At 60.2% G+C, this 57671-nt stretch carries 53 protein-coding genes and 4 pseudogenes (1 of these 57 running past the window's edge); 34 read left to right on the top strand and 23 right to left on the bottom strand.

Translation table 11 applies throughout. The annotated features are described in order from the left end of the window. The 9 genes and pseudogenes from EXR36_01610 to EXR36_01570 form a co-directional block, all read left to right on the top strand. On the top strand, nt 1–226 hold the end of the coding sequence (locus EXR36_01610) for a peptidase (protein ID MSQ58368.1). The gene continues 653 nt to the left of window position 1, outside the view; 226 of the gene's 879 nt are visible here — the last part of the coding sequence; the start codon falls outside the window, past its left edge; the stop codon is at nt 224–226. 107 nt (nt 227–333) lie between these two features. Next, nucleotides 334–1923, top strand: a complete 1590-nt coding sequence (locus EXR36_01605) for a choline dehydrogenase (protein MSQ58367.1) — start codon at nt 334–336, stop codon at nt 1921–1923. 39 nt (nt 1924–1962) lie between these two features. Next, nucleotides 1963–2166 (top strand): hypothetical protein, encoded by a 204-nt coding sequence (locus EXR36_01600; GenBank protein ID MSQ58366.1) that lies wholly within the window; start codon nt 1963–1965, stop codon nt 2164–2166. Between the two features lie 85 nt (nt 2167–2251). Further along, nucleotides 2252–2728: a hypothetical protein gene (locus tag EXR36_01595; protein MSQ58365.1), complete on the top strand. Its 477-nt coding sequence runs from the start codon at nt 2252–2254 to the stop codon at nt 2726–2728. A 178-nt stretch (nt 2729–2906) separates the two neighbouring features. Continuing rightward, entirely contained in the window at nt 2907–3170 is a 264-nt protein-coding gene (locus EXR36_01590) for a DUF2282 domain-containing protein (protein MSQ58364.1), read from the top strand. A gap of 36 nt (nt 3171–3206) precedes the next feature. Beyond that, nucleotides 3207–4049 carry a DUF692 domain-containing protein gene (locus EXR36_01585; GenBank protein MSQ58363.1) on the top strand — a complete coding sequence of 281 codons (843 nt, stop codon included), beginning with the start codon at nt 3207–3209 and terminating at the stop codon, nt 4047–4049. Further along, entirely contained in the window at nt 4033–4803 is a 771-nt protein-coding gene (locus EXR36_01580) for a DUF2063 domain-containing protein (protein ID MSQ58362.1), read from the top strand. The genes EXR36_01585 and EXR36_01580 overlap by 17 nt, the downstream gene beginning before the upstream one ends. 69 nt (nt 4804–4872) lie before the next feature. Then, nucleotides 4873–5339, top strand: a pseudogene (locus EXR36_01575) (redoxin domain-containing protein). A 76-nt stretch (nt 5340–5415) separates the two neighbouring features. Continuing rightward, nucleotides 5416–7188, top strand: a complete 1773-nt coding sequence (locus tag EXR36_01570; protein ID MSQ58361.1) for a glutamine--tRNA ligase/YqeY domain fusion protein — start codon at nt 5416–5418, stop codon at nt 7186–7188. 334 nt (nt 7189–7522) lie between these two features. On the opposite strand, the pseudogene EXR36_01565 reads toward EXR36_01570, so the two are convergent. The 10 genes and pseudogenes from EXR36_01565 to EXR36_01520 all read right to left on the bottom strand — a co-directional run bounded on the left by EXR36_01565 (nt 7523) and on the right by EXR36_01520 (nt 17045). Continuing rightward, nucleotides 7523–7875 (bottom strand): annotated as a pseudogene (locus EXR36_01565) (toxin-antitoxin system, toxin component, PIN family protein). Beyond that, nucleotides 7872–8123 carry a DUF433 domain-containing protein gene (locus tag EXR36_01560; GenBank protein ID MSQ58360.1) on the bottom strand — a complete coding sequence of 84 codons (252 nt, stop codon included), beginning with the start codon at nt 8121–8123 and terminating at the stop codon, nt 7872–7874. Before EXR36_01560 ends, EXR36_01565 begins: the two are co-directional and overlap by 4 nt. Before the next feature lie 145 nt (nt 8124–8268). Beyond that, nucleotides 8269–9063 carry a phosphate ABC transporter ATP-binding protein gene (gene pstB, locus EXR36_01555; GenBank protein MSQ58359.1) on the bottom strand — a complete coding sequence of 265 codons (795 nt, stop codon included), beginning with the start codon at nt 9061–9063 and terminating at the stop codon, nt 8269–8271. A gap of 3 nt (nt 9064–9066) precedes the next feature. Then, entirely contained in the window at nt 9067–9993 is a 927-nt protein-coding gene (pstA, locus tag EXR36_01550) for a phosphate ABC transporter permease PstA (protein ID MSQ58358.1), read from the bottom strand. 5 nt (nt 9994–9998) lie between these two features. Next, nucleotides 9999–10865 (bottom strand): phosphate ABC transporter permease subunit PstC, encoded by an 867-nt coding sequence (gene pstC / locus EXR36_01545; GenBank protein ID MSQ58357.1) that lies wholly within the window; start codon nt 10863–10865, stop codon nt 9999–10001. 216 nt (nt 10866–11081) lie between these two features. Further along, nucleotides 11082–12074, bottom strand: a complete 993-nt coding sequence (locus tag EXR36_01540) for a PstS family phosphate ABC transporter substrate-binding protein (GenBank protein ID MSQ58356.1) — start codon at nt 12072–12074, stop codon at nt 11082–11084. Between the two features lie 107 nt (nt 12075–12181). After that, a complete protein-coding gene (locus EXR36_01535; protein ID MSQ58355.1) occupies nt 12182–13549 on the bottom strand; it encodes a phosphoglucosamine mutase in 1368 nt (455 codons plus the stop codon). Further along, entirely contained in the window at nt 13536–14426 is an 891-nt protein-coding gene (gene folP / locus EXR36_01530) for a dihydropteroate synthase (GenBank protein MSQ58354.1), read from the bottom strand. Before folP ends, EXR36_01535 begins: the two co-directional genes overlap by 14 nt. An 11-nt stretch (nt 14427–14437) precedes the next feature. Then, on the bottom strand, nt 14438–16327 hold the full coding sequence (locus EXR36_01525; protein MSQ58353.1) for an ATP-dependent metallopeptidase FtsH/Yme1/Tma family protein: 1890 nt from the start codon (nt 16325–16327) through the stop codon (nt 14438–14440). A 76-nt stretch (nt 16328–16403) separates the two neighbouring features. Next, nucleotides 16404–17045 (bottom strand): RlmE family RNA methyltransferase, encoded by a 642-nt coding sequence (locus EXR36_01520; protein ID MSQ58352.1) that lies wholly within the window; start codon nt 17043–17045, stop codon nt 16404–16406. A gap of 16 nt (nt 17046–17061) precedes the next feature. Here EXR36_01520 and EXR36_01515 point away from each other — a divergent pair, with 16 nt between their 5' ends. Further along, nucleotides 17062–17448 (top strand): YhbY family RNA-binding protein, encoded by a 387-nt coding sequence (locus EXR36_01515; GenBank protein ID MSQ58351.1) that lies wholly within the window; start codon nt 17062–17064, stop codon nt 17446–17448. Nucleotides 17449–17460: 12 nt separating this feature from the next. Here EXR36_01515 and EXR36_01510 read toward each other — a convergent pair whose 3' ends face one another. From EXR36_01510 to EXR36_01475, 8 genes and pseudogenes are all read right to left on the bottom strand, one after another. Continuing rightward, a complete protein-coding gene (locus EXR36_01510; protein ID MSQ58350.1) occupies nt 17461–17919 on the bottom strand; it encodes a DUF4149 domain-containing protein in 459 nt (152 codons plus the stop codon). Between the two features lie 72 nt (nt 17920–17991). After that, nucleotides 17992–18468, bottom strand: coding sequence for a transcription elongation factor GreA (greA, locus tag EXR36_01505; GenBank protein MSQ58349.1), 477 nt, complete (start codon nt 18466–18468; stop codon nt 17992–17994). A 14-nt stretch (nt 18469–18482) separates the two neighbouring features. Next, nucleotides 18483–21695 carry a carbamoyl-phosphate synthase large subunit gene (carB, locus tag EXR36_01500; protein ID MSQ58348.1) on the bottom strand — a complete coding sequence of 1071 codons (3213 nt, stop codon included), beginning with the start codon at nt 21693–21695 and terminating at the stop codon, nt 18483–18485. A gap of 80 nt (nt 21696–21775) precedes the next feature. Beyond that, the gene (gene carA, locus EXR36_01495) at nt 21776–22909 is read right to left on the bottom strand and encodes a carbamoyl-phosphate synthase small subunit (protein MSQ58347.1); all 1134 of its coding nucleotides are present in this window, start codon (nt 22907–22909) and stop codon (nt 21776–21778) included. 143 nt (nt 22910–23052) lie between these two features. Beyond that, nucleotides 23053–23271 (bottom strand): annotated as a pseudogene (locus EXR36_01490) (hypothetical protein). A 391-nt stretch (nt 23272–23662) separates the two neighbouring features. After that, a complete protein-coding gene (locus tag EXR36_01485; protein MSQ58346.1) occupies nt 23663–24154 on the bottom strand; it encodes a hypothetical protein in 492 nt (163 codons plus the stop codon). A gap of 70 nt (nt 24155–24224) precedes the next feature. Further along, nucleotides 24225–25028, bottom strand: a complete 804-nt coding sequence (locus tag EXR36_01480) for a 4-hydroxy-tetrahydrodipicolinate reductase (protein ID MSQ58345.1) — start codon at nt 25026–25028, stop codon at nt 24225–24227. A 5-nt stretch (nt 25029–25033) separates the two neighbouring features. Next, entirely contained in the window at nt 25034–25414 is a 381-nt protein-coding gene (locus EXR36_01475; GenBank protein ID MSQ58344.1) for an outer membrane protein assembly factor BamE, read from the bottom strand. Between the two features lie 113 nt (nt 25415–25527). Between EXR36_01475 and fur the strand changes: the two genes are divergently transcribed. Further along, complete coding sequence (gene fur / locus EXR36_01470) at nt 25528–25959, top strand: ferric iron uptake transcriptional regulator (GenBank protein ID MSQ58343.1); 432 nt, start codon at nt 25528–25530, stop codon at nt 25957–25959. A gap of 20 nt (nt 25960–25979) precedes the next feature. Here fur and recN read toward each other — a convergent pair whose 3' ends face one another. Both recN and EXR36_01460 read right to left on the bottom strand, forming a co-directional pair. Next, nucleotides 25980–27641, bottom strand: coding sequence for a DNA repair protein RecN (recN, locus tag EXR36_01465; GenBank protein ID MSQ58342.1), 1662 nt, complete (start codon nt 27639–27641; stop codon nt 25980–25982). A gap of 187 nt (nt 27642–27828) precedes the next feature. Beyond that, the gene (locus EXR36_01460; protein ID MSQ58341.1) at nt 27829–28701 is read right to left on the bottom strand and encodes an NAD kinase; all 873 of its coding nucleotides are present in this window, start codon (nt 28699–28701) and stop codon (nt 27829–27831) included. 45 nt (nt 28702–28746) lie between these two features. On the opposite strand from EXR36_01460, the gene hrcA reads away from it, so the two are divergent. The 5 genes from hrcA to EXR36_01435 all read left to right on the top strand — a co-directional run bounded on the left by hrcA (nt 28747) and on the right by EXR36_01435 (nt 33864). Then, entirely contained in the window at nt 28747–29799 is a 1053-nt protein-coding gene (gene hrcA / locus EXR36_01455) for a heat-inducible transcriptional repressor HrcA (GenBank protein MSQ58340.1), read from the top strand. A 2-nt stretch (nt 29800–29801) separates the two neighbouring features. Continuing rightward, on the top strand, nt 29802–30893 hold the full coding sequence (locus tag EXR36_01450; protein ID MSQ58339.1) for a ferrochelatase: 1092 nt from the start codon (nt 29802–29804) through the stop codon (nt 30891–30893). A gap of 722 nt (nt 30894–31615) precedes the next feature. Beyond that, nucleotides 31616–31894, top strand: a complete 279-nt coding sequence (locus tag EXR36_01445) for a DUF4173 domain-containing protein (protein ID MSQ58338.1) — start codon at nt 31616–31618, stop codon at nt 31892–31894. A gap of 1 nt (nt 31895) precedes the next feature. After that, a complete protein-coding gene (locus tag EXR36_01440) occupies nt 31896–32300 on the top strand; it encodes a hypothetical protein (protein ID MSQ58337.1) in 405 nt (134 codons plus the stop codon). A 163-nt stretch (nt 32301–32463) separates the two neighbouring features. Beyond that, on the top strand, nt 32464–33864 hold the full coding sequence (locus tag EXR36_01435) for an amino acid permease (GenBank protein ID MSQ58336.1): 1401 nt from the start codon (nt 32464–32466) through the stop codon (nt 33862–33864). A 41-nt stretch (nt 33865–33905) separates the two neighbouring features. Here EXR36_01435 and EXR36_01430 read toward each other — a convergent pair whose 3' ends face one another. Next, the gene (locus EXR36_01430) at nt 33906–34505 is read right to left on the bottom strand and encodes a DNA-3-methyladenine glycosylase (GenBank protein ID MSQ58335.1); all 600 of its coding nucleotides are present in this window, start codon (nt 34503–34505) and stop codon (nt 33906–33908) included. A gap of 312 nt (nt 34506–34817) precedes the next feature. Between EXR36_01430 and EXR36_01425 the strand changes: the two genes are divergently transcribed. The 13 genes and pseudogenes from EXR36_01425 (at nt 34818) to EXR36_01365 (ending at nt 51851) form a co-directional block, all read left to right on the top strand. Next, entirely contained in the window at nt 34818–35477 is a 660-nt protein-coding gene (locus EXR36_01425; protein ID MSQ58334.1) for a hypothetical protein, read from the top strand. Then, the gene (locus tag EXR36_01420; protein ID MSQ58333.1) at nt 35467–35757 is read left to right on the top strand and encodes a hypothetical protein; all 291 of its coding nucleotides are present in this window, start codon (nt 35467–35469) and stop codon (nt 35755–35757) included. The genes EXR36_01425 and EXR36_01420 overlap by 11 nt, the downstream gene beginning before the upstream one ends. 107 nt (nt 35758–35864) lie before the next feature. Then, the gene (locus EXR36_01415) at nt 35865–37106 is read left to right on the top strand and encodes an FAD-dependent oxidoreductase (GenBank protein MSQ58332.1); all 1242 of its coding nucleotides are present in this window, start codon (nt 35865–35867) and stop codon (nt 37104–37106) included. Between the two features lie 84 nt (nt 37107–37190). Then, a complete protein-coding gene (locus EXR36_01410; protein ID MSQ58331.1) occupies nt 37191–38102 on the top strand; it encodes an amidophosphoribosyltransferase in 912 nt (303 codons plus the stop codon). Beyond that, on the top strand, nt 38084–40036 hold the full coding sequence (locus EXR36_01405; GenBank protein MSQ58330.1) for a glutamate synthase: 1953 nt from the start codon (nt 38084–38086) through the stop codon (nt 40034–40036). The genes EXR36_01410 and EXR36_01405 overlap by 19 nt, the downstream gene beginning before the upstream one ends. Next, nucleotides 40033–42579, top strand: a complete 2547-nt coding sequence (locus tag EXR36_01400; GenBank protein MSQ58329.1) for an FAD-binding protein — start codon at nt 40033–40035, stop codon at nt 42577–42579. The genes EXR36_01405 and EXR36_01400 overlap by 4 nt, the downstream gene beginning before the upstream one ends. A gap of 6 nt (nt 42580–42585) precedes the next feature. Continuing rightward, the gene (locus EXR36_01395) at nt 42586–42846 is read left to right on the top strand and encodes a sarcosine oxidase subunit delta (protein MSQ58328.1); all 261 of its coding nucleotides are present in this window, start codon (nt 42586–42588) and stop codon (nt 42844–42846) included. Continuing rightward, on the top strand, nt 42843–45722 hold the full coding sequence (locus tag EXR36_01390) for an FAD-binding protein (protein ID MSQ58327.1): 2880 nt from the start codon (nt 42843–42845) through the stop codon (nt 45720–45722). Before EXR36_01395 ends, EXR36_01390 begins: the two co-directional genes overlap by 4 nt. Beyond that, nucleotides 45723–46373, top strand: coding sequence for a methylglutamate dehydrogenase (locus EXR36_01385; protein MSQ58326.1), 651 nt, complete (start codon nt 45723–45725; stop codon nt 46371–46373). It abuts the gene before it with no gap. Between the two features lie 126 nt (nt 46374–46499). Then, the gene (glnT, locus tag EXR36_01380) at nt 46500–47834 is read left to right on the top strand and encodes a type III glutamate--ammonia ligase (GenBank protein MSQ58325.1); all 1335 of its coding nucleotides are present in this window, start codon (nt 46500–46502) and stop codon (nt 47832–47834) included. Further along, complete coding sequence (locus EXR36_01375; protein MSQ58324.1) at nt 47771–48481, top strand: XRE family transcriptional regulator; 711 nt, start codon at nt 47771–47773, stop codon at nt 48479–48481. The genes glnT and EXR36_01375 overlap by 64 nt, the downstream gene beginning before the upstream one ends. A gap of 534 nt (nt 48482–49015) precedes the next feature. Continuing rightward, nucleotides 49016–50008 (top strand): hypothetical protein, encoded by a 993-nt coding sequence (locus EXR36_01370; GenBank protein ID MSQ58323.1) that lies wholly within the window; start codon nt 49016–49018, stop codon nt 50006–50008. Between the two features lie 52 nt (nt 50009–50060). Then, nucleotides 50061–51851: pseudogene (locus EXR36_01365) on the top strand (SAM-dependent DNA methyltransferase). Nucleotides 51852–51932: 81 nt separating this feature from the next. Here EXR36_01365 and EXR36_01360 read toward each other — a convergent pair. Further along, nucleotides 51933–52751, bottom strand: a complete 819-nt coding sequence (locus EXR36_01360; protein ID MSQ58322.1) for a spermidine synthase — start codon at nt 52749–52751, stop codon at nt 51933–51935. Between the two features lie 30 nt (nt 52752–52781). Between EXR36_01360 and EXR36_01355 the strand changes: the two genes are divergently transcribed. Both EXR36_01355 and EXR36_01350 read left to right on the top strand, forming a co-directional pair. Continuing rightward, nucleotides 52782–54482, top strand: a complete 1701-nt coding sequence (locus tag EXR36_01355; protein ID MSQ58321.1) for a proline--tRNA ligase — start codon at nt 52782–52784, stop codon at nt 54480–54482. Then, entirely contained in the window at nt 54472–55125 is a 654-nt protein-coding gene (locus tag EXR36_01350; GenBank protein ID MSQ58320.1) for a lytic transglycosylase domain-containing protein, read from the top strand. The genes EXR36_01355 and EXR36_01350 overlap by 11 nt, the downstream gene beginning before the upstream one ends. A 9-nt stretch (nt 55126–55134) precedes the next feature. On the opposite strand, the gene EXR36_01345 is transcribed toward EXR36_01350, so the two are convergent. Continuing rightward, a complete protein-coding gene (locus EXR36_01345; GenBank protein ID MSQ58319.1) occupies nt 55135–55599 on the bottom strand; it encodes a TlpA family protein disulfide reductase in 465 nt (154 codons plus the stop codon). A gap of 360 nt (nt 55600–55959) precedes the next feature. On the opposite strand from EXR36_01345, the gene EXR36_01340 reads away from it, so the two are divergent. The 3 genes from EXR36_01340 to gluQ all read left to right on the top strand — a co-directional run. Then, on the top strand, nt 55960–56667 hold the full coding sequence (locus EXR36_01340) for a DUF2470 domain-containing protein (protein ID MSQ58318.1): 708 nt from the start codon (nt 55960–55962) through the stop codon (nt 56665–56667). Further along, the gene (locus tag EXR36_01335; protein ID MSQ58317.1) at nt 56664–57014 is read left to right on the top strand and encodes a DUF2069 domain-containing protein; all 351 of its coding nucleotides are present in this window, start codon (nt 56664–56666) and stop codon (nt 57012–57014) included. Before EXR36_01340 ends, EXR36_01335 begins: the two co-directional genes overlap by 4 nt. Next, the coding region (gene gluQ / locus EXR36_01330; protein MSQ58316.1) for a tRNA glutamyl-Q(34) synthetase GluQRS at nt 57011–57671 on the top strand (661 nt) is incomplete at its 3' end. The genes EXR36_01335 and gluQ, both read left to right, overlap by 4 nt.

Raw genomic sequence — 57671 nt, 5'->3', positions numbered from 1 at the left:
GATGATTCGCTCCACGTGGGGCAAACGGCTCAAACAAGTCTTCACCGAGATCGCCGATCCAAGCTGGGAAGCGAGCCAGGACACCACCAAGTATCCCTTGGTAGGCGCCATTCGCACCATGCCGAACTTGGTATCTCCTCTGAATCCCGCGAAATCCCCGGCACCGGTAAGGTTCAGCGCGGTTCAAACCATCGCGGGCAGTGCAGATCCCGCGCGCAAAGTGTAAATAAGTGCGATTCACACGGGCACGCGCCAGGCCACGTACGTTCTCGCCTGGGCGATATTGGGTTCAGGTTAAGATTACTAAGATCAGCACAAACCCAAATTTCTACTTTGAGTAATACCTACGACTACGTAATCGTCGGCGCGGGTTCGGCGGGCTGTGTCCTGGCGAACCGCCTGAGCGCCAATGGCCGCGACAGCGTGTTGCTACTGGAAGCCGGCCCGCGCGATACCAATTTCTGGATTCACGTGCCGCTGGGCTACGGCAAACTGTTCGCGCGCACCGATGTCAACTGGGCCTATCAATCCGAACCTGAGCCCACTCTCAATGGCCGGCGCGTATTCACTCCGCGCGGCAAAGTGCTGGGCGGCTCCTCTTCCATCAACGGCTTGGTGCATGTTCGCGGCCAGCGCGAGGACTACGACGGTTGGGGCATACCCGGATGGACCTTCTACGATTTGCTACCTTACTTCAAGAAGTCCGAGAACCATAGCCTCGGCGCCAGCGAGTGGCATGGCGCGGGCGGGCCTCTGGCCGTGTCGGAAATTCCGGATAAACATGAAATATGCGATGCCTTCATCGCTTCCGCCATGGCACTCGGCGTTCCCCACAACGACGATTTCAACGGCGCGACCCAAGAGGGCACCGGCTACTACCACGCCAACGCGAGCAACGGAAGGCGCTGTAGCAGCGCGGTCGCTTATCTTCGCCCCGCGGAAAAGCGATCCAACCTGCGCGTGGAAACCGAGGCGCTCGCCACTCGCGTCATGTTCGAGGGCAAACGCGCCACCGGCGTGATCTACGAAGCGCGCGGGGCCCGTCACGAGGTGCGCGCCGCGCGCGAAATCATCCTTTCAGGTGGCAGCTTCAACTCACCGCAACTGCTGCAACTCTCCGGGGTAGGACCGCGCGCGTTGCTCGACCGTCATGGTATCTCGCCAGTGCACGATGCGCCCGGCGTGGGGGAAGATCTGCAAGACCACTTCTACTGCCGCACGTTCTGGCGCTGCACCCGGCCCATCACGCTGAACGACGACATGCGCACCTTTTGGGGCCAAGCCAAAATCGGCCTTCAGTACCTGCTACAGCGCCGCGGCCCGCTCACCGTGAGCGCCGGTTACGCCGCGGCGTTCATCCGCACAAGGCCAGAAATTGCGCGCCCTGACGCACAAATCTATTACATCAATTTCTCCACCGCCAAACGCGGCGGCCATCTGCATACCTTCTCTGGATTCACCCTCTCGGTATCGCAAACCCAGGTGGAATCGCGCGGCTCGGTACATATCGCCTCTGCCGATCCGCGCACCATGCCATCCATCCGCTACAACCACCTCGCCACGGAGAACGACCGCCGTGTAATGGTCGATGGCTTGAAGGTCGTCCGCCGTATCGCGGCCACGGCACCCATGCGCGACTATGCCGCCGCCGAGGAATTCCCCGGGCCGCGCGTGCAAAGCGACGAAGACTGGCTCGCCTTCTGCCGCGAGGCCGGCGACACCGTGTTCCACCCCACTTCCACCTGCCGCATGGGAACCGATGCACGCGCCGTGGTGGACCCGCGCCTGCGCGTGAACGGTGTGGAATGCCTACGAGTCGTGGACGCCTCCGTCATGCCGGCCGTGCCCTCCGGCAACATCAACGCCACCGTTATCGCGCTGGCGGAGAAGGCGGCCGATTTGATTCTTGAGGATGGGCGGTAGCCCGCTGCCGCCTAGGGCATTTACACTACGTTTTGAGTCATGAAAAAGCTACTCAGACTCTGGCAACCCCGTAAGCCACTATTCTGGATGATGATGGGGTTTAACGTGCTGTCTTCCGTATGCACTTGGGCCATGCGCACGCTGCCGCTGAATTCGTTTGGCCTCGTGCTAATCGGCATGATCGCGCTGATGAATGTCGCGTTCGGGCTGTTGGCCGCTTGGAAACTTGTGCAAAGCAACTAAGAAAGCGCTCTTCGGCCAGCCAGGACTCTTGGGGTAGGCATAATACCCTGACGGCGAACTTTGGCCTAAACGAACGGAGACACTGATGCATGTTATTTCTCGGGCAGGAATTGCCCTGGCCACCGGCCTCTTGGCGCTCGCGTTCAACCTAGCGAGTGCCGACCCCTTCTGCTGCGAATGCAAGGACGGCAAGAAGCACTTGCTGGATGAATCGAGCATCGGTAGTGCCGGAACGAAGTGCAGTTTGAAGTGCAGGCGCCCCACGCTCCCCAGTAAAGGGGCCTGCGAAGCGCCGGCCCCTGCCGCGGCAGCCCCGGCTCCAAGCGCGGAAGCAAGCGCTTCCGCATCGTTGTTCAAGTCCGAAGATTGTTCAGGAGACCACATCAAGGCGGGCAAGTCCAATGCGCAACTGGCCTCCGGTATCTATTCCTACCAAGTGGAAAGCGGCCTGATGAGCGCCTTCGAGAAAGCCAATTTCAGCGGAGCGAGCACGCGCCCCGTGGTGGGATCCATGTGCGTTTCGCCGGGTTGGGCCATCGGTTCTGTCAAGGTTGGGCCTTAACGGGAGGTTGAATCCTCCCGTGTAAGGTTGCATGGAGTCTTTGCGACAAAATGCCGAGAACCGCATCCGTGTATATGAAATTACGGGTGCATCCGGTAGCTAGGCCGTCGCGTATCATTTACGAGCGTGACTAGGCTTGCCGGTCCCTCGACACCCCCTAACTCACAAGGAGAACAGCATGAAAAACGAATTGATGATCCGTTCCGCCATCGCCGGCCTGGTCGCTTTGGGCCTCACCGCAGGCGGCACCAGCGCGCTCGCTGCCAAGGGCGACAACGAGAAGTGCGCCGGCATCGCCAAGGCAGGCATGAACGATTGCAGCACCAGCAAACACTCTTGCGCTGGACAAGCCAAGACGGACGGCAACGCCGAAGAGTGGGTCTACGTGCCCAAGGGCGCTTGCGACAAGATCGTTGGCGGCCAAGTCGTCGTCAAGAAATAAGTTCTAGCGAAGCAAGAAGGACTACGGGGAGGCTGCATGTTTCGGCCAAGTCTTCCCGTGGAACGATTGTGCGGAGTGGGGCTGCGCGCCCCGCACTACCGCGAAGTGCTCGATACGCTGCCCGCCACGGGCTGGCTGGAAGTCCATAGCGAGAATTATTTCGGCGACGGCGGGCAGCCACACTTTTATCTCGGCCGCTGCCGGGAGCACTATCCCCTCAGTTTGCACGGTGTGGGCTTGGGACTAGGTTCCGCCAGCCCGCTTGATTCGGCGCATCTACAGAAGCTCAAAGGATTAATCGAGCGCTACGATCCTTTCGTCGTATCCGATCATATCTGCTGGAGCGCGGCAGGCGGCAGGCACCTCAACGACCTGCTGCCACTGCCCTATACCGAGGAGGCGCTGGCCCATCTTAGCCAGCGTGTGATGCAGGCGCAGGAGACCGCCGGCCGCCGGATTCTCATGGAGAACGTGTCGAGCTATCTTCGCTACACGCACTCCACCATTCCGGAGTGGGAGTTCGTTGCCGAACTGGCACGCCGAAGCGGCTGCGGCTTGCTATTCGACGTGAACAACGTCTACGTCAATGCTGTCAATCACGGTTTCGACGCCCGTGATTACATCGCTGCCATGCCGGGCGATGCGGTGCAGGAGATTCATTTATCCGGTTTCGATGCGAGCGGGTCTTGTCTCATCGACACTCATGGCACGCCGGTAAGCGATGCCGTATGGGACTTGTACCGCGCCGCGATCCGGAGCATGGGGCCCAAACCGACGTTGATCGAGTGGGACACCGACCTCCCGCCGCTCTCGACGCTGCTGGAACAAGCCGCGCGCGCGCAGGCCATCCTGGAGGAAGAGCATGCTCTGGCTGCGTGATCTCCAAGAGCAATTCACGCAGGCGCTATTCTCCGGCGTGGATGCGCCCATCGAGAACGTGATCGAAGCTGGGAGTCTGGACCCTTCGGCACGCCTGGGGATTTACCGCAACAACGTGTTGGGCAACTATCGCAACGCGCTGCGCGATACCTATCCGGTCATTTTGCGTTTGGTGGGAGACGAATTTTTCAACGCGGCCGCCAGGCTTTTCGCTAAACAGTCTTTCTCGGACTCCGGAGACTTGCATGATTATGGCGAGGAATTCGGCGCTTTCCTCGCCGCGTTTCCTCCCGCGCGAGGCTTGCCCTATCTTGCCGATGTTGCACGGCTGGAGTGGGCCGTGCATCGTGTCTTCCATGCCGCCGATGCCAAACCTCTGGACTTGTCGCGGCTCGCCGAATTCAGCGCGGACCGGCTACCTGCGCTGCGCTTTACTTTGAGTCCTGCCGCGCGCTTGGTGGAGTCCATTTACCCCATCGCCCGTATATGGCACGTGAGCCAGCCAGACTATGCGGGAGACGATACCGTGTCTCTCGATGAAGGGACGCAACTTGTGCTGGTGAGCCGCCGTGACCATGCGATCGAATTAAGACCATTGACTACGGGCGAGCACGCCATGTTGCACGCACTTGCCACCGGGCGCCCGTTAGGCAAGGCGCTGGCCCGGGCGCTTGTCGTTGAGCCAAATTTCGGCGTTCAGAAGTTCATGACAGATTTTGTGGCAACCTCTATATTCACGGACATAATCTGTTAGGGAAAGAAACGCGGTTTCATCCAACAACTCACGATGCACACCAGCAATTCCTTTCTCGCGCCCGCGCGCATGCATGCGCCCGCGTGGCACACCACGCGATGGTTCAACACCGACGCAGCTTTGAGCCTGGAGAGCTTGCGGGGAAAAGTAGTGGTCTTGCACGCATTCCAAATGTTATGCCCCGGCTGCGTATCCCATGGCATTCCCCAAACACAGCGTATTCTCACGAAACCTTTGGCTCGGAAGACCTTGCGGTGGTGGGATTGCACACCGTTTTCGAACATCACGAAGCCATGCAACCGGTGTCCCTGGAGGCCTTCCTGCAAGAGTACCGCGTGAACTTCCCGGTCGGCGTGGATGAGCCCGGCGATGGCGATCCCATCCCACGCACCATGGCCGCCTACGAATTACGCGGCACCCCTACTCTACTTCTGATCGACCGCGGCGGTTTCTTGCGCTACCACGCCTTCGGGCAAGCTCCCGATCTGGCGGTGGGCGCTGCTATCGCTCAATTGCTGGCGGAAAAGGCGGCCTAACCGCAAGGCGGGTGCGCGCCTACGGGGAACGCTGCTGTAAAATCCGCGCCTTTCACCGGTCCAAGAATCGCCCTGAATGTCCTCCCCGCCGAAAAAAGTTGGAGCCGAAACGCCAACGCACGTCACCAACTTTATCCGCAACATCATCGGCGAGGATCTCGCCAAGGGTAAGTACGCCACGCGCACCTGGGGCGGAAAACCCGGCCCCGCCACCGTTCACGCGGGGGCACCCGCGGATCCCGCGAAGATCCGCACGCGTTTTCCGCCGGAGCCCAACGGTTATCTGCACATCGGGCACGCGAAATCCATCTGCCTGAACTTTGGCCTCGCGCGCGATTACGGCGGCTGGTGTCACATGCGCTTCGACGACACCAATCCTGTCACCGAGGATTCGGAATACGCGGAGTCCATACTCGATTCGGTGAAATGGCTGGGTTTCGATTGGGGACCCCATCTCTTTTATGCTTCGGACTACTTCCAGGAACTCTACGACTTCGCCGAGCTGTTCATCATGCACGGCCTCGCCTATGTGGATTCGCTGAGCGCCGAGGAAATGCGCGCGCATCGCGGCACCTTGACGGAACCAGGCACGCACAGCCCTTATCGTGACCGGAGCGTGGAGGAAAACCTGTGCCTCTTTCGCGAGATGAAGGCAGGCCAGCACGCCGATGGCACCCACGTGCTGCGGCTCAAAATCGACATGGCCTCGCCCAACATAAATCTGCGTGACCCCGCCATCTACCGCATCCGCCACGCGCATCACCACCGCACGGGTGACAAATGGGCGATCTACCCCATGTACGATTACACCCATTGCATATCCGATGCGCTGGAGAACATCACCCACTCCGTCTGCACCCTGGAATTCGAGGATCACCGGCCGCTCTACGATTGGGTGTTGGAAAAACTGGCTGGGTTTGGGGTATTGCAACGACCCCTGCCCAACCAGTATGAGTTCTCGCGGCTCAACTTGACTTATGTGGTGCTCTCCAAGCGCAAGCTCATCCAATTGGTGGAGGAAAAGCGCGTGGATGGATGGGACGATCCACGCATGCCCACGCTCGTCGGCGCTCGCAGGCGCGGATATACCCCAGAAGGATTTCGCATGTTCGCCGAGCGTATCGGAGTATCGAAATCCGATTCGTGGATCGACTACAGCTTGCTGGAAGACTGCATGCGGGAGGATTTGAACGAACGTGCGCCGCGCCGCGTGGCGGTGCTCGACCCGCTCAAACTCATCATCGACAACTATCCCGAAAGTGGAGCGGAGGAAACGCAAGCACCCAATCATCCACAGAAGGCCGATTGGGGTAAGCGCGCCATGCCCTTCTCCAAGGAACTGTGGATCGAGCGCGAGGACTTCATGGAAATACCTTCAAAGGGTTACTTCCGGCTTTTCCCCAGCAATGAGGTGCGTCTGCGTTATGGCTTCGTGGTGAAGTGCAAGGGCGCGGATAAAGATGCGAGCGGAAATATCATCGCGGTTCATTGCGATTACTACGCCGATTCCAAATCCGGCACCCCTGGTTCGGACACCTACAAAGTCAAGGGCAACATCCATTGGGTTTGCGGCAAGCACGCCTACCGTGCCAGCGTGCGACTTTATGACCGCTTGTTCAAGACCGCCCACCCTGGTAGCGAGCAGGATTTCCTGGAAGATCTCAATCCGGGTTCCGTGAAAATTATCAGCGGCTACTTGGAACCCTCCTTGAAGGACGCGAAACCGGAAGACAGGTTCCAATTCGAACGTCACGGCTATTTCGTTGCGGACCGGATAGAGTCCAACCCTGGCGCGCCCGTCTTTAACCGCGCGGTGACGCTGCGCGATTCTTGGACGAAGCAACCCTAAGCTCACGCGAGCATCCCCCTGCGCACACCGGTGCGCACGGCTCCCGTAATTGCTCTGGCATATTTGCTGCCCTCGGTTCTGTCTGCGATTTAGGTTACTCACGATATTTAACCAACGCCGTGACGCCAGGGGCGTCCGCGCGCAAGACCAGGGGCACGAAATATGAAATCCATTCAACACTACGAGAAACAGGGCAGCGTCTTAATTGGAATGTTGTCCGCAAACGCACGTATGCAGGGCGTACCTCCCATTTGCTTGGGATCGATCGTAATTCTGGAGAAAACCATGCTCTCACTCATTCAATTGTGGAAACTACGGAAAGACGATCATTAAATCAGCCAGGCAGACGCACTCTCACACGGCCTAGCTCCGCAACGATGAGTGCCCCGCGTTGAAGTTCGGCCGAAAAGCGGCTCAGCACACCTGAGCGCATGCTTCTGCTTGCGTCTTGGCCGGTATACCAACCAGCCGAACGATCCCACAATGACTCTGGCCACGCCGAATTGCTAGCTCTCCGAAGTCCTTATCAAGAGTAACTAGCACGCGGTTTTCCTTGGACGCAATTGACAGAATGGCCTCGTCACCCGGATCGAAGGGCCATTCCACGGCCCAAGTAACGTCGTGCCACTCCTGTTCTAGGGCTGGCGCTGCCTTGCCCCAAACACAGGCGTCCAGCAAGACCTTCACGCAGGCGCGCTAACGAACAGTGGTTCCACCCTTTCTTGTGCGACGATCCTGCGGGCGTAGATCAAGCACGCAAGAATATCGTCGCGCTCAAGCCAGGGATATCCTTCAAGAATCGTATCAGGAGAGTCGCCTAAGGAAAGCATGCTAAGCACGTGTTCCACGGCCAGCCGTCTCCCGCGAATGATGGGTTTGCCGCCAAAAATCTCTGGGTTAACTGTAATCCGCTGAAGCAGTTCGTCCTCTTTCATAACTCGCTCAGAACCTGAGTACTCGATACTGAAGTATAGTCTCGCGGCCCCGTTACGGGTTATGCCTGGTAGGTGGCGAGCCAAGCTAACGACTTTCGCCAACCTGATGATTAGTCTGCGCCGCTACATCACTGGCAGGTTCGGACTAGCCGAACCTGCCAGTGATGTAGTCTTCCGTCGCCTTTTGCTTGGGCTTGATGAAGATGGTGTCGGTGCGGTCGAACTCGATGAGTTCGCCCAGGTACATGTAGGCGGTGAAATCCGACACGCGCGCGGCCTGTTGCATGTTGTGTGTGACGATGAGAATGGTGAGCTTGCTCTTCAAATCGGCGATGAGTTCCTCGATGCTGGCGGTGGCGATGGGGTCCAGCGCGGAGGTGGGTTCGTCGAAGAGCAGAATTTCCGGATCGGTCGCCAAGGCGCGCGCGATGCACAGGCGCTGTTGCTGGCCGCCGGAGAGGTTGAAGGCCAGGTCCTTCAAGCGGTGCTTCACCTCCTCCCACAGAGCCGCTCCGCGCAGCGCTTGCTCCACCTTGTCGTCCAAGGTGGTGACGCGCTTTTCTCCGCGTACCCGCAATCCGTAGGCAACGTTTTCGTAGATGGATTTGGGGAAGGGGTTGGGTTTTTGAAACACCATGCTAATGCGCATGCGCACTTCGATGGGATCTACCTGTGCGTGAAGCAAGTTGGTGTTGTCGGGGTAGAGCCGGATCTCGCCGCCGTATTTGTTCCCGGGGTAAAGATCGTGCATGCGGTTGAAGCAACGCAGATAGGTGGATTTTCCGCAGCCCGACGGCCCGATCAAGGCGGTGACTTTATTCTCGTACAAGGGCATGGAAATACCCTTCAAGGCATGGAAAGCGCCATAGTGAAACTCCAGCGACTTCGCTTCCGCCTTGAGCGTGAGCACTTCATTCTTTGCTTCAGTCGTTTTTGGCATGGCTTACCACTTGATGTTCTTTCTGAGACGGTAGCGAATGTAGATCGCCAAACCGTTCATCGATAGCGTCATGACGAGCAAGACTAATCCTGCCGCCGCGGCGTTTTGATGAAAGGCCGGATCGGGGCGCGAGGTCCAGTTGAACATCTGTATGGGCATCACGGTGAAGGGTGCGTAGAGCCAGTCGAAGGATAGGAAAGGAAATTCTGGCTTCACCGGCGAAGGCGGCAAGAACGCTATGAAGGTCAGCGCGCCGATGGTGAGGATGGGCGCGGTTTCGCCGATTGCTCTGGCCATGCCGATGATCACGCCGGTGAGCACGCCCGGCGTGGAGTAGCGCAACACGTGGTCCCACGTCGTCTGCCACTTGGTGGCCCCCACGGCATAGGCCGCCTCGCGAATGGCCGAGGGAATGGAACGGATGGCCTCGCGCGTGGCCACGATGACGATCGGTAGGATGAGGAGCGCCAAGGTCAATCCCGCCGATAAGATGCTTTGGCCGAATCCGAGCGCGTAAACGAATAGGCCCAAGGCGAGCAATCCGTAGACGATGGAAGGCACGCCCGCCAGGTTCGTGATGTTGATTTCTATGAGCCCCGTAATCCAATGTTTGCGTGCGTACTCTTCCAGGTAGACAGCGGCGGCGACTCCCACGGGAACGGCGGCGCAGGCCGTGACGAGCATGACAAGGGTGGTGCCCACCCACGCCGACATAATCCCCGCTTGTCCCGCCCGGCGCGAAGGAAAGTGGGTGAAGAAATCCAAGCTCAATCTCGATGCCCCCGCCGACGCCATCTCGATGGCCAGGGCAAGGAACGTCGCGGCCGCGATGGCGAGGCACAACAGCCCGATGGCGGCGAAGATGACGTCCCAGCGCTTATGGCGCGCGATGAGGTCGCGAATTTCTTGTAGATTTCTTTGCGGCTCCATGGCGGCTAATATACTTGGCGGTAGCGCTTGCGCAGCCAGTGGCCGAGCATGTTGAACAAGAGCGTGAGCAACATCAAGGTTAATCCGGCGGCAAATATGGTTTGATACCCAATGCTGCCGTGAGGCAGATCGCCCAGCGCCACCTGCACGATATAGGAGGTGATGGTAGCCGCGGGCTCCGCTGGATTCCAGGTCAAGTTCGGTTGCATGCCCGCCGCGACCGCCAATATCATAGTCTCGCCCACTGCCCGCGATATTCCAAGAATGTATGCGGCCGTGATCCCCGACAAGGCAGCGGGCGCAACCACTCGCACCGCCGTCTGAAAGCGCGTGGCGCCCATGGCGTAGGAGCCCTCGCGCATGCTCATGGGGACCGCGCGCATGGCATCCTCGCTCACCGAGCTGACGTAGGGAATGATCATGATCCCCATCACCAGCCCGGCCGAAAGCATGTTGAAGCCCGGCAATCCCGGAAAAAATTTTTGCAGCAAGGGAGTGACGAAAATCAAGGCGAAGTAGCCATACACCACCGTGGGCACCCCGCTCAGCAATTCCAGCAAGGGCTTCGCCGCCTCACGCAGGGAAAAGGGTGCGAACTCCGAGAGATAGATGGCGATGATGGTTCCAATGGGTATGGCCACCAACAGCGCCACCGCCGAACTCACCAAGGTGCCAGAGAGCAGGACCATGATGCCGTAGTGGGCATCGTCGAATAGCGGGGTCCACTGGCTATCGGTCATAAAATCCCAGAGCGAGACCTTCTGGAAAAATCCAACGGATTCGGAAATCAGAATGTAGACGATACCGGTGGTCACCAGGACCGAAAAAGCGGCACAAAGAAAGAGCAGTACCTCGATCCCCGTCTCGCGCATGTGACGGCTCTTGCGCCTGGCCAGGCGGTGGCTGATGGAATGCGCGGAGGAGACGGCGGGCAATGGGATAACCGGCGCGAGAGTGTCGTTGTGGGTGAGCGTACGCACGGTTAGTTTAGCGGAGCGTAGACCCCAATGGCATTAGGGCCTGGGAAATAGGGGCCATGGTCTGTTGACTTCGGGCCCCTCCGATTCGCGGGCGGCGAACGTAAAGAACTACAGCTTGGCCTCGAGCTTCATGAGATCTTCGATGGTAAGGCCCACCTTGTTCTCGCCGCCGAATTTCGTCCCGGCTTTCTTGCCGTTGAGATGTTCGATATTGTAATCGTAAGCCTTCTTCGGTAACGCCACGTATTTCACCTCCGCCACCAAGGCCACCGCGTTCTTCATGTAGTACTCGACGAACTGCTTGACTTCGGGCCGCTCGTAGCCCTTGGCGCTGATATAGATGAAGATGGGCCGGGACAAGGGTTGATACGTGCCGTTCACCGCGCTCTCGACAGAGGGTTCCACACCGGGCCTGCCGAGAGCCGGCGAAACCGCCACGGCCTTGAGTTTGTCCTGGTTCTCGGCATAGTAGGCGTAGCCTAAGTAACCCAATGCGTTGATGTCCCGTGACACGCCTTGCACCAGGACGTTGTCATCCTCGCTCGCGGTGTAATCTCCGCGGCTGGATTTGGCCTTGCCGACGACCGCCTCGGTGAAGTAATCGAAGGTTCCGGAGTCCGCACCGGCGCCAAAGAGCTTGATGGGCTGGTCCGGCCAGGCGGGATTGATTTGCTTCCACTTGGTGATCTTGCCTTGGGCGGCGGGCTCCCACAGTTTCTTGAGTTCGGCCACCGTCATGGTCTTCAAGAATGCATTCCGCGGATTCATGACCACGGTGAGAGCATCATAGGCCACGGGCAACTCGTAATAGGCAATTCCGGCGGCCTTGCAGATTTCCATCTCGGATTTGAGGATGGGACGCGAGGCGTTCGAGATATCGGTTTCACCCCGGCAGAATTTCTTGAATCCCCCGCCGGTACCGGAAATACCAACGGTCACGCGCATCTTGCCCTTGGTGGCGCGCTGAAAGTCTTCCGCGACGGCCTCTGTGATGGGAAAAACGGTGCTCGATCCATCCACTTTGACCAATTGTGCATAGGCACCGGCGGCGTTGAGCGCCAGCACGCACGTGGCGGCCATCCCTCGTAGAAAACCTTTCATGGAGTATCCATCCTTTAGAGTATAGAACCGGGCGGATTCTAGAAGTCGAATGTGACACTTTCATGTCATCCATGCGCCGAAAGGACTACGGCTAGGACTAGGGCGGCTTAGGCCGCCTCAGCAACCTCCTTGACCGTGGCGGCGATTCCTTCCGCCAGCGTGCGCACCAAAGGCCCTGGCTCGCCTTCCACCATGACGCGTAGGACAGGCTCTGTTCCCGAGGGCCGGAGCAGTACCCTGCCTTTGCCGTTGAGTTGGCTTTCCGCGTCCTTGACCGCCGCCTGCACACGCGGATGGGTGCGTAACTCGGAGCGCACCGCCATGCGCACGTTGAGCAGCACCTGAGGGTACATGGTGAGATCCGCTGTAAGTTCGGGTAAGGCCGTTCCCATGGCCCGCATCGCAAACAGCACTTGCAAGGCCGCCACGATTCCATCGCCCGTGGTATGTTTATCCAGGCAGATGATGTGGCCGGAATTCTCCCCGCCTACTTCCCAGCCCGCTTCGTGGAGTTTCTCCAGCACATAACGATCTCCCACGGAGGCGCGCTTGAAGGGCACTCCCATGCGCCCCAAGGCGTGCTCGAATCCCAGGTTGGTCATCAGCGTCCCGACGATGCCCCCTTTCAAGGTTCCAGCGGCCTTTCGATGACGCGCGATAATGTAAAGCAATTCGTCACCATAGTAGAGCTTGCCCTGCTGGTCGGCGAATATCAGGCGGTCGCCATCGCCATCCAAGGCTAGCCCTATATCGGCGCCATGGGTGCGAACCGCCTCTGCCATGGCCTGGGGATGCACGGCGCCACAATTCTGGTTGATATTCATTCCATCGGGCTGTGTCCCAATTTCGATGACTTCAGCCCCCAACTCATGCAATACGTGGGGTGCGATGTGGTAGCAGGCGCCATGGGCGCAATCCACCACGATCTTGAGACCACGCAAGTTCTGGTTGGAGGGGAAAGTGCTCTTGCAAAATTCGATGTAGCGGCCCGCGGCGTCGCGCAGGCGCCAAACCTTTCCCAGTTGCGCGGAGGGAGACACCGAAAGGGTCTGGCAAAGTCCGTCCTCGATTTCGGCCTCCACGGCGTCGGTAAGCTTGTCGCCGCTGGCGGAGAAGAATTTGATGCCGTTGTCTTCAAAGGGATTGTGCGAGGCGCTGATGACGATGCCCGCCGATAGCCTAAGGGCCCGCGTCAGATAGGCCACGGCCGGTGTAGGCATCGGGCCCGCCAAGTGCACGTCGACACCGGCCGCCGAGAGGCCTGCCTCCAAGGCCGCCTCCAGCATGTAGCCCGAAATCCGCGTGTCCTTGCCTATGACCACGGCGGAGTGCTGCCCGGCCGGGCGGATTTCCTTTCTCGCCAGCACCTTGCCGGCGGCGTAACCCAAGCGCATCACGAAATCGGGGGTGATGGGCGATTCGCCTACGCGCCCGCGCACGCCGTCCGTACCGAAATATTTTCTAGTCGAGGTAATTGTCTGGGTCCTCCAAAACCTTGATCATCAATAGGGCGTCGCGCGTTTCAGCGATGTCGTGAACTCTCAAAATGGATGCTCCTCGCTGCACCGCCAGCACCGCCGCCGCGAGGCTTGCCGCCAAACGTCCCGGCCGAGGCCTCCCAGTGACAGCGCCCAACAAGGACTTGCGCGACAGTCCCGCCAGCACTGGATAACCCAAACCGGCGATTGCGTCGAGATCGCGCAACAGCGCCAAGTTGTGCCGTGATCGCTTACCGAATCCAAAACCGGGGTCGAGCACAATCCTGTCGTGCCCAATCCCCGCACTCTCCGCCTCCCTGGCGCGCTCCGATAGAAACTCGGCCACCTCGCCCACCACGTTGTCGTAACTCGGCGCGTGCTGCATGGTTCGCGGATCGCCCTGCATATGCATAAGGCATACCGCCACGGAAGCGTTGCTGGCCGCCTCCATGGTGCCGCGGGTGCGCAACGCGCTGATGTCGTTAATCATCGACGCGCCTACATCGATGGCACGGCGCATGATCTCGGGTTTGACGGTATCCACCGAGATGGGGACACCGATGTCGCGCAACCCCGTGAGCACGGGAAGCAAGCGCATCCATTCTTCTTCCAGGGGCACGGGCTCGGCACCGGGCCGCGAAGATTCGCCACCCAGGTCAACGATCGCGGCCCCTTGGCTCGCCAACTCTTGCGCATGGGCGATGGCCTTGCCCGCATCGAGATAACTGCCGCCATCGGAAAAGGAGTCGGGCGTGACATTCACGATGCCCATGATGAGGGGTTGGGCAAGAGACAGATGGAAGCGCCCGCAGCGCAAGGTTCTAGCGGAGCCAGGAACGACAAGGGGCGGCACCGCCGCCCCTTCACTGCTCATCCCCACGGATCCTATTTCGCTTCGGGCGCCGGGCTGGCGAGCGGCGCGCTGGCACTGGGAGTGGAATCCGGTGGCGGCGAAGGCGGGGTCACGGGCTTAGGCGCTCGCGGCGGACGGCCCGCCACGATGTCGTTGATTTGGTCGGCATCGATGGTTTCCCACTCAAGAAGCGCGGCGGCCATCGCCTCCACTTTGTCGCGGTTATCTTCGATGAGCCGGCGCGCCTGGGCGTATTGCTCGTCGATCACACGGCGAATCTCGGAATCCACTTTTTGCAAGGTGGCTTCAGAAACATTCTTATGGGTGGTGATGGAGCGGCCGAGAAAGACCTCGCCTTCATTTTCCCCATAGACCATGGTGCCCAGAGCTGGCGACATGCCCCACTCGGTGACCATCCGGCGGGCCAAGTCGGTAGCCCTGCGGAAATCGTCCGAGGCGCCGTTGGTCATTTGATTCATGAATAACTCTTCCGCGATACGGCCCGCCAGCATCATGGAGATGCGCTGCAGCAAATAATCCCGGTCATAGCTGTAACGGTCCCGCTCAGGCAGCGACATGGTCACTCCCAGGGCGCGCCCCCGGGGAATGATGGTGACCTTGTGCACCGGATCGCACTTGGGCAGGAGCTTGCCCACCAGGGCATGCCCAGACTCATGATAGGCGGTGTTCTTCTTCTCCTCGTCGTCCATCACCATGGTGCGGCGCTCGGCACCCATGATGATCTTGTCCTTGGCGTGCTCGAAATCTTCCATGTCCACCAGGCGCTTATTGCCGCGGGCGGCAAAAAGCGCGGCTTCGTTCACCAAGTTAGCCAGGTCGGCACCGGAAAAGCCGGGCGTGCCACGAGCCAATTGATCGGCGCGCACGTCGGGCGCAACTGGCACCTTGCGCATATGCACGTTGAGAATTTGTTCGCGCCCGCGAATATCGGGAAGAAGCACCACCACCTGCCGGTCGAAGCGGCCCGGGCGAAGCAGAGCGGGGTCAAGCACATCGGGCCGGTTGGTGGCCGCGATCACGATAACGCCCGAAGTACCTTCAAAACCATCCATCTCCACCAGCAACTGGTTGAGTGTCTGCTCGCGTTCGTCGTTACCCCCGCCCAACCCAGCTCCGCGCTGCCGGCCCACGGCATCGATTTCGTCGATGAACACGATACAGGGAGCCTGCTTCTTGGCTTGCTCGAACATGTCGCGTACGCGCGCCGCGCCCACTCCGACGAACATCTCGACGAAATCCGACCCGGATATGCTGAAGAAGGGAACCTTGGCTTCGCCAGCGATGGCTCGCGCCAGCAACGTCTTACCGGTACCGGGAGAACCCACCATCAACACCCCGCGCGGGATTCGCCCCCCCAGCTTCTGAAACTTGCTGGGGTCCTTGAGAAAATCGACCAATTCCTTGACTTCCTCCTTGGCCTCTTCGCACCCGGCAACATCGGCGAAAGTCACAGTGTTGTTGGATTCATCCAGCATGCGCGCCCGGCTCTTGCCGAAGGAGAAAGCACCTCCCCGCCCGCCACCTTGCATCTGTCGCATGAAGAATATCCACACGCCGATCAGCAACAGCATGGGGAACCAAGACACGAAGATCTGTAGCAAGATGGATTGCTCTTCCTCCGGTTTGGCCTCGATCTTGACCCCGGCCTTGAGAAGATCGCTCACCATCCACAGGTCGGGGGCGGCATAGGTGACGAACTTTTCCCCGTTCGTCGTCTGGAATTTGAGGATCTTGCCCTCGATGGTGACGCGATCCACGTGGCCTTGCTTCACCTCATCGATAAACTGGGAGTAGGTGATTTGCTTGTGGCTGGGAGCCCGGCCGCTGAACTGGTTAAACACAGTCATGAGCACCAAGGCGATGACCAACCAGATGGCGATATTCTTCACGAGATTATTCAAGACAAGCTCTCCATGTCGTGCCCAAAGACGAATTCGAGGGCAGATTCATTGTAATCGGATTCAACCGGACTGGCCTTCAGGAAATTTTCGTGAGCGCCTCCTGGCGTAACCCACGGCCGACAAGATAGGTTTCCTTGCTCTCCGAGCGCGAAGCTTTCGGCTTTCGCACCCCTGCGGTCTTGAAGGTTGCCATCATTTGTCTGCGTAGCGCCTCGAAATGTTCCCCCTGAAATACCTTGACCAGGAAGGCCCCTCCGGGTTTAAGATGTGCCTTCGCGAATTCGATGGCCAGCTCCGCCAGATGCGCGGAGCGCGCTTGGTCCACCGATTCCACCCCGCTTATGTTGGGCGCCATATCGGAAAGAACAAGGTCCGCACGGGCCCCGTTCAGTAATTGTTGGAGGGATTGCAGGCCTTCATCACGGGTGAAGTCCCCGTGGATGAACTCCACCTGGATGATGGGCTCCATGGGCAGACAATCGATTGCGATCACACGGCCACCCGCGCCCACTTGTTTTACCAGCCATTGCGACCACCCTCCGGGCGCGGCGCCTAAGTCCACCACCACCAAGCCGGGCTTGAGCAAACGATCCTTTTCGGCGATCTCGGCGAGTTTGTAGACCGCGCGCGAGCGATAACCGTCCTTGCGCGCCTGCCGCACAAAAGCATCGGTCACGTGCATGTGCATCCAAGCTTTGCTAGTTTTGTTGCGTCCCATCTTCTAGAATTGCCCCATGAAGGCACTCACACCCGCGGAACGCCAGCACCTCAAGGGCGAGGCCCACCAGCTCAATCCCGTGGTACTGATCGGTAGCGACGGATTGACTCCCGCCGTCTTGAAGGAAATCGATCTTTCCTTGAAAGCCCATGAATTGATGAAAATCAAGGCCGCGAGCGGGGACCGCGCGGACTGCGAACGCTGGCTCGCGCAAATCTGCTCGGATCTTGGCGCCCAAGCGGTGCAACATATCGGCAAGACCCTGGTTATTTATCGAGAAAACCCGGCTAAGAAGGTGCCGGCGCCAAAACCCGAGCCCAAGGCCGGGAAACCTCGCAAGACCAAAGGCAAGGTTCCCAGCAAGCCTGCGCGTAAACCCTCCGCCGGCCGGCGTTCGTCCTAGCCGGCGTTCGTACTAGATTACACGCCGCTGTAGCAACACCAAGCCTAACCCCAGCAGACTTTGCAGCAGGAAAAGGACGCTGGCCACACCGTGCCACATGGCGAAACGGTCTCGAAACAAACTCTCCATCACTTGCCGTGGCAACGCCTGCTGCCTCAATGCCGATAGTAGCGGTTGAACGCCGAATTGCCCGGCGAAGGTTAGCACCAACATCAAGATGACGATCCAGAAGAATCCCTGCCGGAATGCGCTCAAGCCCACGGCCGCCAGGCGATACACGATGAGATAAAGCCCGCAGGCCAGCCCCGCGTACGCGAGGTAAGCAAACAGATGCCCGGCCAGCGTCCCCGCCAAGGCCCGGTCCGGAAGATGATGGAACAACGCGGGTGCGGCCAAGTATCCGATGGCCCATAGGCCGCCCACCCAGGCAGTTACGCAGATCCAATGCAAGCTGGCTGCAAATCTACTCATGAGTCATCGTTGGGTTTCGCTGCGCTCTACCCAACCTACATTTCCCTCGCCTCACGCCTCACGCCTCCCGCCTCACAGATACTTCACATCCAGGATTTCATAGGACCGGATACCCCCAGGGGCAACCACCTCGGCTACTTCGCCGGAAGATTTTCCAATCAGAGCGCGCGCTAGCGGAGAGGTGATGGAAATCTTGCTCTGCTTGATGTCCGCCTCGTCTTCGCCCACGATCTGGTAGGTGACGATGTCCTCGTTTTCTTGGTCCTGCAATTCCACCGTCGAGCCAAACACGCAACGGCCGTCCGCATCTAAATGGGCGGGATCGATGATCTGCGCGTTGGCGAGCTTGCTTTCGATTTCCGCGATGCGGCCTTCGATGAAACTTTGCTTCTCCTTGGCGGCGTCGTATTCGGCGTTCTCCGACAAATCGCCTTGGGCGCGCGCCTCCTGTATGGCTTGAATCACCTTCGGCCGCTCCACGGACTTGAGCTGCTGAAGCTCCTTGCGCAGCAAATTGGCGCCATGAGCCGTGAGTGGAATCTTGCGCATCTTGTCCTCCGAGATTAATTGACTGCCAGCAGCTTGTGCAAGGCTTGCAAGGAATAGGGGGTGAGTTCTTGCATGTGGCGCATGCCCTGGCAAGCCGCGCTGGCACCCGCCACCGTGGTGTAGTAGGTCACGCGCGCTTGCAACGCCGAACGGCGGATGGAATAGGAAGCCTCCACGGCGGATTTGCGCTCTTCCACCGTATTCACGATCATGGCTATGCCGCCGTTCTTGATCATGTCCACGATATGCGGCCGGCCCTCGGCCACCTTGTTCACGATGGCGACCTTCAGGCCCGCGCCCGCGAACACCGCGCCGGTACCGCGCGTGGCCACCAGTTCAAAACCCAATTCCACCAAGGCGCGCGCGACATCGAGTGTCTTGGCCTTGTCGGCATCGCGCACGCTCAGAAAAACTTTTCCCGACGTGGGTAACTTCACACCGGCGGCCAGCTGCGATTTGTAGAAGGCCTCCGCGAAGTTTTGTCCCACCCCCATCACCTCGCCCGTGGATTTCATTTCGGGGCCGAGGATGGTATCCACGCCCGGGAATTTGATGAAGGGAAACACCGCTTCCTTCACGCAGTAATAAGGCGGGATTACTTCGCGTGTCGTACCCTGTTGCGCCAGCGTCTTGCCTACCATGCAGCGAGCGGCGATTTTCGCCAGCGGGAGGCCGGTGGCCTTGGAAACGAAGGGCACGGTACGCGAAGCCCGCGGATTGACTTCCAGCACGTAGACCACGCCGTTCTGAATGGCGAACTGCGCGTTCATCAAGCCCACGACATTGAGCCCGCGCGCCATGGCGATGGTCTGGCGGCGCAATTCGTTCTGTATCTCGGGCGTCAGACTAAAGGGCGGCAGCGAACAGGCGGAATCTCCCGAGTGCACGCCCGCTTGCTCGATGTGCTCCATGATGCCACCGATCAACACATCCTTGCCATCGCAGATCGCATCGACATCCACTTCTATCGCGTCGTTCAAGTAACGGTCCAGCAACACGGGCGAATCGTTGGAAACTTTCACCGCCTCGCGCATGTAGCGTTCGAGATCCTTCGCTTCGTGCACGATCTCCATTGCGCGCCCGCCCAGCACGTAGCTCGGCCGCACCACCAAGGGATAGCCGATCTCCTCGGCCATGCGCAAGGCGCCGGGCTCGTTGCGCGCCGTGCGGTTAGGGGGCTGGCGTAAGTCCAGATCCACCAGCAGTTTCTGGAAACGCTCGCGATCCTCCGCCGCGTCGATCATGTCCGGAGTCGTCCCGATGATGGGCACACCGTTGGCTTCGAGATCGCGCGCCAGCTTGAGGGGTGTTTGCCCGCCGTATTGCACCACCACGCCCGCCGGTTTCTCGACGGCTATTATTTCCAGCACGTCTTCCAGCGTCAGCGGCTCGAAATACAAACGGTCCGAGGTATCGTAGTCGGTGGAAACCGTTTCCGGATTGCAGTTGACCATGATGGTTTCGTAACCATCTTCGCGTAGCGCCAGCGCGGCGTGCACGCAGCAGTAATCGAACTCGATGCCTTGGCCGATGCGGTTCGGCCCGCCGCCCAGCACCATGATCTTCTTGCGATTCGTGGGCCGCGCCTCGCATTCCTCTTCGTAGGTGGAATACATGTAAGCGGTGCTGGTGTCGAATTCCGCGGCACACGTATCCACGCGCTTGTAGACGGGGCGCACACCGAGGGCGTGGCGGCGCTGCCGCACTTCGGTCTGCGCTGCACCCAGCAATTTCGCCAAGCGCCGGTCCGCGAAACCCATGCGCTTCAATTGGCGCATGACATCCGCGCTCAAATCCGCCAAGCGCGCTCCGCGCAGACGCTGTTCCGCTTGAATAATCTCTTCGATCTGCACCAGGAACCACGGATCGATGTGGGAGATGGCGTGGATCTCCTCCACGGACATCCCCACGCGGAAAGCATCGCCCACGTACCACAGGCGGTGAGGTCCGGGATCGGCCAGCTCGCGCTCGATCTGATCGCGGTCTTGGGTCATCTCGTCGAAGCCTTCCACGCCTGTTTCCAAACCACGCAGCGCTTTTTGCAAGGATTCTTGCAGCGTGCGGCCCATGGCCATGACCTCGCCCACGGATTTCATCTGAGTGGTGAGCCGGTCGTTGGCCCGCGGGAATTTCTCGAAAGCGAAGCGCGGCACCTTGGTCACCACGTAATCGATGGTGGGTTCGAAGGACGCCGGTGTGGCGCCGCCAGTGATGTCGTTCTTCAATTCGTCGAGCGTATAACCCACGGCCAGCTTCGCCGCCACCTTGGCAATGGGGAAGCCCGTGGCCTTGGAGGCCAAGGCGGATGAGCGCGACACGCGCGGATTCATCTCGATCACTACCATGCGCCCGTCGCGCGGGTTGATGGCGAACTGCACGTTCGACCCCCCTGTATCCACGCCGATCTCGCGCAGCACCGCAATGGAAGCATCGCGCATGATCTGGTATTCCTTGTCGGTGAGCGTTTGCGCGGGCGCCACCGTGATGGAGTCGCCCGTATGCACACCCATGGCGTCGAGGTTCTCGATGGAGCACACGATGATGCAGTTGTCCTTGCGGTCGCGCACCACTTCCATCTCGAACTCTTTCCAGCCGATGACGGATTCTTCCACCAGCAACTGCTTGGTGGGCGAGGCTTGGAAGCCGCGTTCGCAAATGGTGGCGAACTCTTCCTTGTTGTAGGCGATCCCTCCGCCGCTGCCGCCGAGGGTAAAAGAGGGCCGGATCACCACGGGAAAGCCCAGTTCGGCTTGCGCCCGCGACGCCTCCTCCATATCGTGAGCCAGAATGGAACGTGGCGACTGCAATCCGATGCGCGTCATGGCCGCCTTGAATTTTTCGCGGTCTTCGGCCTTGTCGATGGCCTCGCTGGTGGCGCCGATCATCTCCACCCCATAGCGCTCCAGCACGCCGTTGCGCGCCAGATCCAAGGCGCAGTTGAGCGCCGTCTGGCCGCCCATGGTGGGCAACACGGCATCGGGCCGCTCCTGCGCGATGACCCGCTCCACCATCTGCCAAGTGATGGGCTCGATGTAGGTCGCATCGGCGGTCTCGGGGTCCGTCATGATCGTGGCCGGGTTGGAATTCACCAGAACGATCCGGTAACCCTCCTCCCGCAGGGCCTTGCAGGCCTGCGCTCCGGAATAGTCGAACTCGCAGGCTTGGCCGATGACGATGGGGCCGGCGCCGATGATGAGGATGGTTTGGAGATCGGTGCGTCTAGGCATCGTATTCGTGAGGCGTGAGGCGTGAGGCGTGAGGCGGAAAACCGGTGCGGCGCCAGGCCCTACTCCGATCGCCTATCGCCTCACCCATGTTTCTTCTCCATCATCCGCACGAACTTGTCGAAGAGGTAACCGACGTCGTGGGGCCCTGGGCTCGCTTCGGGGTGGCCTTGGAAACAAAAAGCCGGCTTGTCGGTGCGCTCGAAGCCTTGCAGGCTGCCATCGAAGAGCGACACGTGGGTGACGCGCGCATTCGCGAGCAATGTGGCTTGATCCACCGCGAAGCCGTGGTTCTGGCTGGTGATCATCACACGGCCCGTGTCCAGATCCTGCACCGGATGATTCGCGCCGTGATGGCCGAACTTCATTTTCAAGGTTTTAGCGCCGCTTGCGAGGCCCAGCAGTTGATGGCCCAGGCAGATACCGAAAATCGGAATGTTCCGCTCAAGCAGCTCGCGGATGGCACGTATGGCGTAGTCGCAAGGCTCGGGGTCGCCCGGGCCGTTGGATAGAAAAATCCCGTCAGGCTTGTGCGCCAGGGCGTCCTTCGCGCTGGATTGCGCGGGCAGCACCGTAACGCGGCAACCGCGAGATGCGAGCATGCGCAGGATATTGCGCTTGACGCCGTAGTCGAAGGCTACGACGTGGTGCTTGGGGGCGCTTTGCCTACCGTAGCCGGAATCAAGTGACCACTGCGTCGCGTTCCACTCGTAGGCCGACTCGCTCGACACCACTTTCGCCAAGTCCATCCCCGCAAGCCCAGGAAAACCCCGCGCCTTACGCAGCGCCTCGGTTTCGTCCACCTTCCCCGTCATAAGACAGCCGCCCTGCGCGCCCTTATCACGCAACACTCGCGTGAGCTTGCGTGTATCGATGCCCGCGATGCCAGGAACGCCTTGAGCCTTCAGGTACTCCGAAAGGGATTGCGTCATCCGCCAATTGCTCGCCCGTCTCGGCAAATCCCGAATCGCCAAGCCCGCGGCGTAGACCTTGGATGCCTCCATGTCCTCCGGATTAATCCCAACGTTCCCGATATGGGGATAGGTCAGCGTGACGATCTGGCGGGCATAAGACGGATCCGTCAAGATCTCCTGGTAACCCGTCATCGCCGTGTTGAACACCACTTCGCCCGCGCTGGCGGTTTCCGCGCCCATGGAAATACCCCGAAACAGCGTGCCGTCGGCAAGCGCAAGGAGGGCGGGGGCGTGCGTAATCAAGGCGTCTCGTTAGGGGGCGAAAACAAAGGGCGTAATAAAACGGGGCGCGTTTGCACGGGCCCCGCTGGTTGAGGTTGGATTCTAACCGCCCGCGCCCGAGCAGGGCAAGCGGCGCGGGAGATCTTCCCGAACTGGGCGCGCGGCTAGCGGGCCCTGATCCTCTTCACCAGAGCGGCCGAGGTCAGGAGCTCGATCTGGGCCTCCATCAAGGCAATGCGCTCATTACTAGCCTTGGTGAATGCCAACGCGTCATCAATGCTCGCGCCTGACCGTTCCGCCGCGGCTTTCGCCGCGTCGGCGAGCGCCTCCAGTTCGCTCCCAGCTTCCTCCGATTCGTATGCAAATGCACCACGGCGCATCATTCCTGGGTAATAGCATGGATCCGTGCGTATTCCGGCAGGCTGGTGTGGGGTCGAGGGTTCTGTCATTATCACATCCCCCCCATTACTCTTCGCCCATCATGGCCCGCGGTAGGGGCCAATCCTTGCCTCTTGCATCCTCAGAGATTTCGGAAGTCAAAAGCATTGACCACGGAATACACTGAACACACGGACGAGGCGTAAAACAACCAAGAAATTTCCGTGTGTTCCGTGGTCAGAGGGTTTAGGAAGCAAGGGTTTCAACGGCGGTTGTCTTTAGGCTCTCCAGCGTAAATGCTCAGAACCTGTACCCCACCTGCAATCCTCCGCCGTTACTATCGACGGATACACCGGTGAGTTTCTCCTTGTACTTGAGTGAAGTGAACCTCAAGCCCTAGTAAATGTCCTGCCCCGATTCCTTTCCGGAGAAAAGATAATCCGCCTGAAGGACGAGGCCCGCCGCGTTATCGAACTGGATATCGAGGTTGCTGGCAACGCCGCTGCCTTTTGCCCTCGGTGAGAGATGACATATTAGCCTGCCTCCCAGGCGCACTCTCGAAAAGCGGTAGAAACCCATAACGTCCAGGGGAATTCGGCTCCACGTCACATCGCCGTTGCTGGCATTGGTGAAATGGAACTTGTAAGACAGGGTGGTTTCGATCTCGAAGGATTTGCTCTCGTTTAGGAAGGATGCGCCTCCCCCCAAGGAAAACCCGTCGTGTGCCTTGACGTTCTTGGTCGAACCGTCCGTGAAGACAAGCGTAAACAGTTTGTCTCCCCCGAACTCGGCCCCCGCCTTCAGCACCGGCCGCAAATCCACTGCCTGCGCGCACGTCCAACTGGCCATACCGGCCAGCAATAACGCCCATCTTCTCGCTGTTTTCATGCTCGTCTCCTCCCTATGTATGGTTGGTTCGCCCAGCGCGTGGACACTCTGACAAACGGACCAGCCTTAGTCAGCCTTTAAGCGACAAGACGTCATGCATGTCGTAGAGCCCTGGGTTGCGGTTCGAGAGCCAGACGGCGGCACGTAGCGCTCCCTGCGCGAAGGTGGTGCGGGAAGACGCTTTGTGAGTGATTTCGATGCGCTCGCCGGTACCGGCAAAAAGGGCGGTGTGATCGCCCACGATATCGCCACCACGGATAGTGGCGAAGCCGATGGTCTTGGTGTTGCGCTCGCCGGTCACGCCCTCGCGGCCGTAGACGGCCACGTCGGCGAGGTTGCGCTGGAGCGCCTTGGCGAGTACTTCACCCATGCGCAGGGCCGTGCCCGAGGGCGCATCCACTTTGTGGCGGTGGTGAGCTTCGATCACTTCCACGTCGTAGTCGTCTCCCAAGGCTTGTGCCGCCACTTCAAGAAGCCGCAGCAACACGTTGACCCCCACGCTCATGTTGGGCGCGAACACGATGGGAATGCTGCGCGCGCCTTCGGCCAAGCGGTGTTTTTGTTCGGTGTTGAAACCGGTGGTACCGATGACCATGCTCACGCCCTGGCGCACACAGGCGTCAAGGTGGGCCAAGGTGCCATCGGGACGGGTGAAATCGATCAATACACCGGCACCCTTCACGGTGGCCTCGATATCCGCCGAGACGCTCACTGCGCAGCGCTGGCCAAGGGCTTCTCCAGCGTCGTGCCCAATGACCGGGCTGTCGCCGCGATCCAACGCTCCGTGCAAGGTCATGCCGGGATTTTGTTGCACGCCCTCGATCAACGCGCGCCCCATGCGCCCTGACGCACCCGCGACGACTACCTTGATCATGTTCGTCACCCGCCCATGCGTGAATTGTTTTCCGGTAGCGCCGATTTTCCATCCCCTCCACCGGACAAGGGCGTGGCATCCCCTTCCAAGCGGCGCAAGCGCTCGCCTTCGAAGATCACCGTCACCCGGCGCGAGGCCTTCAGTTTTCCGTTCGGACGATCCATGTAAGCGTAATCCCAACGCTCGGGATGAAAAGGATCGGTCACCAAGGGCGTACCCAGAACATAACGCACTTGGGACTTGGTCATGCCGGTCTTGAGTTTGGCCAGCATGGCCTGGTCGACATAGTTACCTTGCTGCACGTCGATTTTGTGCGGCACGAGGAAGCAACCACCGAGCGGGAAACCCATGGCGCAGAGTAACGACAAGCGAACGAATACATGCATGGAATGATGCCAAGAAAAAGTTGAGCACGGCCGCGCGCGAATTCATCTCGCGAGCATTTGCGCGGAGAACCCATTATGATACGCAATCACAGTCCCGCCGGATTTTCGCTTCCATGAGCAAGCCGCCCCACGATTTGAAGACCAGTGGTCTCAAAGTCACGCTCCCCCGGTTGAAGATTCTCGATTTGTTCGAGGGTTCGGCCACCCGCCATATGACGGCGGAGGACGTTTACAAGCTGATGCTGAAGGAGGGCGTGGACATCGGCTTGGCCACGATCTACCGGGTGCTCACCCAGTTCGAGCATGCGGGCATCCTCATCCGCCACCGTTTCGAGGCGGGCAAGGCGGTATTCGAACTGAACGAAGGCGGGCACCACGACCACCTGGTGTGCGTGCAATGCGGTCATGTGGAAGAGTTCTTCGACGCCGAGATCGAAAAGCGCCAAACCAAGGTCGCCAAGGACCGCGGATTTCTGATCCAGGAGCACTCGCTGCAAATATTTGCCACGTGCACCAAAACCGGTTGCTCCCACCGCAAGCCGTAGCTAGTGAGCGAAGCACTACACTACCCCGCCAGCGTGCCGATCATCTCCGCGGCATGTTTGCGGGTGGTTGCGGTGATCTTGACACCGCCCAGCATCCGCGCCACCTCTTCCACCCGCTCGCCCTCGCTCAGGGTTTGAACCGCGCTGCGGATTCCGTTCGTGCTTTCTTGCTTGAATACCCGCCATTGTGTGTTCGCCGCCGCCGCCACCTGTGGCAGATGAGTCACGCACATGACCTGCCGCGTGGCCCCAAGATCGCGCATCATGCGCCCCACGATTTCCGCGACACCGCCCCCTATCCCAGCATCGACTTCGTCGAAAATCAAAGTGGGTACATCGGCCACCTGGCTGGTCACGGTTTGAATCGCGAGACTGATACGCGATAGCTCTCCGCCCGAAGCCACTTTTCCCAAACTGCGCGGCGTGCCGCCGCTGTGCGTGGCCACCATGAATTCGATTCGCTCCAAACCGTGGCTGGCGGGCTCATCCAGCGCTTCCAAGCACACCTCGATGGCACTGCCCGCCATGGACAGCTGCTGGAGATGTTGCGTCACGCGCTGAGAGAGTAGTTGGGCGGCCGCCGCGCGCTTCGTGCTCAGTTCCTTCGCCAGAATCGTGAAGGTTTCCTTGGCTTGCGCTTCCTTCTTGGCCAACGCCTCATGATCTCCGGCCAAGGCCAGGGTGCTCAATTTCTCTTCAAGCTCCACGAGCGTGCTCGCGAGTTGCGCGGGCCGCACGCGAAATTTGCGCGCGGTGGCGTGCAATGCCAGAATGCGGCTCTCCACCTCGGACAGCCGTTGCGGATCGATGTCCAAACGGTCACGATAATGCCGCAGTGCGTGGACTGCCTCTTGAAGTTGAATCCGCCCGGATTCCACCAATTCCAAGGAAGGCTTCAGAGCGGGATCGATTTGCGCGGCGGCTTCCAACTTGTGCGTCACCCCGCGCAATGTACCCAGCACGGTCGCCTCTGCCTCCGACAGGATGGATAAGCTCTCCTGCGCGGTTTCGATGAGTCCCGCGCAATTCGCCAAGCGCCGGTGCTCGGCATCGAGTTCATCCCACTCGGTGGCGCTCACCTTCAGGCCCTTGAGTTCCAGCACTTGGTCTTCCACTTCCTCGCGCTCGCGCTTCAAGCTGGCGGCGTTCTTTTCAAAACTATCCCGCGCGGCGCGCAGCGCCTGCCAGGAACGATAGGCTTGAGCCACACCGGCCGCCAGCTTGGTGGCGCCCGCGAAACCATCCACCAGCGTGCGCTGGGCTTCGCGCCGCAGCAACGACTGATGCATATGCTGGCCGTGAATATCCACCAGCGATTCTCCAATTTCCTTGAGTTGCTGCAAGGTGCCCGGCCTGCCATTCACATAAGCCCGGCTGCGGCCCGCGCGTTCGAGCACACGGCGCAGAACGAGTTGGTTACCGTCGTCCAGATCTTGCGCCTTGAGCGCCTCGCGCAGTTGGGGCCGTTGCGAAAGGTCGAATTCGGCGCTGATCTCCGCCTTTTGCGCCCCTTCTCGCACCCACTCGGTGTCGCTGCGCTCGCCCAGCACCAAGGACAGGGCATCCACCAATAGGGACTTGCCAGCTCCGGTTTCACCGGTGAGCACGGTAAACCCGCCGGCAAACCCCAGCTCGAGCTTGTCTACGATGACGAAATCGCGAATGTGCAGGGCGCGCAACATACTCCTAAGCCGGCAGAGCCGGAACCAAAGCGGATGCACTCGCCTCGGCAACAAGCATGTTACGAACAAGGGGAGAGACCCTATCCCCCAGAAGGAACAAGGGGTGATCCCCTTGTTGAGCCCCCCAAACCAGAGTGCCGCGCATCGAAAATTTCTCCAAATCCGTCACCACTGAATCCGCAAGAGACTACAGCACTTCGCTCCAATGCAGCTTCTGGCGCAGCATGTGATAGTAGCTATGACCACGCGGATGCAACAGGCGAACCGGGCGCTCGTAACGGCGCAAGACGATGCGGTCCCCAGGTTCCAGCACGAGGTGGGAGTGGCTGTCGAAATGCACGCGCGAATCCGGGCAATGGTGCATCAAGATTTCGATCACGCTCTCGCTGGAGATGACGATGGGCCGGTTGCCAAGGGCGTGCGGGCACACCGGAACCAGGGCGATCACACTGAGCGCGGGGTGAAGGATGGGCCCGCTGGCCGACAAAGCGTAGGCAGTCGACCCCGTGGGAGTGGCGACGATCAGGCCGTCGGCGCGCAGGTAGTAGACGAATTGGCCGTCGATCCTCACCTCCAGCTCGATGAGGCCGCCCTCGGCCCCCTTGCTCACGCTGGCATCGTTGAAGGCCAGCAACCGGTTCAAGGATTGCTCGCCTCGAAACACCTCGGTGTCCAGTAGCATCCTGGGTTCCACCACGAAGTGGCCGTCTAGAATCTCCGCGATGGTTTCGGACATAGAATCGATCGAAATGTCCGTCAAGAACCCTAGACGCCCCTGGTTGACGCCCACCAAGGCCACGTCGTGCGGGGCCAGCGCACGCGCGATGTTAAGCATGGTACCGTCTCCCCCGATAACGATGGCAAGCGTGGCCACCGTGCCGATCTCCTCCAGGGGAATCACCTCGATGCCGTCGCGCCCGATATGGGCGGCGGTCAGCGAGTCCACCACGACCCGAACACCACGGGAGCGTAGAAACTGGGCGAGTTCAAGCAAGGGCCCGGCGATCTCCGGGCTTTTATACTTTCCAATGAGGGCGATGGTTTGGAAGGAACTGGGCATGTGTATGCGATGGTCTAAGTCGCAACGAGTAGAATTTCCCGCATTATGAATGACAAAGCTCTCCTAAGCGAACGCGCCCAAGCGCTACTGAAGACTCTCGTCGAACGCTACATCGCCGAGGGCGAACCCGTGGGATCCAGAACGCTCTCCAAATTCTCCGGCCTGGACTTGAGCGCCGCCAGCATCCGCAACACCATGGCGGACCTGGAGGAGATGGGGTTCGTGGCGAGTCCCCACACCTCCTCGGGCCGCATTCCCACGCCTCGCGGGTACCGGCTGTTCGTGGACTGCCTGCTCACCGTCAAGCCGCTGGACCGTGCTGAACTGAACCATCTCGAGCACCAACTGCAGCCCGACAGCACGCAAAGGCTCGTCCAGTCCGCCTCCCATTTGCTCTCCGCGCTCACGCAGTTCGCCGGCGTGGTCATGACACCCAAACGCAAGAACACGCGGGTGCGCCACATCGAGTTTCTGCGGCTGGCGGAAAAGCGCATCTTGCTCATCATGGTGACCTCCGAAGGCGACGTGCAAAACCGGGTGGTGCTCACGGAGCGCGCCTACAGCAACTCGGAGCTGGTGGAGGCCAGCAACTTCCTGGCGCAGAACTACGCCGGCCTCACCTTCGAGGAAATGAAGCTGCGCCTGCGCGGCGAATTAAAGCGTTTGCGCGACGACATGACCCAATTGCTCTCCAGCGCCCTGGAAGCGGGCGATGACCCCACCGACCAGAAGGGCGAGGATTATGTATTGTCCGGCGAGCACAATTTGCTGCACGTCCAGGATCTTTCCTCCAACGTGACCAGTCTGCGCAAGCTCTTCGACCTCTTCGAGCACCGCACTGGCCTGTTGCAATTGCTCGACGCTGGCGGCCGCGCGCAAGGCATCCAGATCTACATCGGCGGAGAATCCGGTCTCGTACCGCTCGACGAATGCGCGGTCATCACGGCGCCCTACACGGTGGATGGCGAAGTGCTGGGAACCGTGGGCGTCATCGGGCCCACCCGCATGGCCTACGACCGGGTGATCCCCATCGTGGAGATCACCGCCAAGCTGCTGTCGAGCGCCATGGCGAGCCAGCGCGCGCGATCTCTGGAGTAAGCGTGCCCTTCTTGTCCGAACCTGCGTTCAAGCATGACCAAGTTGCGCGTCTAGGCGTTCTCTTGATCAACCTCGGCACACCGGATGCACCCACGGCGCCTGCCGTACGCAAGTACCTCGCGGAATTTCTTTGGGACCCGAGAGTTGTGGAAATTCCGCGCGCTCTCTGGTGGATGATCTTGCACGGCGCGATCTTGCGCACGCGGCCCAAGGAATCGGCTTCGAAATACGCCAAGATCTGGACCAAGGACGGCTCGCCTCTGAAGTTCCATACGGAGCGGCAGGTAAGCTTGGTCAAGGGCAACCTGGGGGCCACGATCAAGCCCTCCGCTCTCGTTGCTTATGGCATGCGCCATGGCACGCCCTCCATCGAAGAAGGTCTCGCCAAGCTCAAGCAGGCGGGCTGCGCGCGAATTCTCGCCATGCCGCTTTATCCTCAGTATGCCGCCAGCACCACCGCCAGCGCTTTCGATGCGTTGAGCGCGGCGCTCTCCAAGATGCGCCACCAGCCGGAGTTGCGTTGGGTCAAGCACTTTCACGATCACCCAGCCTACATAGAGGCCGTGGCCCAGAGCGTGCAGGATTATTGGTTGGCGAACGGCCGGCCCACAAAACTGCTGATGAGTTTTCACGGGCTACCGAAGTTCTCCCTGGAACGCGGCGATCCTTACCATTGCGAATGCCAGAAAACAGCACGGCTCATCGCCGAGGCCCTAGGCATGAAGCCGGAGAATTACCTGGTGACCTTCCAGTCGCGCTTCGGCAAGGCGGAGTGGTTGAAGCCCTACACCATCGAGACCATGCGCAAGCTGGGCAAGGAAAAGGTGAACCGCCTCGACGTGATATGCCCCGGCTTCGTCTCCGATTGCTTAGAGACCCTGGAAGAGATCGCCATGGAGAATAAAGCCGCGTTCCTGAAAGCCGGCGGCGGAGAGTTCCACTACGTTCCCTGCCTGAACGAACGCCCGCAATGGATCGATGCGCTGGCGAATATCCTGCGGGATAACCTCCAAGGCTGGTTGCCCAATGATGCGGACCGAAGCGCGGCGGACGCGGCGAAAGCTCGCGCGATCGCCCTCGGCGCCAAACAATAGCGAACCACTAACAAGGAATAGGCTACAAGGGGGATGGCGGTCAGCACCATTGCATAGGCCGCGGGGAGCGTGGTGGCGGCATTTTCCGGGGGTGTGGCAACATATCGCATTCCCAGGTGCTCCAGCAATCGTTAGGATGCCCGTCACTACAATTTTCCTGAACACAACAGATGCCCCGGCTGTTACTGGTTTCGTCCGTTCTTCTCGCATCCGCCGTCTTCAGCACTCATAGTGCCGCCAATTGCGGACAAGCCGTATGTGCCATCAACACCGGCTGGGAAGCGCAAGGCGTGTTACTGGATGGCACAACGCGGCTGGACTTGCGCTTCGAATACGTGGATCAAGACCACCGGCGGGCGGGCACCAAGAAAATTGCGCCGGGCGAAGTGACCGGGGGGAAGAAGCGGAATCCGGTGACTCGGGCGCAAAGTTCGTCTTCTTCTCACCCGGCATCAGCGTGTCCGCGAGCAGGAACGTGCGCCTCTACGGCTTCTTGCAACTCCCCCTCTACCAACACGTCAATGGTGTCCAGTTGGCGGCGGATTGGGCCGCCAGCACCGGCGTAAGCGTTCGGTTCTAAGCATCCGCTCCTCGCGTCTCGTTTCGCGCCGCAACATCGAATTTTATTGACAGCACGCCGAACGAGACGTAGATATATCTCCGCTAGAAAGAATGTTGCACGGGGTTCACCCCGGCTCATAAATAAGTTGGAGGAGAAATCGATGGATCCTGCTTTATCCACCCGCGTGGAGAGCATGTTCTCGCGTGACCGCGCCATGGCACTCGCCTTCGTCGTCGTGCTCTGGCTCACCATCTTGTTTGTCTATTTCGCCATAGCCCCGTTGATCGCAAGCCCCGGCATGCGAGTAGTACTCATCATTGGGGCGGCGCTACTGCTCTTGTTCAACACCGCTTCCATGATCGCCATGATCCGGCATTACCGGAAGGATAAGGAGCATATCTACGGCCTGGATATTCGCCACATGGACGAGGAGGCATGAGATGGCATACCGACCCCCAAGACAAAGCGGCGCAGGGCAAATCGCCGACAGCTTGCTGATCCTGGCGCTGCTATTCCTATGCTTGTTGCTACCCTTCGAGCTGAAGAAGAAGCAGGCTGCGGAGCAGGCCGCCGCGCCCCCTGCCGCTGAGCAGCCCGCGCCCGCCGAACCCACCTGGGAAAGCCTGGGGCAAGGCACCGTGCAAGCGCAACAATGGGAGAAACTCGGAAAGAAACCCGCCGACGCAAAAGGGCTCATCGAAACCAAATTCGATTTCGCCAAGGATCTGGGCTCCCACTGGCTGTGGATCACCGCCATCGTGATCGTTGGGTATTTTCTGCTTCTCCTGCGCATCTCCGACCGCGAATACCGGGAGGTCATCGCCGAGCGCTTTGGAAAGGAATGAACATGAACCCATGGACCTTGCTCAACTATGCCGCGTGGATCATTTCCCTCCTGCTCTTTGGCTGGATGATCGCCGACGCCATCGCGGTCAATAAGCAATACCAGGAAGACTTTCTAATGAGTTCCCGCGAAGGCGAGGAATAGGCACAAGACGGGAGAAGAGGATGGCGGCAACGACAGCGGCGCAGGGCGGCGGGCAACGCATAAGTCTGAGAAAAGTCCTGGGGCCCGTTCACGTATGGGCACTTGGCGTGGGCATCGTCTTGGTGGGAGAGTTCACGGGTTGGAATTTCTCCTTGGCCAAGGGCGGCGCTTGGGGCGCGCTCATCGCGTGCTGGTATATCGGCCTGCTCTACACCTGCGTGGCCATGATCGACTCCGAGGTCACTTCCACCGTGGCCGCCGCGGGCGGGCAATACACGCAAGCGAAACACATCATCGGCCCGCTCATGGCCTTCAACGTAGGCTTGTACTTGGTGATGGCGTACACCATGCTGGAGGCAAGCAACGCCATCGTGGTGGGGGATTTGATCAAGTCCTTCGCCGGGGAGACGGGATTCGCGGATCTCGACGTCAAACCCTTCATCGTACTCTCCATCGCCGTGCTGGCCTGGCTCAACTACCGTGGCGTGTACGCGACGCTCAACGTCAACTTCGTGATCACTGCCATTGCGTTCCTGTCCATCATCGTGCTGTTCTTCAGCGTGTCACCGTTCCAACCCGGCAAGGTTTTGCTGCACAAGGAGCTGTTCACCGATCTGCCCTACGGATGGATAGGCGCCATCGGCGCGTTGCAATTCGGCATGTGGTACTACCTTGGCATCGAAGGCACCTGCCAGGCTGCGGAAGAAGTACGCTCGGCGGGACGCTCCATCCCCCTCGGCACGATGAGCGGAATGATCACCCTGTTGATCGCCGCCTCCATCACATGGTATGTCGCCTCCGGGTTGATGCCTTGGCAGTATCTCGGCCAAGCGTACACCCCGCTCTACGACGCGGCGAAACTCACGGGCGGCGGTGGGCTGCAAGCCATCATGTTCGTCGGTACGCTATTCGCCGCGCTGGCGTCGGCCAACGGATGTATCAACGACGCCTCGCGCTCCTGGTTCTCCATGGGCCGCGACCGTTACATGCCCGAGTGGTTCGGCGCGGTGCACCCGCGCTACCGCACGCCCTACCGGGCGATCATCTTCCTCATCCCCATCGCCGTGGTGTTCGCGCTGCTGTTCTACACCCGGCTGGACCTCGTGATCGGCTTCTCCATCCTCTCCGGCTTGTTGGGCTACACCTTCATGTCCTTCAACATGCTGCGCTTCCGCAAGCTCTGGCCCCTGGGTACCATCCACCGTGGCTACGTGCATCCCTTCCACCCGTGGACAGCGATCATCTTGCTCGTACTCTGCGCGGCGGTGTACTTCGCCACCTACCTGGGCTACAGCGACATGCTGTTATCCATCATGGCATTCTACATTCTGGCTTCGGTCTGGTTCGCGTTTCACCGCTACAAGTACGTAAAGCGGGGCGACCAGTTCACCATGAATTGGCCAAGGCCCAAGGGATATTGAGGAGCGAAGAGCGAGTCGTTTCCGGTGCTCGCATAACGGCATTAGATCCGCGCCGCGGCATGGGATGCCACGACTACGCCGATCCAGAACCGCCACGGCCGGGCAGCCCAGTAATCCCCGGCGTAGCCGATGCCGATGCGCGGCCCGCGCTGGATCGCTTTCTTTGGAATTCGAACACCGCGGTCCTCGATCCAGATTTTTTTCGACGATGTACTGTCCGCGCGATCAAGGGACTTGCCGATGGCAAGATACTTCGTGACCCGCCCTGGTCCCGCGAGATATTTGTCTTCTCCGTCCATGCGAGCAAGGATTGCGCGAATCAAAACACCTTCAGGAAGACCCGCGCCAGCGGTGCTGAAGTTGAGCATCCAATGCATGCCATAAATCAGGTAGACGTACACCGTGCCGCCCTCGCCGTAGAGCGGTTCCACCCGCGCCGTGCGCCGCCCGCCGAAGGAATGCGCCGCTCTGTCCCTGGGCCCCTTGTAGGCCTCGGCTTCGGTGATCATCCCGCAAAGTAGATGGCGCCCATGCCGCCGCACGATGAACTTGCCGATCAGGTGCTTGGCCACCTTGAGCGTGGGCTGGTTGAAATCATCGCGGCCAAGGCGTCGTGCCTCTCGCGGTTGAAGATTTGTTATCGCGTTGCCTCTTTACGGCCGCAAAGCCCTATTTATTATCAGACCGGCTCGCCTAGGGCCTCCACGGTCCGTTGCAGCGCGCGGATTCGGGCGTGGGCTTCGTCCAGCAATTCGCGCAATGTAACGGCGGTGCTCGCTCCTTGCGCGGCGGTCGGAAATTTTCCGGCTGTCCGTACAGGCTTTGCGGCGGTCTGGCGTTTGGATTAACTCGAATCGTTTCATGATCTAGCCCCCAATCGATGCTCCAATACCAGGCACCTCTTGCTTCCCCGGACGCACCAGTGTGCCCATAGCACGTTGCAATATTAACCGATGAAATTCGAACTGCTGGTCATCGCGCTGTTATTGGGAAGTGTACTGGTCTGGATGCACCTGCGAGACCGGCGCCGGTATGAGGCCTGGCGCACCAATGTTCTTGGCTGCGAGAATTCTTCGCTTGTGGAGTGCGAGAAAACCCTTGCCGGGGACGGGTTCCCGGTCTTGCGTGGCCGGTTCGCGGGCAAGGCCGCGGAGGTGAGTTTGTTCCGTGACGATGCCACCTTCCGTAAGGTGCCCTCCCTGTGGATCACGGTTTCGTTGCGGGCGGATCTAGGCGAATTTCCGCATTTGGACATCCTCGCTCGCAGCCAAAGTACGGAGTTCTACTCGCCTGGCGGGCAGCTGCCCTACCGTCTTGATTCTCTTCCTGGGTGGCCCACGGAATTGACCATCAAGTGCAGCGCGCCGCGCGCCGCCTTGGAATCGCTATCGGAACATGCGTGCGAGTTCTTCGCCGATCCGCGCGCGAAGGAACTTCTCGTGACGCCAAAAGGCGTGCGCTTGGTGTACCAACTGTCGCAAGCGCGGCGGGCGGAGTACTTGGTGCTTCGCGCCGGGCATTTCGATACCGATGGCGCGCCAACCGCATTACTGCAACTCCTGCTGTCGCGCGCAAGCGCGCTAGCCAATACAATCCACGCCCATGGCCTCTAACGCGCCCGCGCCCAAACCTCCTCTCAATCCGTGGGCGGTGCTCGCCGTGGCGGCGCTGCTACCGGGCATGGGCCAAGTGCTCAACAACAATGCAACGCGCGCCATCGTCTTCGTGTTCTTCGTGATCTCGCTCGCCATCGTGAGTTACCATCTGACGACGTCGGCGCAGTCCTTCCTTGGCCGCCACGCCGGCGGGGTGTTCATCTACGTCATCTCCTTGGTGGACGCCTACCGGATTGCCAGCTTACGCTGGGACTTGTACCGGTTGCCGGCAAAATAGCGCCTTGGGCAGGTTTCCTGCTAAGAAATATTATTGAATGCCATTCTTGACACCCATGGCAGGTGGCAAGGAAAATAGACCCCTCTCTTCCCCCACAACCTTTCCCCATGGCCCTAGGGCTACTGCGTTTTGCCTTGAGCCGCGAGCACCCGGAACCGCGCATGTTTCGCGTCCCGGAGCGGCTCAAACTCACCTACGACGCCGTGATCATCGGCGCCGGCGGGCACGGTTTGGCGAGCGCTTACTATCTTGCCAGGGACTACAAACTCAGCAATGTAGCCGTGCTGGAGAAGGGCTACCTGGGTGGCGGCAACACCGGGCGCAATACCACCATCATCCGCTCCAACTACCTAACCCCCGAAGGCGTGGCCTTTTACGATGAGAGCGTACGGCTCTACCAAGATCTGGCCCAGGATTTCGACCTGAACCTCTTCTACTCCACGCGCGGGCACTTCACCCTGGCGCACACGGATTCCGCCATGCGCACCGCCCGCTGGCGGGCGGAGGTCAACAAGCACTTCGGCGTGGACAGCGAAGTGGTGGGTCCCGAGTTCATCAAGAAAGCCTGTCCGCACATCGATCTGACTTGCGCGGGCCATGCCCCCATTCTCGGCGCCCTATATCACGCGCCGGGCGCCATCGCACGCCACGATGCGGTGGCCTGGGGTTATGGTCGCGGCGCGGACCAGCGCGGGGTGGAGATTCACCAGCAGACCGAAGTAACGGGCATCGATGTAAAAGGCGGCAAGGTGGTAGGCGTGCACACGACGCGCGGTTACGTGGCCACCAAAAAGGTTTTGTGCGCCGTGGCGGGATTCACGCCTCGCATCTTGAACATGGTGGGCTTGCGTTCGCCCATATACGTCCACCCCCTTCAAGCGATGGTGAGCGAACCCATGAAACCCTGGCTCAACGAGATTTTCGTTTCGGGCAGCTTGCACATCTACATCAGCCAATCGGCCCGCGGCGAACTGGTGATGGGTGCATCGCTGGATCCCTACGAAGTGCAGAACACCCGCTCCACGCTCGACTTCGCGGAGGGCCTCTGCGCTCACATCCTCGATATGTTCCCCTTCCTATCCACGGCGAAGATCGTTCGCCAGTGGGCCGGCTTGGCGGACATGACTCCGGATTTCGCTCCCATCATGGGCAAGACACCGGTGGAAGGTTTCTATCTGGATGCGGGCTGGGGCACCTGGGGATTCAAAGCAACGCCCGTGAGTGGCAAGACCATGAGTTACACGCTGTTCAACGACCGCGATCACGACTTGATCAAAGGGTTTCGGTTGTCGCGGTTCGAGCAGTATCAACTTACGGGAGAAAAAGGAGCCGCTTCAGTGGGGCACTGAAGCGGCTCCTTTTCAGTGAAGGCTAACGCTTTGCCTCCGTGGTAGACGTTGTTTGTAGACTTACGATGACCTAAAGGTGACATCATGTGCGGAATAGCAGGAATCATGTTCAAGCGCCCCGGCGCGGACGCCCTCGTGGGCAAATCTCTCATCAGCATGCTGGATGGCTGCCAGCACCGCGGCCCGGATTCCACTGGCTTCGCGCTGTATCACCATGCGAATCCCGGTGAGTTGCGGCTGCGCTTTTTCGTAGGTGCTGGCAGCGAGGCGGACGCCAAAGTCGCCGAGATCAAAGCGCAGCTACGCGATCACAACGCCACGATCCTATCTGACGAGCGCGCGGGCACAAGCTACAGCGTCATCGTGCACTTCGGCGGCGACGTGCAGAAGTTCTCCTACGACATGGAGCACGCCGCCAAGGTGTTCTCCATCGGCGAGAGCCTGGACATCATCAAGGACACGGGCAGCGCCCACGACGTGGACGATGTCTACAACGTGCGCGACTTCCACGGCTCCCATGGCATCGGCCACGTGCGGCTCGCCACGGAATCGGACGTGACACCCGATGCCTCGCACCCTTTCTGGGCCACCGGATTCGCCGATGTGGCCATCGTGCACAACGGCCAGATCACCAATTACTACAAGATGCGCCGCCGCCTTGAAAAGCGCGGCTTCGCCTTCAACACCAGCAACGACAGCGAGTTGATCGCGGTCTATCTCGCCGACAAACTCTCGCATGGCCGCTCGTTGCAAGAAGCCCTTGCGCAATCCATCGAAGATCTCGACGGCACCTTCTCCTTCCTGGTTTCCACCAAGGACGAGATCGGTTTCGCCAAGGACCGCCTTGCCGCCAAACCCATGGTGATGTACGAGACCGACGACATCATCGCCATCGCCTCCGAGGAAGTTTCGCTCAACCGTCTGTTCCCCGGACAAGCGCTCAACACCACCGAACCCCCACCCGGCACCTTCCGCACATGGCAACGCTCGATCTAGCCCAACTCAGCGTTCGCGACGCGAACGAAAAACTCCGCCTGCTGGGCGAGGCAGGCGAGGACGTGGAAGTCATCAATCCCGATGCGCGCCATCACATCGGCGTGGGGCTGACGCATCCCATCAAGGTAAAGATACGCGGCTCCGCGGGCTACTTCTGCGCCGGCCTCACCGATGGCCCGCGTTTTGAAGTGGAAGCCAACGTCGGCTGGGGTTTGGCGGACAACATGCTGAAAGGCTCCATAGTCGTCAGCGGTAACGCCAGCGCCATTGCAGGCGTGGCCATTCGCGGCGCGGAAGTCATCGTCAAGGGCAACATGGGTTCACGCGCCGGACAGGTGATGAAGGAAGGCACGCTGCTTTGTTGCGGCAACGCCAACTTCATGGCGGGTTACATGATGTACGGCGGGCGCATCATCATCCTGGGAAACTCCGGGGAGCAAGTGGGCCAGGACATGACCGGTGGTTCCATTTACATCGCGAGGAAACTGCAATCGTTGGGCACCGATGCGCAACTCATTGACCTACCGCGCGAGGAGGCGGACGACATCGCGCAATTTCTCGATCGTTACGGCATTCCTTTCAAGGGCGTGCTGCAGAAGATCGTCAATGCCGGCAAGAAGCTGCGCTATCCGCGCACGGAGCCGCGAACGAGGCAGGTGCCTTTCTTCATGGCGTCTGGCGCCGTATCCGGCTACTGGAACGCGAAAGTGCAGGAAGACATCTACATCCGCTCGCGCATCGGCCGCTACCGCATACGCGGTTATGGCGCCTCGCGTGCCCTACCGCACCTGAGCGACATCGGATTTCGGAAGAACATAGCGGGCATGCAGCACGACCGCGACGTGGTGAACAAGGTCGCCCTCAAGACTGAAATCGGCGGGCGCAAGGGGGCCAACCCCATCAAGCTCAGCATGCCCGTCACCATCGCGCCCATGAGCTATGGCGCCTTATCCAAATCCACGAAGGTGGCGCTCGCCATCGCCTCCAAGCTCTCCGGCGTTTCGGAGAACACGGGGGAAGGCGGCATGTCCGATGAGCAACGCGCGGCGGCCGACCAGATCATCTATCAATGCTTGTCCGGCCGTCTGGGATGGAATATCCACGACATGCGCCGCGCCAACGGCCTGGAGATCTACATCTCCCAAGGTGCCAAGCCCGGACTCGGCGGCCAGTTGATGGCGAAGAAGGTCACCAAGGAAATCGCGCGCATTCGCGGCATTCCAGCTGGCATCGACTTGCGCTCGCCCTCGCGCCATCCCGACGTATTGGGTGCGGACGATCTGGTCATCAAGATCGAAGAGTTTCGCGAAGCAACCAGTTATCGCATTCCCATTTCCGTAAAACTTGGCGCGGGCCGTGTGCGCGACGACATCAAGATCGCCTATAAGGATGGCCTGGACTTCGTCGAGCTGGATGGGTTGCAAGGCTCCACCGGCGCGGCATCGCACGAAGTGCTGGAGTACGTGGGCATCCCCACGCTCTCCGCGATTCAGGAAGCCGTGGACGCGCTGGCCGAATTGGGCGCCACGGGAAAGATGCCCATCGTATTGATGGGCGGCATCAAGGACGGCGTGGACGCCGCCAAGGCCATCGCGCTGGGCGCGCACGCCGTGGCGGTGGGCACGGGTGCGATCATCGCGGGCGGTTGCATCGCGTGCTTGCAGTGCCACGTGGGCTCCTGCGTGGTGGGCATCGCCACGCAAGATCCCGAACACGAGAAGCGCTATAACGTGCCAGTGGAAGCGCAGAACATCCATCGCTACCTGGAATCCGTGCGCTGGCAGTTGGCGGCGGTGACACGCGCCCTCGGTCACGACGATGTGCACAAGTTAAGCCGCGATGACCTGGTCGCGCTCACCCCCGAAGCGGCCGCCATCACCCGGTTGCCCTACGTACCGCAAGAACAAGAGCAACGTTTCCGTAAAGCATCATGAGCGCCGTCAACGTTTACGACATTCAGCGCATCGAACCCGGCCCCACGCCGGAAGGATTGCGCGAGGATATTCAGGACATCAACTTCGTCCCAGCGCCCTGCCAGGTAGCCTGCCCCATTGGCACCGATGCACCGTCCTACATCGGTTACATCTGGGAAGGCAAGGTTGAGGAAGCCTTCGAGGCCATCACGGCCACCAATCCCTTCAGTTCCATCTGCGGGCGCGTGTGCGACGCGCCGTGCGAACCCGCTTGCCGCCGGGCGGACAGCGATGGTCCCATCGCCATCCGCAATCTAAAGCGCTTCATCATGGAGAAGCTGGGGGCGAGCTTCCACCTGCCCGCCGTATCCGTAACGCGCAAGGAAACCGTCGCGATCGTGGGTTCTGGCCCCGCCGGACTCACCGCGGCTCAGGATCTCGCCGAAGCCGGGTTCGAAGTAAATGTCTACGAAATGACGGACCGCCTGGGCGGCATGATGGTGTGGGGCATTCCCGCTTTCCGCTTGCCACCTGGCATTATCGAGGAAGACATGAACCGCATGCTCAAGCACTGCCCGGGCATCAAGGTTCATCTCAACGCCGCGCTGGGACGCAATGTAACGCTCGATGAATTGAAGTCTCGCCACGACGCCGTGTTGCTCACCATCGGCTCGTGGTGGGGAAAAACCATGGACATCGAAGGCAAGGACGACCGGCGCATTGTTGATGGCGTTGGATTCCTTCGCCGCATCAATGCCGGCGAACGCCCCGCCATGCCCGCGACCGTCATCGTCGTGGGAGGTGGCGATGTGGCCATGGATGCCTGCCGTGCCGCCCTGCGCCTTCCTGGTTGCAAGCAAGTCAAGGTGATCTACCGCCGCGGTCCCAAGGAAATCCCCGCGCGCAAGGATGAACTCGAAGGCGCCCTCAAGGAGGGCGTGGAGTTCCTCTACAACACGCAGCCCGTGGCCGCGCTAGATACGGAAAAAGGTTTCGCCTTGCGCTGCGTGCTTACGCAATTGGGCGAGCCCGGTAAGGATGGCCGCCGCCAGGCGGAGAATGTCACGGGAAGCGAACACGATCTCGCCTGTGGCATGGTGATCCTCGCCGTGGGGCAGAAAGGCGAGTGCGCAGAATTGGAAACGCGGGGGTTGATGAACGCGGACCGGGTGCGCACCGATTGGAAAACCATGCGCACCGCGGATCCCAAGGTGTTCGCCGCCGGCGACGGAGCCTTCGGCGGTTCCACCATCGTCATGGCCATGCAGCACGGCCACCGGGCCGCCTACTGCATCAAGGCGCATCTGGACGGCCGCGAGAATCCCGTGCCCTATCGCACGCCCTTCCGCACAAGGCGCGTCTCGCCGGCGCAGGATCCTAACTGGGAGGTCATCGAGCGCCAGCACCAACCTTTCCATGGCTTGGGCAAGAATCCCGTGGCGTTTCCCGAAATCGAATCCACCTACACGGAGAAGGAAGCCAAGGACGAGGCCGCGCGCTGCTACCGGTGCGATGCCGAAACCGGGACCGCCAACTACGACGTGCGCACGCGAGAAGATATCTTTGTCATGGCACGCACCAACCCCTTGGACGTGGCCACGCAATCGAGCATGTTGCAAAAACGCCTGCGCACGCGCGGCAATCCCTTCCCGCCAGAGCGGCCCGCCACGCTGGACGATCTCGTGTTCTTACCCGCGAATTTATCGCGACTCGTGATCGACCCTTACCGCGATGCGTGCGCGGTGTCCGTGGAATTGGGGCAGCGCGTCAAGCTCGAGTTGCCTTATCTCGTCGCGGGATTCGATGAGGCCGCCCAGCAGGTGCGCGAAGCCATCGAGCAAGGGGTGAGGGAAACGGGGGTCGCCTATCTTGGGCGGGATCGTATCCACCCCCAAACTCCGTGGTTCCAGCTTGCGCAAGCGGGCAAAGACCCGCCGAACGAACATGCCCTGGGCGTCGTTTATTATTCGCCAGCAGGGTTCGTACCTTTCGATGTGCGTAAAGTGCACGATGCACAACTCACGGGGCTGGTTGTCGAAGCGCGCGAGCTCCCAAAGGCCATCCCCTTCGCGCTTGAAAGAAAGATGGATCTCATGATTCTCTCCGGGAGCGGAAACATGGCGCATCCGTGGGGTGAACTGGGCGGCCATCCCGATCTTTCGGTGATGCGCGATGCCATTCGTCTCATGCGATCCATGAATCGCGAGGAAGATATCGATCTTCTGTACTTCGGCGGCATTCGCTCTGGCACGGACGTCGCGAAAATCGTCGGCCTGGGCTGCAAGGCGGCGGTGGTATCGGCTTGCATGGCTTTCGCGGTAGGCGGCATCGTGGAGAATGACGGCATGGTGTTTTACTCCGACGTGGCGGACGAAGAGCGGCGCGACCAGGCCGCATCCCTCCTGCGCGCATTGCGCGAGGAATGTTCCATCATGGCGCGCTGCACGGGCAAGACCAACGTCCAGAATCTGGAACCCGAGGACGTGCGTTCCATTACTCTCGCCACCGCGCGCGCCACGGGTGTACCTCTAGCCGGAACCAATAAGATTCCAGAAGCGGCGTAGTTCGTTGTGAAACTTCTCACCTGCCCCATCAACGGCCCGCGGCCCGTTTCGGAATTTATCTTCGGCGGCGAAGTGCGCGCCATGCCGGACCCTTCCACCTGCTCGGATGAGCAATGGTCTGACTACGTGTTCAACCGCAACGGTGCCCCCGGCATCAAGAAGGAGTGGTGGTATCACCTACCCAGCGGCGTGTGGTTCATCGCCGAGCGCGACACCGCCGCCGACACCGTGCTGGGCACCTATCTGTGGGGCGAGGCGCCTAAGTGAGCGCACGCCTGCCTCCAGTAGAGGGCGAGTGGATAGACCGCTCGAAGCCGCTCGTCTTCCGCTTCGAGGGCCGCCCTCAGATGGGCTTCGAGGGCGATGTGATCAGTTCGGCCCTATGGGCCTCCGGCGCCCATCTCCTGGGACGCAGCTTCAAGTACCACCGGCCGCGCGGCATCTTGTCCATGGCGAATCACGACGTGAATACGCTCATGGAAGACAAGTTCCATATCAATCTACGGGCCGATACGATGCCGCTCAGGGAAGGCATGGATCTTTTCGCCGTCAATACTTTTGGCGGCGTGCGCGCCGATCGCGCGATGGTTTTGGATAAACTTTCTGCGTTCTTGCCGGTGGGTTTCTACTACAAGGCATTCCACGGGCGCTTCGCGCAAAAGTGGGAGCGGTTTTTCCGTTTCATGACGGGGCTGGGCACCCCTAAGTTCGGTCTGCCGCGCGTCTTCACGGCGAAGCGCTACGAATTCGTGGACGTCGCCGTGATCGGCGCCGGTCCCTCGGGGCTTGCGGCGGGAATCGAGGCCGCCCGCGCGGGGGCTTCGGTGCTCGTCGTGGACGAGAACACGCAAGCCGGCGGGAGCTTGGGTTATGCACGCGGAGGAAGCGATGCCAGTTACCAGCAACTGCAAACGCTCTTGCATGAAGCCCGGCAACTGAAGAATCTGGAAATCCGTAACGGCACCACCGCTTCGGGTTACTACGACGACCATTGGATAGCGTTGACGAGCGCGCACAAGATGAGCAAATTGCGCGCACGCGCGGCCATCGTCACCTCTGGCGTGTTCGAGCAGCCGGCCGTGTTCCGCAACAACGATCTGCCCGGCGTGATGTTCGCCTCTGCCGCCCAGCGGCTGATTTACCGCTACGCCGTGAAACCGATGAACAAGGCGGTGGTGCTCACTGCCAATCGCGAAGGATACGAGGCGGCGCTGGATTTGCACCGTCACGGCATCGCTGTCGCCGCCGTGGTCGATTTGCGCGCCGAAGGCGAACCCACATCCACGCCGCAAAGCACGCCGTTCCGGGTGTTGAAGGGCGCGTGCATCGTGAAAGCGATCCGCTCTGGGCAGCATGTTTCCGGTGTGCGCGTGGCCGGCTTCGGCGATGGCGCGGCGCAAGCAGATCGAAAAGAAACCATCCGTTGCGATGGAGTAGTAATGAGCGTTGGCTTCGCGCCCGCCGCCAACTTACTCTACCAAGCCGGTACCCAAATGCGCTACGACGCCCGCGTGGAACAGTTCGTCCCGGAAACCTTCTCGCCCGGCGTGTTCGCGGCAGGACGTGTCAATGGTGTGTACGAACTGAACGCGCGCCTCCTCGATGGCAAGCGTGCGGGTGCCGAGGCCGCGAGATATCTTGATCTGTCCGCCGCCACGGCGGTACAAGTGCCGGAGCAAACGCGCAAACCTACCCATCCCTACCCAATCGTGCCGCATCCCTCGGGCAAGAATTTCGTGGATTTCGACGAGGACTTGCAACTCAAGGATTTCCACAATGCGGCGCAAGAGGGCTTCGACAACATCGAGTTGCTCAAGCGCTATTCCACCGTGGGCATGGGCCCTAGCCAGGGCAAGCACTCCAACATGAATGCCGTTCGCATCCTCGCGCGCATTCGCAACGAACCCATCGATAAGATTGGAACCACGACGGCGCGGCCGTTTTATCACCCGGTGCCCATGTCGCATCTGGCGGGGCGCGGTTTTCATCCCATGCGGCAAACGCCCTTGCACTCGCGCCACGAGAAACTGGGCGCGGTGTGGATGCAAGCGGGCAATTGGTGGCGGCCGGAGTACTACGCGGCCCAAGGCCGAAGCAAACTCGAATGCGTGCGCACGGAAGCGCGCGCCGTGCGCAATGGGATAGGCATCATCGACGTGGGGACACTGGGAAAAATGGATCTCTTCGGCCCGGATGCCGGGGAATTTCTGGAGCGCGTCTACACGGGGCGTTTCGCCAATATCAAGGTGGGGATGACACGCTACTGCGTGATGCTGGACGAAGCGGGCGTCATCATGGACGATGGCGTCGTCGGCCGGCTCTCCGAGCAGCATTTTTACTTCACCACCACGACCACGGGTTCGGCCACCGTCTACCGTGAGCTGGTTCGATGGAACGCACAATGGGGTTTGGACACCGGCATCGTGAACGTGACGGGCGCCATGGGCGCCGTGAATCTCGCGGGCCCCAAGTCGCGCGAAGTGCTTTCCCAGCTCACGGCGCACGACTTGTCGGCGCAAGGTTTTCCATATCTCGGAATTCGGAATGCGCAAGTCGCGGGCGTGCCCTGCCGCTTGATGCGCGTGGGTTTCGTCGGTGAATTGGGCTACGAGATTCATGCGCCCGCCGAGTGCATGGGCCATCTGTGGGACGCCCTCATGGAGGCGGGGAACTCTCACGGCATTCAACCCTTCGGCGTGGAAGCGCAACGCCTGCTGCGACTGGAAAAAGGCCACGTCATCATCGGCCAGGACACCGACGGGTTGACCACGCCTTTCGAGGCCGCCATGGGCTGGGCGGTGAAGATGGACAAGCCATTCTTTGTTGGGCAGCGTAGCTTAAGAATCATTGGCCAGCGGCCACCGACGCAAGTCGCCATGGGTTTCGTGCTCGCCAAGGAGTTCGCGGGCGACGCCCCGAAAGAATGCCATTTGATCATTCATCAAGGCCAAATCGCAGGGCGCGTGACGAGCATCTCCTTTAGCGAGGCCCTCGGCCGGCACGCGGGCCTGGGCTTTATCGTCCCCGAGCTGGCGAAGGAGGACACAGCATTCACCATTCGCGCTGACGGCGGGCACACGACAGAAGCCACGGTGGTGAAGCTACCCTTCTACGATCCTTCGGGCGAGCGCCAGAAACTTTAGATGGAAAACCGCCTTAGCCCGCTGCATGATTTTTTCGAACCACTCAACCCGCACTGGGCAATGGTGCATGGCATGCGCGTGCCCATCGCGATGGAAGGAGACGCAAGCGCAAAACCCATTCGGATTAGCGATGCCAGTTGCCTGCAGCGCGCTGGTGTCAAGGGCGCCCAGGCCGAGGCCTGGCTCATCAGCCACGGCATCGCGGTTCCACCGGGAATCAACACCTGGTTGCGCACCCCGGAAGGAACCTTGGTCGCGCGGCTCGCGCGCAGCGAGTTCTTTCTCGAAGACGGCGCAAAAGCGGCGAAAATTAACCGGCTGCATTTCGCACCAGCATCGGGCGTGACTCCCGTGCTCCGGCAAGACGCGGCCCTGGTGCTTCACGGAGCGCGCGCGAATGATTTGCTCGTACAGGTTTGCAATATAAACTTCCGGGCGTGGAAGCCAGAAGACCACACCGTAGTCATGACTTCCATGGCAGGCGTGAGCGTGTTGGTTCTGTGGGAGCCCTATCAAGGCCTTGCGCGCTATAGGCTGTGGTGCGATTACACCTTCGCGCCGTACCTATGGGAAACGCTCGTGGAAATCGCGGGAGAATTGGGAGGCGGCGCGGTTGGATTGCGATCGCTCATGCCGGAGATTGACGAATGAGCAAGTGACAAGCATATGAACCAGCCCTCACCCTCGATCCCTCTCCCGGGGGGCGAGGGAAGAAAAGCCCTTCTCCCCGCGGGAGAAGGGTTGGGATGAGGGAAAACTGACAACAGGGAGAGGCGTATGACCCCAGCAGAAGCCAAGAAGTGGCTCAAGGCCAACAACATCAAATACATTCTCGCGCAGTTCGTGGATATCCACGGCTCGGCGAAGGCGAAGGCGGTTCCCGCCGAGCACCTGGACATGGTGCTCACCGATGGCGCCGGCTTCGCAGGCTTCGCATTGTGGGGTTTCGGCATGGGCCCGCAGGGGCCCGACTACATGGCGGTGGGCGATCTCGTGCAACTGCATACCATTCCCTGGATGCCAGGCTACGCGCGCATGACCACCATCGGCCATGTGAAGGGCAAACCCTATCCTTACGATTCGCGCTACGTGCTTAAAACGCAGTTGGAAAAACTCGCCAAGAAGGGCATCACGATGTACACCGGCATCGAACCGGAGTTCATGCTGCTCAAGCGCAAGGATGGCGGCGGCATTGCCATGTGCGACGAGACCGACACCCTCGAAAAACCCTGTTACGACTACAAGGGACTCGCGCGCAGTTCCGCCTACCTGGAGAAACTGGTCGAATCGGTGCGCGCCGTGGGCATCGATGTTTATCAAATCGACCACGAAGACGCCAACGGCCAGTTCGAGGTGAACTTCACCTACGGCGATGCGCTCGCCACGGCCGACCGCGTCATCTTCCTGAAGATGGCCGCCTCCGAGATCGCGCACCAAATGGGCTTGGTCGCCACCTTCATGCCCAAGCCCTTCTCCAACCGTACCGGCACAGGCTCGCACTATCACATCTCCATGGGCGATGCGAAGACCAAGAACCTGTTCCACGACGATAAGGACAAGCATAAGCTCGGCTTATCGAAGATGGGCTATCACTTCCTGGGCGGGTTGCTGCATCACGCGGGCGCGCTCACCGCCATTTGCGCCCCCACCATCAATTCCTACAAGCGCCTGGTCGTGGGCCGCGCGCTCTCCGGAGCCACCTGGGCACCGGCCTATATCACCTATGGCGACAACAACCGCACCTGCATGGTACGCGTGCCCTATGGCCGCCTGGAGATGCGGCTGCCCGATGGATCCTCCAACCCCTATCTCGCCACGACCGCCATCCTCGCGGCCGGACTGGATGGCGTGGAAAACAAGATGGATCCCGGCGAGCCCAACAACACCAACCTCTACGAGTGGAGCAACGAGGATCTCGCCAAGGCGAAGATCGGCTTGCTACCGCAGAACCTCAACGAAGCATTGAATGCCCTGGAGAAGGATAGCGTGATCCGCGATGCCCTCGGCAAGGATCTATCGGCGGAGTTCTTGAAGCTGAAGCGCATGGAATGGGTGGAATATTCGCGCCACGTTTCGCAGTGGGAAGTGGAACGGTATCTGGAATTTTTCTAGACTTCGTTTTGAAAAAACCGCCCAAAAATCCCACAGCATCACCCTCGCTGCCCGCCGAGGACACGAGCCGTTCGCTTGACCGATATATTGGCCACACAGTCAGGGAATCGCGGCGCAAGAACGATCTCACGCTGGCCGACGTCGCCTCGCAAGCTGGTATCAGCAGTGGCATGCTATCGAAGATCGAGAACGGGCAAGCCGCCACCAGCCTCGATACCTTGACGCGCATCGCGGGTGCGCTAGGCGTTTCTCTGTCGCAACTGTTTCGCGATTTCGATGCGCCCGCGGGCGGCGCGCAATTGGTAAAAGCAAACCAAGGCATGGAAGTCGTGCGCCGCGGCACCAAGCGCGGCCACACTTACCACTTGCTCGCCTACGACAAAGGCCCGCGAAAGAGTTTCGAGCCCTTTCTCATCACCATGGACGACGCGAGCGAAGTGTTCCCCAGCTTCGAGCACCCCGGCACCGAGTTCATCTACATCCTGAAAGGCAAGATCGAATACCGCCACGGCCGCCAAACCTATATGCTCGCACCGGGAGATTCCCTATCCTTTCGCGGCGATGTCCCGCACGGCCCAGAGCGCTTGGTTCAAACACCCATCCACATGCTTTCGGTGATTGTCTACGCAAGCAAGGACGAGGTCTAGAGTTCCGAAATTAATCGCACACAACCGCTTGGTTGTTGCGGGTAATTGGCCGCGTGCGACAGAAAGTTCTGGAACCGCGTGAGGCCTAATGGGCTCCCGCTTAGTATAGAGTCTGATTCTGAGATTCTCTATTCCTCTGGATGCTCGTGCCACCATTGGTTGAGCAGAACGCGTGGTAAGGAGTGCGCCCAAGAGGACCTGGTTGCGCGAAGGTGGAAACTTGGGAGTCGCAAGAGTAGATTCGCATGAATTGCTGAATTGTGGGGAGGTACAGATGTTCGAACCACGACGGAGCCGCCAAACAGACGGCAAGATGTCGCTGCCAGCGACAAGGCGCATGACGGTGGTTGCGCAGGATCCGAGCGTCCGCCGGCCGGCCAATCGCATCCTCATGGCGACGATCGACGTGCCCGCGGAGGACTTGATGCCGGGGCCCATCGGCTACCGCGTGCAGGTGGTGGACTACGATGCAAGCGCCTGTCGCTTTTATGGTTCCCACTCGCTTCCCGATTCGCAAGAGGATGAGCCGAAGGCGTGGGCGGCAGGCGATCCGAAGATCGTGGCCGATTTCCGGTTCCACGCCCAGAATACGTACGCGCTGGTGATGAAAACCCTCTCGCGTTTCGAGTTCGCGCTTGGACGCCGGGTGGGTTGGTCCTTCAAGGTTCATCAACTCAAGGTGGCACCCAACGGGCTGATGGACGCCAACGCTTCCTACAGCCGGCGCGACGAAGGGCTGGTGTTCGGGTACTTTCCGGGTCGCGGCAAGAACAACATTTATACCTGCCTGTCGCACGATATCGTGGTGCACGAGACCACGCACACGGCATCGCTACCCGGCGCGAGACCGAAGATCTGGATTTCGCGTTCGCGGTACCAGACTGGGCGGCGTTCGAGACGCTGCGACAGCGCTTGATTGCTTCAGGCAAGTTCACCGATCTCTCGGCGGCCGCGCACCGGCTACGACACCAGATCGACTTGCCTGTTGATCTCGTACCGTTCGGCAACGTAGAGACACCCGAAAGAACCATTGCTTGGCCCCCGAGCGGAGAGCAGGTAATGAATGTCTTTGGTTTTCGGGAGGCGCTGGCTACGGCACTCGAAACCCGGCTCCCGGGCGATATCCGGACGCATGTGGTCTCCTTGCCGGCGCTTGCGTTGCTCAAGATCGTTTGCTGGAAGGACCGTCACTACCAATCACCGCGCAAGGATGCGCACGACCTTATACTGATCCTCGGAAACTACTTGGGCGCTGGAAATGAGGCGCGCCTATTCGACGAGTTTGTGGGCTGGACGCGGGAAGAAGCTTTCGATTATGGGCTTGCAGGTGCGCGTACGCTGGGTCACGATGTGAGGACATTGCTCGGCGAGAAAGGCATCGAGCGCGTGGCCGGGCTACTTTCGGAGCAAGCAAGCTCGCATACACCGGCTCTTCTTCCGGCTGAGATGTACCATGCCGAGCCCGATCATGCGCGTGCGCTGCTGACCGCCATGCTGGGTGGCCTGTTGGCAAGCTGGCGGAAATGAGAGCGCAGGCGCCCACGAGAAACCCACGCTTACCCTACGCGACGACGAATAAATGAACTCCGCAACACTCGTCCAGAAGCTCTGGAATTACTGCAATGTGCTTCGTGATGACGGCATGTCCTATGGCGATTATCCTTCGGCTTCGCTCAGGACAGGCTCTGATCAACTCACCTATCTGCTGTTCCTCAAAATGGCCGACGAGCGATCGAAGCCGCCCTACAACCAGACGAGCCTGATTCCCGCGCAGTACGCATGGCCGTCGCTCCTCGCGAAGGACGGCGACGAGTTGTTCGACCACTATCGCCATGCGCTCGAGCGGTTGGGCAGCGGCAAGGGCCCCCTCGGGCTGATTTTCAACAAGGCGCAGAACAAGTTTGATTCGCCTCGCCTTATGGCGATGCTCACCCTGCGGGCGTCTTATCTCCAGTGGAGATTGTCAGGACCCGGCCAAGCTGCGGCGCGTGATCGTCGACCTCATCAACGAGGAGGACTGGTCGTCGATGGGCGCGGATGTGAAGGGCGACGCTTACGAGGGCCTGCTGGAGAAGAACGCGCAGGACACGAAGTCGGGTGCGGGCCAGTATTTCACGCCGCGCGCGCTGATCCAGGCGATGGTGGACGCGATCGCGCCCAAGCCCGGCGAGTCGGTGTGCGACCCGGCCTGCGGCACGGGCGGTTTTCTTTTCACGGCGCACAACTACATCGCGCAGCACTACCCGAACCTCACGCGCGAGGAGAAGCGCCAGTTGAAGGAGAGTGCTTTCCGCGGTTGGGATCTGGTGCAGGGCACGGCGCGGGTGTGCGCGATGAATCTGCTGCTGCACGCTCATTTTGCAAAATGCGGGCTCGGAGAAGAGCGTGCCGATCAAGGTATCCGGCGCGCTGGCAGCCGATCCTGGGAAGCGCTTCGAGGTGGTGCTCGCGAATCCGCCGTTCGGGAAAAAGTCGAGCACGATGATCCTCGGCGAGGACGGCCGGGCGACGACCGAGAAGGATATCATCGAGCGCGACGATTTCTTGGCCACGACCTCGAACAAGCAGTTGAACTTTGGCTCCGGCCGGCGCTTCGCGCCTTAACGTTCGCTGCGCTCACGTTAGCCTCCGCCACAACTTCGTTGTGTGCGGCACATCAAGACGCTGTTGAAGCCCCACGGCCGCGCGGCGGTGGTGGTGCCGCTCAGTTACGTAAATGCGCGTGCCCTTCGAAGGCGGCGCGGGTGAAACGATCCGCAGGAAGCTGCTGCATGAGTGCGAGGTGCACACGCTGCTGCGCCTGCCCACGGGCCTCTTCTACGCGCAAGGGGTGAAAGCGAACGTGCTTTTCTTCGACAAGAAGCCCGCGAGCGAAACGCCGTGGACGAAGAAGCTCTGGATCTACGACCTGCGCACGAACAAGCACTTCACGCTGAAGACCAGTCCGATGAAGCGCGAGGACCTGGAGGAGTTCGTGCGCCTATACAACCCGGCCCGGCGCCACGACCGTGCGCCGACGTGGACTGACGAAAAGGCACCCTCACCCCAACCCTCTCCCGCTGATGCGGGCGAGGGAGTAAATGGACGCTGGCGCGTGTACGACTACGACGAGCTCGTCGCTCGCGAAAACGAAGTTTCAGTGCAGGCTAACCTCGGCGAAGCCTAGGTTAAGGCGCAAAGCGGCGGCCGGAACTACAAGGCGAGCCTCGATATCTTCTGGTTGGAGGACGACAGTCTCGCCGACTCCGACAATCTGCCGCCCCCCGAGGTGATCGCGCAGGAGATCGTCGATGACCTGGAGGCGGCGCTGGAGCAGTTTCGGTTGATCGGGGGGGATTTGAATGGTGCGCCGCCCGTTTCTTCGGACTGACGGCGCCAGCCATTCTCCGAGTCCACTTAAAAATTCGACCAAAGACCGGGCAACGATGGCGAAGATCAGCCACAAGCTCAACTACACCAACAACCTCTTCTCGGTATGCAAATTCAGCCGCCGGAACATGGTCAGGAATTGGGTGAATTCCAGTTGGTGCTTGGCTTCAAGTTCCTTGGCCCGCTCGGAGAGAACGTCCCAAGCGGTGGGGTGAGGAGGCCTGCGGAAGGCCAGCACGATCACGTTGCCCTTCTCGAGGGCGGGCACTCGTAGCACGCGAGAGTCGAAAGCGGCTTCGATGCGCGCCACGTATTCGTCGTAGCGGCGGTCGCTGCCCCACAGATTGACCACCAGAATTCCATCGTCCTTGAGGTGCGCGAGGGCATCGCGGTAGAAAATTTCGCTGCATACGGATTCGGACTGCGAGCGCCCGTCGTAGCCATCCACCATGAGCACGTCGGCGTAGTCCGCTCTGGTGTTGATCCAAGGCGCTCCATCGCCCACGATAATCCGCAAGCGTTCGTCGTTGGCGGGGACCTCGAAATATTGCTGGGCGGCGCGCACCACTTCCTCATGCAGCTCGACGGCGTGAATATGCGTCTTGGGCAAGCGGCGGAGCAGCCACTTTTGCATGGAACCGCCTCCTAGCCCAATGGTCACCACCTGCGCGGGCTCGGGTTTGAACAGGAGGAAGGACATGGCGGTTCGGGTATAGGCCAGCATCAAGTGATCTGGCTGGCCAATGCGCATGGCACTTTGCACCGTCGGGCTGCCCAAATGCAAATAACGCACTCCCGCGCTCTCGCTCACGTCGAGTTGCAATTGCTCCTCGTCTTGTCTCCAGCGCGACCGGCGCCCCATCCACTTCATCCCGGTCTCCCAAGTTTCCCTAGAGCGCATTGTAAGATACGGGCTTTTTCAGGAAACTTCATGCGCGCATCGCGATTCTTTCTCTCCACCCTCAAGGAAGCCCCTTCCGAGGCGGAAACCACCAGCCACAAGCTCATGCTGCGCGCGGGCTTGATCAAGAAGCTGGGCAGCGGGCTTTATAGCTGGATGCCCCTGGGATTGCGTGTGCTGCGAAAGGTGGAGCACATCGTGCGCGAGGAGATGAATCGTAGCGGCGCCCTGGAACTGTTTCTCCCTGCCGTGCAGCCAGCGGAGTTGTGGCAAGAATCCGGGCGCTGGGACAAGTTCGGCCCGCAAATGCTCAAGATCAAGGACCGGCATGAGCGCGATTACTGTTTCGGCCCCACGCACGAGGAAGTCATCACCGACATCGCGCGTCGCGAGATCAAGAGTTACCGGCAACTGCCGGTGCATTTTTATCAGATCCAAACCAAGTTTCGAGACGAAATTCGCCCGCGCTTCGGAGTCATGCGGGCGCGCGAGTTCGTCATGAAGGACGGTTACTCCTTCCATGCGGATTTCCCCGGATTGGAACGCGAGTACCGCAACATGTACGACACCTATACGAGGATCTTTCAGCGCCTGGGCCTAGGCTTTCGTGCCGTGGCCGCTGATACGGGCGCCATCGGTGGATCCGGGTCGCACGAGTTCCACGTCCTGGCCGATTCGGGTGAGGACGCCATTGCCTTTTGTCCTACCTCAGATTTCGCGGCCAACGTCGAACTTGCGGAAGCCCTGGTACCCGCCACCGCGCGCGCGGCGCCAAGCGCGAGCATGCAAAAAATCGCCACGCCCAAGGCGCACACCATCGAGGAGGTGAGCGCGCTGCTGAAAATTGCCCCGCGCGACATCTTGAAAACGCTGATGGTCGTCAGCGATGCCGGGCAAGCGCACCTACTGCTCCTACGCGGCGATCACATGCTGAACGAAGTGAAAACGGCCAAGCGGCTCGCGGGTTTTCGCTTCGCCTCCGAGGCGGAAATCCGGCAACATCTCCAAGCCAGCCCCGGCTCCATCGGCCCGGTGGGCGCCAAACTCCCCGTGCTGGCCGATCGATCGGCGCAAGCCATGAGCGATTTCGCCTGCGGTGCCAACGAAGACGGTTTTCATTTCACCGGCGCCAACTTCGGGCGCGATTTGCCGGAACCGGGCGAATATGCGGACATACGCAATGCCGGAGCCGGCGACCCGAGCCCGGACGGCAAGGGTGTTCTGGACATTTGCCGTGGCATCGAGGTTGGCCACATTTTCCAATTGCGCACCAAGTATTCCGAAGCCATGAGTTGCACTTTTCTCGACGAGGCCGGGCAAACCCGCGCCATGGAGATGGGTTGCTACGGCATCGGCGTGTCGCGCATCGTGGCGGCGGCCATCGAACAAAATAACGACGAGCGCGGCATCGCTTGGCCGCTTCCGCTAGCACCCTTTCAAATTGCCATCGCACCCATTGGCTATAGCCGCGGCGTGGAAGTAAAGAAAGTGGCGGACCGGCTGTACGACGAACTCACCGAGGCCGGTTACGATGTGTTTCTAGATGACCGCGACGAGCGCCCCGGCGTGATGTTCGCGGAACTGGAGCTGATCGGCATCCCCCATCGCATTACCGTGGGCGAACGCGGGCTCAAGCAAGGCCAGGTGGAATATCAAGGCCGGCGAGAAACCAAGGCGCAACCGGTGGAATTGAGCCAAGCCGTGGAGTTCATGAAGGCGCATGTTCGCTGAGAAAGGACTACGGCGCTGGCTGCTCATCATTGGATTATTCGCGGCGCCAGCCGGCCACTGCGGCAACCAGAAGTACGAACCCTTATCGGATAGCGTCAAAGGCAATCTGCACAGCACGGTCGCCGATCAAGCCAGCCCCAGGCTCGTCTTCGATTCCGAAGCCCAAGCCCATCATTGGCTGGCCGACATGTCCCGACGGCTGGAAAAATATTTGCCAGATGCGGCTTACCGAGAAGATTTTCTGGTGAGCGTGCAATACGAAGCCAAGCGCGCGGGGTTGGACCCGCAGTTGGTATTAGGCGTGATCGACGTGGAAAGCAAGTTCCGCAAATACGCCGTATCGAGCGCGGGCGCGCGCGGATACATGCAGGTGATGCCCTTCTGGGTCAAGGTGATTGGTGAAACCCAACACAACCTTTTCCACATGCGCACCAATTTGCGCTACGGCTGCGTCATCTTGCGCCACTACCTGGATATCGAACGCGGCAACCTGGTGCGCGCCCTGGGCCGCTATAACGGCAGCCTGGGGAAGATGGAATATCCCAATCTGGTGATGAATGCATGGAAACGCTTGCGCTACAGCTATAAGCCAGGCGCACAGGAGAAACCCCGCCCGCCGGTGAAGTACATGGGCGAGACCTGAGTCTCTTCACTATCCGCCGGTGATTCCCGCCAATTGGCGCGGCGAAATTCTCCCCACGAACTTCTTGGCAAGGTTTCCCTTGGGGTCGTAAATCCAAGTGGTGGGCAATCCCTTGATGACGCCAAAGTGCGTCTTGACCGCGCGCTGGTCAAGCACGATGGGATAGGACACCATCAACGATTCCGCCAAGCGCAGTACCTCTTTTTTCTCCTCGTAATCCAGCGCCACGCCGATCACCACCAAGTCCTTATCCTTTCTTGCGTCGTAAGCGTCCACCAAGTCAGGGATTTCCTCCAAACAAGGCGGGCACCAGGGCGCCCAAAAATTCACCACCACCCATTTGCCCTTGAAATCCGCCAAACGCAGCTCGCGCCCGTCGCTGCCCTTCAACACGAAGCCTTGTGCCGCCGAAAGAACTGGAAGAAAGGACGATAGGAGGAATGACAGGACCGAGCAGAGGAATATCTTCTTCATGGGCGCACTCTATATAATCTTCGGCCAATATTCAGCTTGGGAATTCCATGTATTTTCCGCTTCGCGGCGATACCAATGCGTCCAGTGTATCCGCTGCGCGCCCCTGCGTGGTGACTTAGCCCGCATTTCTCACAAGCCGCCCCGATATGCAGTCAATTATTCTTCGTCCAACGCTCACCATTGAATCGATATCGATTTCCTGGATAGCAAAGGGCTGCGCGGGTGCTGGCGCGTTTATGCCGGCCATTTTCGGCATGCCCGTCTTGGCCGTATGTTCAATACGGCCAAGACGTTCGAGCCAAAACTGTCTCGCCTTAATTCGTGAAATGAGCGCGCCATCATCCCGCGCCCGTGTGAGAAATGCGGGCTGACGTGTTTCACGGCCGCGCCGCCCGCCAGACTGTTCGCCGGCATCTCAGCGGAGTCCTGTCCACTCACTCCGCGAAACACGCGGGCTTTCCCTATGGCAGTGCGGTACCGCACATGACGGATGCCCTAGGGCGGCCGGTGATTCTCATCAGCCACTTGGCCGAACACACCCACAACATCGAAGCGAACGACAAGGTAAGCTTCCTGGTGGCCGAAACGGGCGCGGATTTGCAAACCCATGGCCGCGCCAGCCTGCTAGGCCACGCGCACGTCATCGCGCACGAAGAAGTGCAAACGCGTTATTTGCGCTACCACCCGGAAGGCGAACGCAGCCTGGCCATCGGCGGGTTTAGGTTCTTTCGCATCGAGCCCTTACAGGTACGTTTCATCGAAGGGTTTGGCGGGATCCATTGGGTGCGGGGAGATTCCTATCTGGCGCCCCCCACGCCGTTGGACAACGCCGAAGAGGACATTTTGCAGCACATGAACTCTGACCACCACGACACCATGACGCTTTATTGCCGGCGCATCCATCGATACACGCCACGCTCGGCAAGTATGATTGGGATCGGCCAGGATGGCTTCGACATACGCGCGGATGAGCGCGTGCTGCGCTTTGAATTTCCCAACGCCGTCACGACTCCGGGCGAAGCTCGCAAGGCGCTGGTCGCCCTCGCGGATCACTGCCGCGAGCAATGATGCGTTCCGCGCAATGGGTTAGCAGCGTCACATTGATCGCTTTGATTGCTCTCTTCGTGGCATGGGAGCTTGTGCTCGCGCCGATGCGGCCAGGCGGATCTTGGCTCGTACTCAAGGTGCTGCCCCTGCTCCTTCCCCTGCGGGGAATCCTGCACGGGCGGCGCTATACCTACCAGTGGTCATCGCTCTTGGCATGCGTGTATCTGGGTGAAGGTCTGACTCGCGCGTGGACCGACGCGTTTCCATCCAATGTGCTGGCGGCAATCGAAGCCGCGCTTTGCGTGGTCTTCCTCGTGAGTACGGGCTACTACGCCAAGGCCACGCGCCCTTCGCTCAGAGCGCAATGACCTACCGGGGACGGTTCGCACCCACCCCCTCCGGTCCCCTGCACTTCGGTTCTCTGGTGGCCGCCACGGGAAGTTACTTGGAAGCGAAACGGCACGCGGGCGAGTGGTGGCTGCGCATTGACGACATCGATCCCCCGCGCGTTCAGCCAGGTGCCGCGGATGCGATTCTGCATTGCCTGGAACGCTACGGATTTCAGTGGGACGGGCCTGTCATCCATCAAAGCCGGCGCCGGGCAGCCTATCACGCCGCGCTCCATCGCCTACGGCAATTAGGCTTGGTCTACGCCTGCGCTTGCACTCGCAAGGAAATTGCGCGCATTGCACGCAGCAGTGCCGAGGGACCCATCTATCCGGGCACCTGCCGCACGGGTTGCGCCGCGCGAGGGCGGGCGCTACGCCTCGACACGCGCGGCCCCGCGATAGAATTCCTCGACGAATTGCAAGGCCCGCAACGGCGAGATATCGAGCACGACCTAGGCGATTTCGTTTTGTACCGCGGCGGCGCGGTCTATTCCTTTCAACTAGCCGCCGCCGTGGACGACGGCGATTACGCCATGACCCACATCGTGCGCGGCGCCGACTTGCTGGAATCCTCCGCGCGGCAAATCTACCTGCAAAAACTTTTGGGGTACGCCATGCCCTCTTATATGCATCTCC

The sequence above is a fragment of the Betaproteobacteria bacterium genome (assembly GCA_009693245.1).
Classification (GTDB): Bacteria; Pseudomonadota; Gammaproteobacteria; order Burkholderiales; family SHXO01; genus SHXO01.
Note: the sequence above shows the minus strand (reverse complement) of the source record. Positions and strands in the feature narration are given on the sequence as shown.

What these genes read in the sequence shown, in the direction of transcription:
- EXR36_01600 (MSQ58366.1), top strand. Translation starts at nt 1,963, where the DNA reads ATGAAAAAGCTACTCAGACTCTGGCAACCCCGTAAGCCACTATTCTGG.
- EXR36_01595 (MSQ58365.1), top strand. Translation starts at nt 2,252, where the DNA reads ATGCATGTTATTTCTCGGGCAGGAATTGCCCTGGCCACCGGCCTCTTG.
- EXR36_01590 (MSQ58364.1), top strand. Translation starts at nt 2,907, where the DNA reads ATGAAAAACGAATTGATGATCCGTTCCGCCATCGCCGGCCTGGTCGCT.
- EXR36_01585 (MSQ58363.1), top strand. Translation starts at nt 3,207, where the DNA reads ATGTTTCGGCCAAGTCTTCCCGTGGAACGATTGTGCGGAGTGGGGCTG.
- EXR36_01580 (MSQ58362.1), top strand. Translation starts at nt 4,033, where the DNA reads ATGCTCTGGCTGCGTGATCTCCAAGAGCAATTCACGCAGGCGCTATTC.
- EXR36_01570 (MSQ58361.1), top strand. Translation starts at nt 5,416, where the DNA reads ATGTCCTCCCCGCCGAAAAAAGTTGGAGCCGAAACGCCAACGCACGTC.
- EXR36_01560 (MSQ58360.1), bottom strand. Translation starts at nt 8,123, where the DNA reads ATGAAAGAGGACGAACTGCTTCAGCGGATTACAGTTAACCCAGAGATT.
- pstB (MSQ58359.1), bottom strand. Translation starts at nt 9,063, where the DNA reads ATGCCAAAAACGACTGAAGCAAAGAATGAAGTGCTCACGCTCAAGGCG.
- pstA (MSQ58358.1), bottom strand. Translation starts at nt 9,993, where the DNA reads ATGGAGCCGCAAAGAAATCTACAAGAAATTCGCGACCTCATCGCGCGC.
- pstC (MSQ58357.1), bottom strand. Translation starts at nt 10,865, where the DNA reads ATGCGCGAGACGGGGATCGAGGTACTGCTCTTTCTTTGTGCCGCTTTT.
- EXR36_01540 (MSQ58356.1), bottom strand. Translation starts at nt 12,074, where the DNA reads ATGAAAGGTTTTCTACGAGGGATGGCCGCCACGTGCGTGCTGGCGCTC.
- folP (MSQ58354.1), bottom strand. Translation starts at nt 14,426, where the DNA reads ATGAGCAGTGAAGGGGCGGCGGTGCCGCCCCTTGTCGTTCCTGGCTCC.
- EXR36_01520 (MSQ58352.1), bottom strand. Translation starts at nt 17,045, where the DNA reads ATGGGACGCAACAAAACTAGCAAAGCTTGGATGCACATGCACGTGACC.
- EXR36_01515 (MSQ58351.1), top strand. Translation starts at nt 17,062, where the DNA reads ATGAAGGCACTCACACCCGCGGAACGCCAGCACCTCAAGGGCGAGGCC.
- EXR36_01510 (MSQ58350.1), bottom strand. Translation starts at nt 17,919, where the DNA reads ATGAGTAGATTTGCAGCCAGCTTGCATTGGATCTGCGTAACTGCCTGG.
- greA (MSQ58349.1), bottom strand. Translation starts at nt 18,468, where the DNA reads ATGCGCAAGATTCCACTCACGGCTCATGGCGCCAATTTGCTGCGCAAG.
- carB (MSQ58348.1), bottom strand. Translation starts at nt 21,695, where the DNA reads ATGCCTAGACGCACCGATCTCCAAACCATCCTCATCATCGGCGCCGGC.
- EXR36_01485 (MSQ58346.1), bottom strand. Translation starts at nt 24,154, where the DNA reads ATGAAAACAGCGAGAAGATGGGCGTTATTGCTGGCCGGTATGGCCAGT.
- EXR36_01480 (MSQ58345.1), bottom strand. Translation starts at nt 25,028, where the DNA reads ATGATCAAGGTAGTCGTCGCGGGTGCGTCAGGGCGCATGGGGCGCGCG.
- EXR36_01475 (MSQ58344.1), bottom strand. Translation starts at nt 25,414, where the DNA reads ATGCATGTATTCGTTCGCTTGTCGTTACTCTGCGCCATGGGTTTCCCG.
- fur (MSQ58343.1), top strand. Translation starts at nt 25,528, where the DNA reads ATGAGCAAGCCGCCCCACGATTTGAAGACCAGTGGTCTCAAAGTCACG.
- recN (MSQ58342.1), bottom strand. Translation starts at nt 27,641, where the DNA reads ATGTTGCGCGCCCTGCACATTCGCGATTTCGTCATCGTAGACAAGCTC.
- EXR36_01460 (MSQ58341.1), bottom strand. Translation starts at nt 28,701, where the DNA reads ATGCCCAGTTCCTTCCAAACCATCGCCCTCATTGGAAAGTATAAAAGC.
- hrcA (MSQ58340.1), top strand. Translation starts at nt 28,747, where the DNA reads ATGAATGACAAAGCTCTCCTAAGCGAACGCGCCCAAGCGCTACTGAAG.
- EXR36_01445 (MSQ58338.1), top strand. Translation starts at nt 31,616, where the DNA reads ATGGATCCTGCTTTATCCACCCGCGTGGAGAGCATGTTCTCGCGTGAC.
- EXR36_01440 (MSQ58337.1), top strand. Translation starts at nt 31,896, where the DNA reads ATGGCATACCGACCCCCAAGACAAAGCGGCGCAGGGCAAATCGCCGAC.
- EXR36_01435 (MSQ58336.1), top strand. Translation starts at nt 32,464, where the DNA reads ATGGCGGCAACGACAGCGGCGCAGGGCGGCGGGCAACGCATAAGTCTG.
- EXR36_01425 (MSQ58334.1), top strand. Translation starts at nt 34,818, where the DNA reads ATGAAATTCGAACTGCTGGTCATCGCGCTGTTATTGGGAAGTGTACTG.
- EXR36_01420 (MSQ58333.1), top strand. Translation starts at nt 35,467, where the DNA reads ATGGCCTCTAACGCGCCCGCGCCCAAACCTCCTCTCAATCCGTGGGCG.
- EXR36_01415 (MSQ58332.1), top strand. Translation starts at nt 35,865, where the DNA reads ATGGCCCTAGGGCTACTGCGTTTTGCCTTGAGCCGCGAGCACCCGGAA.
- EXR36_01410 (MSQ58331.1), top strand. Translation starts at nt 37,191, where the DNA reads ATGTGCGGAATAGCAGGAATCATGTTCAAGCGCCCCGGCGCGGACGCC.
- EXR36_01405 (MSQ58330.1), top strand. Translation starts at nt 38,084, where the DNA reads ATGGCAACGCTCGATCTAGCCCAACTCAGCGTTCGCGACGCGAACGAA.
- EXR36_01400 (MSQ58329.1), top strand. Translation starts at nt 40,033, where the DNA reads ATGAGCGCCGTCAACGTTTACGACATTCAGCGCATCGAACCCGGCCCC.
- EXR36_01385 (MSQ58326.1), top strand. Translation starts at nt 45,723, where the DNA reads ATGGAAAACCGCCTTAGCCCGCTGCATGATTTTTTCGAACCACTCAAC.
- glnT (MSQ58325.1), top strand. Translation starts at nt 46,500, where the DNA reads ATGACCCCAGCAGAAGCCAAGAAGTGGCTCAAGGCCAACAACATCAAA.
- EXR36_01375 (MSQ58324.1), top strand. Translation starts at nt 47,771, where the DNA reads ATGGGTGGAATATTCGCGCCACGTTTCGCAGTGGGAAGTGGAACGGTA.
- EXR36_01360 (MSQ58322.1), bottom strand. Translation starts at nt 52,751, where the DNA reads ATGCGCTCTAGGGAAACTTGGGAGACCGGGATGAAGTGGATGGGGCGC.
- EXR36_01355 (MSQ58321.1), top strand. Translation starts at nt 52,782, where the DNA reads ATGCGCGCATCGCGATTCTTTCTCTCCACCCTCAAGGAAGCCCCTTCC.
- EXR36_01350 (MSQ58320.1), top strand. Translation starts at nt 54,472, where the DNA reads ATGTTCGCTGAGAAAGGACTACGGCGCTGGCTGCTCATCATTGGATTA.
- EXR36_01345 (MSQ58319.1), bottom strand. Translation starts at nt 55,599, where the DNA reads ATGAAGAAGATATTCCTCTGCTCGGTCCTGTCATTCCTCCTATCGTCC.
- EXR36_01340 (MSQ58318.1), top strand. Translation starts at nt 55,960, where the DNA reads ATGCGGGCTGACGTGTTTCACGGCCGCGCCGCCCGCCAGACTGTTCGC.
- EXR36_01335 (MSQ58317.1), top strand. Translation starts at nt 56,664, where the DNA reads ATGATGCGTTCCGCGCAATGGGTTAGCAGCGTCACATTGATCGCTTTG.